At 63.4% G+C, this 54,768-nt stretch carries 59 protein-coding genes, 1 tRNA gene and 2 pseudogenes (2 of these 62 running past the window's edge); 9 read left to right on the top strand and 53 right to left on the bottom strand.

What is annotated here, in order from left to right; all coding sequences use genetic code 11:
- Window positions 1-620, top strand: partial view of a PHA/PHB synthase family protein gene (locus tag ACQY5B_RS25200; protein ID WP_420326855.1) — the 3' portion only. It extends 1,090 nt beyond the left edge of the window; the window shows 620 of its 1,710 coding nt (coding positions 1,091-1,710); its start codon lies off the left edge, out of view; its stop codon occupies window positions 618-620.
- Here the strand turns inward: ACQY5B_RS25200 and ACQY5B_RS25195 are convergent.
- Complete coding sequence (locus ACQY5B_RS25195; protein WP_420326856.1) at window positions 602-2,161, bottom strand: bifunctional aminoglycoside phosphotransferase/ATP-binding protein; 1,560 nt, start codon at window positions 2,159-2,161, stop codon at window positions 602-604. The genes ACQY5B_RS25200 and ACQY5B_RS25195 overlap by 19 nt on opposite strands.
- Window positions 2,162-2,404: 243 nt before the next feature.
- A tRNA-Lys gene (locus ACQY5B_RS25190) sits at window positions 2,405-2,480 on the bottom strand.
- Between the two features lie 128 nt (window positions 2,481-2,608).
- Here ACQY5B_RS25190 and dapF point away from each other — a divergent pair.
- Genes dapF through ACQY5B_RS25175 form a run of 3 tightly spaced genes read left to right on the top strand, consistent with a single transcriptional unit; the run spans window position 2,609 to window position 5,316 of the window.
- Window positions 2,609-3,439 (top strand): diaminopimelate epimerase, encoded by an 831-nt coding sequence (dapF, locus tag ACQY5B_RS25185; protein ID WP_420326857.1) that lies wholly within the window; start codon window positions 2,609-2,611, stop codon window positions 3,437-3,439.
- Window positions 3,436-4,689, top strand: coding sequence for a tRNA (N(6)-L-threonylcarbamoyladenosine(37)-C(2))-methylthiotransferase MtaB (mtaB, locus tag ACQY5B_RS25180; RefSeq protein WP_420326858.1), 1,254 nt, complete (start codon window positions 3,436-3,438; stop codon window positions 4,687-4,689). Before dapF ends, mtaB begins: the two co-directional genes overlap by 4 nt.
- A 3-nt stretch (window positions 4,690-4,692) precedes the next feature.
- A complete protein-coding gene (locus ACQY5B_RS25175; RefSeq protein ID WP_420326859.1) occupies window positions 4,693-5,316 on the top strand; it encodes an FMN-binding negative transcriptional regulator in 624 nt (207 codons plus the stop codon).
- 201 nt (window positions 5,317-5,517) lie between these two features.
- Here the strand turns inward: ACQY5B_RS25175 and rplQ are convergent, their stop codons facing one another.
- From rplQ to rplO, 8 genes are all read right to left on the bottom strand, one after another.
- Window positions 5,518-5,937: a 50S ribosomal protein L17 gene (gene rplQ, locus ACQY5B_RS25170; protein WP_069210859.1), complete on the bottom strand. Its 420-nt coding sequence runs from the start codon at window positions 5,935-5,937 to the stop codon at window positions 5,518-5,520.
- 126 nt (window positions 5,938-6,063) lie between these two features.
- The gene (locus ACQY5B_RS25165) at window positions 6,064-7,080 is read right to left on the bottom strand and encodes a DNA-directed RNA polymerase subunit alpha (protein ID WP_305967609.1); all 1,017 of its coding nucleotides are present in this window, start codon (window positions 7,078-7,080) and stop codon (window positions 6,064-6,066) included.
- Between the two features lie 118 nt (window positions 7,081-7,198).
- Window positions 7,199-7,594: a 30S ribosomal protein S11 gene (rpsK, locus tag ACQY5B_RS25160; RefSeq protein WP_043137338.1), complete on the bottom strand. Its 396-nt coding sequence runs from the start codon at window positions 7,592-7,594 to the stop codon at window positions 7,199-7,201.
- Between the two features lie 15 nt (window positions 7,595-7,609).
- Window positions 7,610-7,978, bottom strand: a complete 369-nt coding sequence (rpsM, locus tag ACQY5B_RS25155) for a 30S ribosomal protein S13 (protein WP_305967608.1) — start codon at window positions 7,976-7,978, stop codon at window positions 7,610-7,612.
- Window positions 7,979-8,175: 197 nt separating this feature from the next.
- Window positions 8,176-8,547, bottom strand: coding sequence for a hypothetical protein (locus tag ACQY5B_RS25150; protein WP_420326860.1), 372 nt, complete (start codon window positions 8,545-8,547; stop codon window positions 8,176-8,178).
- Window positions 8,544-9,188 (bottom strand): adenylate kinase, encoded by a 645-nt coding sequence (locus ACQY5B_RS25145; RefSeq protein ID WP_420326861.1) that lies wholly within the window; start codon window positions 9,186-9,188, stop codon window positions 8,544-8,546. Before ACQY5B_RS25145 ends, ACQY5B_RS25150 begins: the two co-directional genes overlap by 4 nt.
- On the bottom strand, window positions 9,185-10,552 hold the full coding sequence (gene secY / locus ACQY5B_RS25140) for a preprotein translocase subunit SecY (protein ID WP_088714214.1): 1,368 nt from the start codon (window positions 10,550-10,552) through the stop codon (window positions 9,185-9,187). Before secY ends, ACQY5B_RS25145 begins: the two co-directional genes overlap by 4 nt.
- Before the next feature lie 108 nt (window positions 10,553-10,660).
- Window positions 10,661-11,131, bottom strand: coding sequence for a 50S ribosomal protein L15 (gene rplO, locus ACQY5B_RS25135; RefSeq protein ID WP_043137351.1), 471 nt, complete (start codon window positions 11,129-11,131; stop codon window positions 10,661-10,663).
- A gap of 280 nt (window positions 11,132-11,411) precedes the next feature.
- On the opposite strand from rplO, the gene ACQY5B_RS25130 reads away from it, so the two are divergent.
- Together ACQY5B_RS25130 and ACQY5B_RS25125 are read left to right on the top strand one after the other, a co-directional pair.
- Entirely contained in the window at window positions 11,412-12,071 is a 660-nt protein-coding gene (locus tag ACQY5B_RS25130; RefSeq protein ID WP_420326862.1) for a hypothetical protein, read from the top strand.
- A gap of 261 nt (window positions 12,072-12,332) precedes the next feature.
- Entirely contained in the window at window positions 12,333-13,580 is a 1,248-nt protein-coding gene (locus ACQY5B_RS25125; protein ID WP_420326863.1) for a DEAD/DEAH box helicase, read from the top strand.
- A 14-nt stretch (window positions 13,581-13,594) separates the two neighbouring features.
- Here ACQY5B_RS25125 and ACQY5B_RS25120 read toward each other — a convergent pair whose 3' ends face one another.
- The 14 genes and pseudogenes from ACQY5B_RS25120 to rpmC form a co-directional block, all read right to left on the bottom strand.
- Window positions 13,595-14,755 (bottom strand): cytochrome P450, encoded by a 1,161-nt coding sequence (locus ACQY5B_RS25120; protein ID WP_420326864.1) that lies wholly within the window; start codon window positions 14,753-14,755, stop codon window positions 13,595-13,597.
- Complete coding sequence (locus ACQY5B_RS25115) at window positions 14,752-15,960, bottom strand: cytochrome P450 (protein WP_420326865.1); 1,209 nt, start codon at window positions 15,958-15,960, stop codon at window positions 14,752-14,754. Before ACQY5B_RS25115 ends, ACQY5B_RS25120 begins: the two co-directional genes overlap by 4 nt.
- A 57-nt stretch (window positions 15,961-16,017) precedes the next feature.
- Window positions 16,018-16,803 carry an MBL fold metallo-hydrolase gene (locus ACQY5B_RS25110; protein ID WP_420326866.1) on the bottom strand — a complete coding sequence of 262 codons (786 nt, stop codon included), beginning with the start codon at window positions 16,801-16,803 and terminating at the stop codon, window positions 16,018-16,020.
- A 146-nt stretch (window positions 16,804-16,949) separates the two neighbouring features.
- Window positions 16,950-17,138 carry a 50S ribosomal protein L30 gene (gene rpmD, locus ACQY5B_RS25105; RefSeq protein WP_043137362.1) on the bottom strand — a complete coding sequence of 63 codons (189 nt, stop codon included), beginning with the start codon at window positions 17,136-17,138 and terminating at the stop codon, window positions 16,950-16,952.
- A gap of 2 nt (window positions 17,139-17,140) precedes the next feature.
- Entirely contained in the window at window positions 17,141-17,722 is a 582-nt protein-coding gene (gene rpsE, locus ACQY5B_RS25100) for a 30S ribosomal protein S5 (protein ID WP_043137365.1), read from the bottom strand.
- Between the two features lie 157 nt (window positions 17,723-17,879).
- On the bottom strand, window positions 17,880-18,239 hold the full coding sequence (gene rplR, locus ACQY5B_RS25095) for a 50S ribosomal protein L18 (protein ID WP_305967600.1): 360 nt from the start codon (window positions 18,237-18,239) through the stop codon (window positions 17,880-17,882).
- A 12-nt stretch (window positions 18,240-18,251) separates the two neighbouring features.
- Window positions 18,252-18,785, bottom strand: a complete 534-nt coding sequence (gene rplF, locus ACQY5B_RS25090; RefSeq protein WP_420326867.1) for a 50S ribosomal protein L6 — start codon at window positions 18,783-18,785, stop codon at window positions 18,252-18,254.
- A gap of 14 nt (window positions 18,786-18,799) precedes the next feature.
- A complete protein-coding gene (gene rpsH, locus ACQY5B_RS25085) occupies window positions 18,800-19,192 on the bottom strand; it encodes a 30S ribosomal protein S8 (RefSeq protein ID WP_305967598.1) in 393 nt (130 codons plus the stop codon).
- A 12-nt stretch (window positions 19,193-19,204) separates the two neighbouring features.
- The gene (gene rpsN / locus ACQY5B_RS25080; protein WP_305967597.1) at window positions 19,205-19,510 is read right to left on the bottom strand and encodes a 30S ribosomal protein S14; all 306 of its coding nucleotides are present in this window, start codon (window positions 19,508-19,510) and stop codon (window positions 19,205-19,207) included.
- A gap of 13 nt (window positions 19,511-19,523) precedes the next feature.
- Window positions 19,524-20,105, bottom strand: coding sequence for a 50S ribosomal protein L5 (gene rplE, locus ACQY5B_RS25075; protein ID WP_305967596.1), 582 nt, complete (start codon window positions 20,103-20,105; stop codon window positions 19,524-19,526).
- Window positions 20,098-20,409: a 50S ribosomal protein L24 gene (gene rplX, locus ACQY5B_RS25070; RefSeq protein ID WP_305967595.1), complete on the bottom strand. Its 312-nt coding sequence runs from the start codon at window positions 20,407-20,409 to the stop codon at window positions 20,098-20,100. The genes rplE and rplX overlap by 8 nt, the downstream gene beginning before the upstream one ends.
- Before the next feature lies 1 nt (window position 20,410).
- Window positions 20,411-20,779, bottom strand: a complete 369-nt coding sequence (rplN, locus tag ACQY5B_RS25065) for a 50S ribosomal protein L14 (protein WP_023851005.1) — start codon at window positions 20,777-20,779, stop codon at window positions 20,411-20,413.
- 205 nt (window positions 20,780-20,984) lie between these two features.
- A pseudogene (rpsQ, locus tag ACQY5B_RS25060) lies at window positions 20,985-21,206 on the bottom strand (30S ribosomal protein S17); the annotation flags it as partial.
- A gap of 3 nt (window positions 21,207-21,209) precedes the next feature.
- Complete coding sequence (gene rpmC / locus ACQY5B_RS25055; protein ID WP_043137381.1) at window positions 21,210-21,422, bottom strand: 50S ribosomal protein L29; 213 nt, start codon at window positions 21,420-21,422, stop codon at window positions 21,210-21,212.
- Between the two features lie 588 nt (window positions 21,423-22,010).
- Between rpmC and ACQY5B_RS25050 the strand changes: the two genes are divergently transcribed.
- Window positions 22,011-23,603 carry a PAS domain-containing hybrid sensor histidine kinase/response regulator family protein gene (locus ACQY5B_RS25050; protein WP_420326868.1) on the top strand — a complete coding sequence of 531 codons (1,593 nt, stop codon included), beginning with the start codon at window positions 22,011-22,013 and terminating at the stop codon, window positions 23,601-23,603.
- Window positions 23,604-23,669: 66 nt separating this feature from the next.
- Here the strand turns inward: ACQY5B_RS25050 and ACQY5B_RS25045 are convergent, their stop codons facing one another.
- On the bottom strand, window positions 23,670-24,287 hold the full coding sequence (locus ACQY5B_RS25045) for a 2OG-Fe(II) oxygenase family protein (protein ID WP_420326869.1): 618 nt from the start codon (window positions 24,285-24,287) through the stop codon (window positions 23,670-23,672).
- A 118-nt stretch (window positions 24,288-24,405) separates the two neighbouring features.
- Between ACQY5B_RS25045 and ACQY5B_RS25040 the strand changes: the two genes are divergently transcribed.
- On the top strand, window positions 24,406-25,110 hold the full coding sequence (locus ACQY5B_RS25040) for a hypothetical protein (RefSeq protein WP_428400314.1): 705 nt from the start codon (window positions 24,406-24,408) through the stop codon (window positions 25,108-25,110).
- A 15-nt stretch (window positions 25,111-25,125) separates the two neighbouring features.
- On the opposite strand, the gene ACQY5B_RS25035 is transcribed toward ACQY5B_RS25040, so the two are convergent.
- From ACQY5B_RS25035 to rpsL, 15 genes are all read right to left on the bottom strand, one after another.
- Window positions 25,126-25,884, bottom strand: a complete 759-nt coding sequence (locus ACQY5B_RS25035) for a hypothetical protein (RefSeq protein ID WP_420326871.1) — start codon at window positions 25,882-25,884, stop codon at window positions 25,126-25,128.
- A 171-nt stretch (window positions 25,885-26,055) separates the two neighbouring features.
- The gene (rplP, locus tag ACQY5B_RS25030) at window positions 26,056-26,469 is read right to left on the bottom strand and encodes a 50S ribosomal protein L16 (protein WP_043137391.1); all 414 of its coding nucleotides are present in this window, start codon (window positions 26,467-26,469) and stop codon (window positions 26,056-26,058) included.
- 2 nt (window positions 26,470-26,471) lie between these two features.
- Window positions 26,472-27,206 carry a 30S ribosomal protein S3 gene (rpsC, locus tag ACQY5B_RS25025; protein ID WP_420326872.1) on the bottom strand — a complete coding sequence of 245 codons (735 nt, stop codon included), beginning with the start codon at window positions 27,204-27,206 and terminating at the stop codon, window positions 26,472-26,474.
- Window positions 27,206-27,586 carry a 50S ribosomal protein L22 gene (gene rplV, locus ACQY5B_RS25020; RefSeq protein ID WP_043137394.1) on the bottom strand — a complete coding sequence of 127 codons (381 nt, stop codon included), beginning with the start codon at window positions 27,584-27,586 and terminating at the stop codon, window positions 27,206-27,208. The genes rpsC and rplV overlap by 1 nt, the downstream gene beginning before the upstream one ends.
- Window positions 27,587-27,589: 3 nt before the next feature.
- Entirely contained in the window at window positions 27,590-27,868 is a 279-nt protein-coding gene (rpsS, locus tag ACQY5B_RS25015) for a 30S ribosomal protein S19 (protein ID WP_043137396.1), read from the bottom strand.
- 3 nt (window positions 27,869-27,871) lie between these two features.
- Window positions 27,872-28,714, bottom strand: a complete 843-nt coding sequence (gene rplB, locus ACQY5B_RS25010; RefSeq protein ID WP_305967589.1) for a 50S ribosomal protein L2 — start codon at window positions 28,712-28,714, stop codon at window positions 27,872-27,874.
- 264 nt (window positions 28,715-28,978) lie between these two features.
- Entirely contained in the window at window positions 28,979-30,007 is a 1,029-nt protein-coding gene (locus tag ACQY5B_RS25005) for a glycosyltransferase family 4 protein (protein WP_420326873.1), read from the bottom strand.
- 225 nt (window positions 30,008-30,232) lie between these two features.
- The gene (locus ACQY5B_RS25000; RefSeq protein WP_305967587.1) at window positions 30,233-30,529 is read right to left on the bottom strand and encodes a 50S ribosomal protein L23; all 297 of its coding nucleotides are present in this window, start codon (window positions 30,527-30,529) and stop codon (window positions 30,233-30,235) included.
- Window positions 30,526-31,143 carry a 50S ribosomal protein L4 gene (rplD, locus tag ACQY5B_RS24995; RefSeq protein WP_305967586.1) on the bottom strand — a complete coding sequence of 206 codons (618 nt, stop codon included), beginning with the start codon at window positions 31,141-31,143 and terminating at the stop codon, window positions 30,526-30,528. Before rplD ends, ACQY5B_RS25000 begins: the two co-directional genes overlap by 4 nt.
- Window positions 31,140-31,979 carry a 50S ribosomal protein L3 gene (gene rplC, locus ACQY5B_RS24990; protein WP_420328563.1) on the bottom strand — a complete coding sequence of 280 codons (840 nt, stop codon included), beginning with the start codon at window positions 31,977-31,979 and terminating at the stop codon, window positions 31,140-31,142. The genes rplD and rplC overlap by 4 nt, the downstream gene beginning before the upstream one ends.
- Before the next feature lie 15 nt (window positions 31,980-31,994).
- Window positions 31,995-32,300: a 30S ribosomal protein S10 gene (rpsJ, locus tag ACQY5B_RS24985; RefSeq protein ID WP_023849092.1), complete on the bottom strand. Its 306-nt coding sequence runs from the start codon at window positions 32,298-32,300 to the stop codon at window positions 31,995-31,997.
- Between the two features lie 136 nt (window positions 32,301-32,436).
- Entirely contained in the window at window positions 32,437-33,612 is a 1,176-nt protein-coding gene (gene tuf, locus ACQY5B_RS24980; RefSeq protein ID WP_420326874.1) for an elongation factor Tu, read from the bottom strand.
- Between the two features lie 90 nt (window positions 33,613-33,702).
- A complete protein-coding gene (gene fusA / locus ACQY5B_RS24975; RefSeq protein ID WP_305972258.1) occupies window positions 33,703-35,820 on the bottom strand; it encodes an elongation factor G in 2,118 nt (705 codons plus the stop codon).
- A gap of 24 nt (window positions 35,821-35,844) precedes the next feature.
- Complete coding sequence (rpsG, locus tag ACQY5B_RS24970; protein ID WP_043137418.1) at window positions 35,845-36,315, bottom strand: 30S ribosomal protein S7; 471 nt, start codon at window positions 36,313-36,315, stop codon at window positions 35,845-35,847.
- A gap of 12 nt (window positions 36,316-36,327) precedes the next feature.
- Window positions 36,328-36,699, bottom strand: a complete 372-nt coding sequence (gene rpsL, locus ACQY5B_RS24965; protein ID WP_005862801.1) for a 30S ribosomal protein S12 — start codon at window positions 36,697-36,699, stop codon at window positions 36,328-36,330.
- 371 nt (window positions 36,700-37,070) lie between these two features.
- Between rpsL and ACQY5B_RS24960 the strand changes: the two are divergent.
- A pseudogene (locus ACQY5B_RS24960) lies at window positions 37,071-37,352 on the top strand (glycosyltransferase); the annotation flags it as partial.
- A gap of 137 nt (window positions 37,353-37,489) precedes the next feature.
- On the opposite strand, the gene ACQY5B_RS24955 reads toward ACQY5B_RS24960, so the two are convergent.
- The 13 genes from ACQY5B_RS24955 to ACQY5B_RS24895 form a co-directional block, all read right to left on the bottom strand.
- Window positions 37,490-37,981, bottom strand: a complete 492-nt coding sequence (locus ACQY5B_RS24955; RefSeq protein ID WP_420326875.1) for a DUF2867 domain-containing protein — start codon at window positions 37,979-37,981, stop codon at window positions 37,490-37,492.
- Window positions 37,982-38,104: 123 nt separating this feature from the next.
- Window positions 38,105-42,355 carry a DNA-directed RNA polymerase subunit beta' gene (rpoC, locus tag ACQY5B_RS24950; protein WP_420326876.1) on the bottom strand — a complete coding sequence of 1,417 codons (4,251 nt, stop codon included), beginning with the start codon at window positions 42,353-42,355 and terminating at the stop codon, window positions 38,105-38,107.
- A gap of 77 nt (window positions 42,356-42,432) precedes the next feature.
- Window positions 42,433-46,575: a DNA-directed RNA polymerase subunit beta gene (gene rpoB / locus ACQY5B_RS24945; RefSeq protein ID WP_420328564.1), complete on the bottom strand. Its 4,143-nt coding sequence runs from the start codon at window positions 46,573-46,575 to the stop codon at window positions 42,433-42,435.
- 87 nt (window positions 46,576-46,662) lie between these two features.
- Window positions 46,663-46,797, bottom strand: coding sequence for a hypothetical protein (locus ACQY5B_RS24940; protein ID WP_305972261.1), 135 nt, complete (start codon window positions 46,795-46,797; stop codon window positions 46,663-46,665).
- 389 nt (window positions 46,798-47,186) lie between these two features.
- Window positions 47,187-47,567: a 50S ribosomal protein L7/L12 gene (rplL, locus tag ACQY5B_RS24935; protein ID WP_305972262.1), complete on the bottom strand. Its 381-nt coding sequence runs from the start codon at window positions 47,565-47,567 to the stop codon at window positions 47,187-47,189.
- A 74-nt stretch (window positions 47,568-47,641) separates the two neighbouring features.
- Window positions 47,642-48,160 (bottom strand): 50S ribosomal protein L10, encoded by a 519-nt coding sequence (gene rplJ / locus ACQY5B_RS24930; RefSeq protein ID WP_305972263.1) that lies wholly within the window; start codon window positions 48,158-48,160, stop codon window positions 47,642-47,644.
- Between the two features lie 292 nt (window positions 48,161-48,452).
- The gene (locus ACQY5B_RS24925; RefSeq protein WP_420326877.1) at window positions 48,453-49,292 is read right to left on the bottom strand and encodes a lipoprotein N-acyltransferase Lnb domain-containing protein; all 840 of its coding nucleotides are present in this window, start codon (window positions 49,290-49,292) and stop codon (window positions 48,453-48,455) included.
- Between the two features lie 29 nt (window positions 49,293-49,321).
- Entirely contained in the window at window positions 49,322-51,145 is a 1,824-nt protein-coding gene (locus tag ACQY5B_RS24920) for an ATP-binding protein (RefSeq protein ID WP_420326878.1), read from the bottom strand.
- A 9-nt stretch (window positions 51,146-51,154) separates the two neighbouring features.
- Window positions 51,155-51,649 (bottom strand): putative pterin-binding protein, encoded by a 495-nt coding sequence (locus ACQY5B_RS24915; protein WP_420326879.1) that lies wholly within the window; start codon window positions 51,647-51,649, stop codon window positions 51,155-51,157.
- 128 nt (window positions 51,650-51,777) lie between these two features.
- Entirely contained in the window at window positions 51,778-52,476 is a 699-nt protein-coding gene (gene rplA, locus ACQY5B_RS24910; protein ID WP_305972267.1) for a 50S ribosomal protein L1, read from the bottom strand.
- A gap of 5 nt (window positions 52,477-52,481) precedes the next feature.
- Complete coding sequence (rplK, locus tag ACQY5B_RS24905) at window positions 52,482-52,934, bottom strand: 50S ribosomal protein L11 (protein ID WP_043137451.1); 453 nt, start codon at window positions 52,932-52,934, stop codon at window positions 52,482-52,484.
- Window positions 52,935-53,135: 201 nt separating this feature from the next.
- A complete protein-coding gene (locus tag ACQY5B_RS24900; RefSeq protein WP_420326880.1) occupies window positions 53,136-54,221 on the bottom strand; it encodes a winged helix-turn-helix domain-containing protein in 1,086 nt (361 codons plus the stop codon).
- Between the two features lie 140 nt (window positions 54,222-54,361).
- Window positions 54,362-54,768 carry the 3' end of a LysR substrate-binding domain-containing protein gene (locus ACQY5B_RS24895; RefSeq protein ID WP_420326881.1) on the bottom strand. The gene runs 505 nt beyond the window's last position, so the window shows 407 of its 912 coding nt (coding positions 506-912); the start codon falls outside the window, past its right edge; the stop codon is at window positions 54,362-54,364.

Below are 54,768 nucleotides of genomic sequence, written 5' to 3'. Positions count from 1 at the left end.
CGCAGATGGCCGGCGCCTTCCAGATCCTGCGCGCCCGCGATCTGGTCTGGAGCCGCCTGTTGCGCCGCTACCTGCTGGGGGAAGAGGACGCCATGTTCGATCTGGCGGCCTGGAACATGGACGCCACGCGGATGCCCTACCGGATGCACTCGGAATACCTGCGCGGGCTGTTCCTGGAAAACCGCCTGACCGCCGGGCGCTTTTCGGTCGAGGGACGGGTGATCGCGCTCAAGGATGTTTCCGCCCCCTTCTTCGTGCTGGGCACGGAAAAGGACCACATCGCGCCCTGGCGTTCGGTCTACAAGACGGCGCTGTTCACCGATGGCGACCTGACCTTTGTCCTGACCTCGGGCGGGCACAACGGCGGTGTGCTCAGCGTGCCGGGGCAGCCCCATCGACATTTCCGTCGCGGCCACCGTCCGCCCGGTCGCAAGTACATGGACCCGGACACCTGGCTGACCCGCCATGACCCCGAGGACGGTTCGTGGTGGCCGGTCTGGTTCGACTGGCTGCGGGCAAAAAGCGGCGGCGACAGGGGCGCCCCGCCGCCGATGGGTCGGGCAGAGGCCGGGTTGCCGCCGCTGATGGCCGCGCCGGGCAGCTACGTGTTGCAGACATGAGCGCGCGTCTGCCCAGTCCCCCCAAGCGCGGCACGGCAGGCGGCAAGCACCTCGTCCGCCGCGCCGGAGGCATCGACACGGGCCCAGCCGATGGGTCCGGCATCGCGCGCCAATTGGGCCCGCACCACCTCTGCATCCGCGTCCGAGGCATCGCCCCGGCGATCTGACACGCGGGCGACCAGCGCCGCCCCCTCTGCCTCCAGCCACAGCCCGGCAAAGCCCGCGCCAAGGTCTTGGGCGACCTGCGCGATGGCGGCGCGTTCGTCCGGGTCAAGAAAGACGGCATCCGCGATCACCGTCTGCCCTGCCTGCAAGACCGCGCGCGCCTGCGCCCTTATCCGGTCATAGACCGCCGCACTGACCTCTGCCCCGTAGCCGTCCGCATCCAGCGGCGTCAGCGGATCCACCCCGCAAAGCGCCTTGCGAATCATGTCGCTGCGCAGGTGGACCGCACCCGGTGCCGCCCCCAGGTCCGGCGCCAGCCCGCGCGCCACCGTGGTCTTGCCCGTGCCGGACAGCCCACCCACGGCCACCAGCCTCGGCGCCACCGGCTCCAGCACGGCGATGGCATCGTCAAGGTAGCGCCGGGCCTCCTGCAGCAGGGGCGCACCGTCACCCCGGGCCCGCGCGGTCTGGACCGCCACCATCGCGCTGATGCCCGCGCGCACCGCCTGGAACAACGGCAGCGCGGCCAGCCCGCGATAGTGGTCATCGGTCCCCGCGGCGAAAAGATAGCAGTTCAGCACCGCGTTCGCGGCCCATGCAAGCCCCCGGTGGCGCAGGTCCATCAGCAGGAAGGCCAGATCGTAGAGCACGTCGCAGGTGCCCAGGTCCTCGCTGAATTCCAGCGCGTCGAAGGGCACTGGCCGGCCCTCGATCAGGACGATGTTGCGCAGGTGCAGGTCGCCGTGGCAGCGTCGGACGCGGCCCGCCTCGGCCCGGCTGTCCAACACCGCCCCCTGCCGCACCAGCGTCGCCCTTGCCCGGTCCAGAAAGCGCGCGGTCCGCTCGGCGGGCAACGCGTCAGCCATGCCCGCGAATTCGCGCCCCAGCTCATCCAGGATGTCCCCGATCCGTCGCGCACCATCCCGCGCGGCCCTTGCCGGGGCCTCTGCGTGATACTGCGCGATGCAGGCGCCCAGGGTCTCGGCCAGGGGCCGGTCCAGCGCACCGCGCCCTGCCACCTTGTCCAGCTGGTCCGCGTCCGGAAACCGCCACATCCGCAGCGCCCATTCCACCACCTCGCCCTCGCCATCCAGCGCCAGCGCACCGTCCGCCCCTCGCGTCACCGCCACCATGTCGCGATAGATCATCGGCGCCGCGGGCGCGTTCAGTTCCAACTCTCGCCGCAAAGCCGCCGCGCGCAGTTCCGGCGTCGAGTAATCGAGATAGTCGTAGCGCACCGCCCGCTTGATCTTGAGCGCCGTGTCGCCGCCGAGAAAGACATAGGCCCCATGCGTCCGGACCACGTCCACCTCCACGGCCCCCGCGTAAAGCGCGGGGCGCTGCAGAAAGGCCACGACCTCTTCCTGATCCGCCATTCCGTCCGACGCTCCTGTCCCAGGGCCTGATCCCTGCCCCGTCATCCCACGTCCGGCAATCTGGCCCATTGATCGGCATCAAGGACCGCGCGGCGCCTGCCCGATCGCATGGGAAAAGGACGCCCTCCGCCGCGGATATGTGCAACCCGGCAGAACCGGGCGATCAAGGTCGGGAAGAAGGCGGACAGCAGGCCGCCGAAACGAACAAGGGCTTGGCCATCTCTGGCCAAGCCCTTGATTCAGTGGTGAGCCGTGTAGGATTCGAACCTACGACCCACTGATTAAAAGTCAGTTGCTCTACCAACTGAGCTAACGGCCCACTGTGGCGGCCTAACTATGAATATGCCCGGTCGGGGTCAAGCCAAAAAATCAGGAATCTTGCAGGCTTTTTCTCATCGCTCGCCGCGACACTGGAAACCGCCCCGCGACAGGCGTATATCGCGCGCCATGACACAGGACGCGCGCGCACTGCCCTTCATGAAAATGCACGGGCTTGGCAATGACTTCGTGGTGATCGACTCGCGGCAGCGCGAGGCGGCGCTGACCGCTGCGCGAATCGCGGCCATCGCCGACCGCCACAGGGGCGTGGGATTCGACCAGCTGGCCGTCATCACGCAGAACGGCAACCAGCCGCACCTGACCTTCTACAACTCCGACGGCTCCACATCGGCGGCCTGCGGCAATGCCACCCGCTGCATCGCCCGTCACCTGATGGACCAGACCGGAGAGACCCGCCTGGACCTCACCACCGATCGCGGCACGCTCGAGGCCGTGGATGCAGGCAGCGGGCTGACCTCTGTCAACATGGGAGCGCCGCAGCTGGACTGGGCCGAGATCCCGCTGGCCGAGGAAATGGACACGCTGGAGCTTCCGATCGAGGGCGGACCGACCGCCACCGGCATGGGCAACCCGCATTGCACCTTCTTCGTCGAGGACGCCGAGGCCGTCGCGCTGGACACCTTCGGCCCACGCTACGAACACCACCCGCTGTACCCGCAGCGCACCAACGTGCAGGTGGCCAGCCTGCTGGGCGAAAACCACCTGCGGATGCGGGTCTGGGAACGCGGCGTTGGCGTGACCCTGGCCTCCGGTTCGTCCTCCTGCGCCACGGCCGTGGCCGCCGCGCGGCGCGGCCTGACCGGGCGCAGCGTGCGAATCGATCTCGACGGCGGCACGCTTCAGGTCGACTGGCGCGACGACGGCGTCTGGATGACCGGCGGCACCGCCCATGTCTTTGACGGGCAGTTCACCGCCCAATGGCTGGACGCGAACCCATGAGTGCCCCCAAGTTCACCACCCTCGGCTGCCGCCTGAACGCCTACGAGACCGAGGCGATGAAGGATCTTGCCGAGGCGGCCGGCGTCGATGACGCCGTGGTGGTCAACACCTGCGCCGTCACCCAGGAGGCCGTGCGCAAGGCCCGGCAGGAAATCCGGCGCCTGCGCCGCGAGAACCCGGACGCCCGCGTCATCGTCACCGGCTGCGCCGCCCAGATCGACCCCGACAGCTTTGCCGCCATGGAAGAGGTCGATGCCGTCATCGGCAACACCGAGAAGATGGCCCCCGATACATGGAAGGGCCTCGCCGGGGATTTCATCGGCGAGACGGAAAAGGTGCAGGTCAACGACATCATGTCGGTGACCGAAACCGCAGGCCACCTGATCGACGGTTTCGGCACGCGTAGCCGCGCCTATGTCCAGGTGCAGAACGGCTGCGATCACCGCTGTACCTTCTGCATCATCCCCTATGGTCGGGGGAACTCGCGCTCTGTCCCCGCCGGTGTCGTGGTGGACCAGATCAAGCGGCTGGTGGACCAGGGCTATAACGAGGTGGTGCTGACCGGCGTCGACCTGACCTCCTGGGGGGCCGACCTGCCCGGGGAACCGCGCCTGGGCGATCTTGTCATGCGCATCCTGCGGCTGACCGATGTGCCGCGCCTGCGCATCTCCTCGATCGATTCGATCGAGGCGGATGACAACCTGATGCTGGCCATCGCCACCGAGCCAAGGCTGATGCCGCACCTGCACCTGTCTCTGCAACACGGCGACGATCTGATCCTCAAGCGGATGAAACGCCGCCACCTGCGCGACGATGCCATCCGTTTCTGCGAAGAGGCGCGCCGCCTGCGCCCCGAGATGACCTTTGGCGCGGACATCATCGCCGGTTTCCCGACCGAGACCGAAGCGCATTTCGAGAACTCGCTCAGGCTGGTCTCCGACTGCGACCTGACCTGGCTGCACGTCTTCCCCTACTCGGCCCGCCCCGGCACCCCCGCCGCACGCATTCCGCAGCAGATCAACGGCAGCGTCATAAAAAAGCGCGCCGCACGGCTGCGCGCCGCCGGAGAGGCACAGGTGCAGACGCACCTCGCCGCCCAGACCGGGCGCGACCACGCGGTTCTGATGGAGGCGCCGGACATGGGCCGCACCGAACAGTTCACCGAGGTGCGCTTTGCCGCTCCGCAGCCTGTCGGCCAGATCGTTCAGGCGCGGATCACGGGCGTAGATGGCCAGCAACTGACGGCCTGACCCATGCACCCCAATCCGACCTTCCGGCAGACCGACCGCGCCACCGCGCTGGCGCTGGTGCGCGCCCGGTCCTTCGGGGTGCTCACACTCTCGACCGAGGCCGCGCCGCTGCTGTCGCATGTGCCCTTCCTGCTGTCTGAGAGCGGCACAGAGGCCGACCTGCACCTGGTGCGCTCCAACCCCATGGCGCGGGCCTGTGCAGCACCACGGCCCGTCACGCTGGCCGTGAGCGGCCCCGATGGATATGTCTCGCCCGACTGGTACGGGATCGAGGACCAGGTGCCGACCTGGAACTACACCGCCGTCCACCTGATCGGGACCCTGCATCCGCGCCCGGTCTCGGAACTGGAGCCGCTCTTGGCGGCACAGAGCGCCGCCTTCGAAGCGCGCATTGCCGACAAGCAACCCTGGACGATGGACAAGATGACCGCCGAAACAAAGGCACGTTTTCTGCGGATGATCCTTCCGTTCCGGCTGGAGATCACAGAGGTCCAGAGCACCTTCAAGCTGGGTCAGAACAAACCGGAAGAGGTCCGGCGTGCCGCCGCCGACAAGCTGACCGAGGGCTTCGGAAACGAGTTGCAGGCCTTGGCCCGTGACATGCGGACCCCGCCCGCGGCAAAGTGATCCCCCGGTCGCTCGGGCCTCATAAATTTGGGATATCGAAATCGGTTAACCCCGGTGAACCGGATCTTACCCGTTTGTACAAAATGCTGGAATCGACGTACGTTTCGTACGTTTTGTACAAAACTCCCGGGCGCCCTTCCGGCATGAAAAGGCCCCGCCGTCACCGACAGGGCCTTCGTTATTCTCGGGTCGAAGAGAGGATTACTCTTCGTCGGCCTCGGCCATTGCAACACGCGCCTTGTCGGCTGCGCCCTTGGCGTCCACGTCGCGGTCAACCAGCTCGATGATGGCCATCGGGGCCATGTCACCGTAACGGAAACCTGCTTTCAGAACACGGGTATAGCCGCCGTTGCGCTCGGCGTAGCGCGGGCCGAGAATTTCGAACAGCTTGGCGACGTCCTTGTCTTCCTTCAGCTGCGCGCGGGCCTGGCGACGGGCGTGCAGGTCACCACGCTTGCCCAGGGTGATCAGCTTGTCCATGACGCGCTTGAGTTCCTTGGCCTTGGGCAGGGTGGTCTTGATCTGCTCATGCTCGATGAGCGAGCCGGCCATGTTCGCCCACAGCGCCTTGCGGTGCTCGTGGGTGCGGTTCAGGCGGCGGTAACCTTTTGCGTGACGCATTGTTTTTACTCCGATTTTTGCCCTCTACGGGCGGTTTTACTTTGTCCGGCCGGCGATGCGTGTCACCGGCTCTCCTTGGGGCGGATGCCCGGCAGGATGGGTGCTACCACCCATCCTACGATTGGTTCAGAACGAGTCTTCGAGCTTCTTGGCCAGGTCCTCGATGTTGTCCGGCGGCCAGTCCTCGACGTCCATGCCCAGGTGCAGACCCATGCCCGACAGCACTTCCTTGATTTCGTTCAAGGACTTGCGGCCAAAGTTCGGGGTGCGCAGCATCTCGGCTTCGGTCTTCTGGATCAGGTCGCCGATGTAGACGATGTTGTCGTTCTTCAGGCAGTTCGCCGACCGCACCGACAGTTCCAGCTCGTCCACCTTCTTGAGAAGCAGCGGGTTGAATTCCAGCCCGTCGTCCTCGTCCTGGCGACCCGCCGACTCCGGCTCCTCGAAGTTGACGAAGATCGACAGCTGGTCCTGCAGGATGCGCGCCGCAAAGGCCACCGCGTCCTCGGGAGTGATCGAGCCGTCGGTTTCGATCTTCATGGTCAGCTTGTCATAGTCCAGCACCTGCCCCTCACGGGTCGGCTGCACGTCATAGGCGACCTTCTTGACCGGCGAATAGATCGCGTCGATCGGGATCAGGCCGATGGGTGCGTCCTCGGGCTTGTTCTTGTCCGCGCTGACGTAGCCCTTGCCGGTGTTCACGGTAAACTCCATGTACACTTCGGCGCCTTCGTCGACGTGGCAGATCACGTGCTCGCGATTCAGGATCTCGATGCCCGCGCTTTCGGCGATGTCACCGGCGGTCACGACGCCCGGGCCCTTGCCGGTCACGGACAGGCGCTTGGGGCCTTCGACTTCCATGCGCAGCGACACACCCTTGAGGTTCAGGATGATATCGGTGACGTCTTCACGCACACCGGCCACGCTGGAGAATTCGTGCAGCACGTTGTCGATCTGCACGCTGGTGATTGCGGCGCCCTGAAGCGACGACAGCAGCACACGGCGCAGGGCGTTGCCCAGCGTAAGACCAAATCCGCGCTCCAGCGGTTCGGCCACGACGGTGGCCATGCGCGACGGATCGGCGCCCGGCTTGATCTCAAGCTGCGTCGGCTTGATCAGTTCAGCCCAGTTCTTGTGGATCATGCAGTTCCCTCCATACCTGCCAGCGCCCCATGTCCGAAGGCACCGACGCCCGAGGTTTCAAAACGACGGCGCGAGGCCGGGCAAAAAGGCCCGGCCCCGCGAAAAACTGTCCGATGGATCAGACGCGGCGGCGCTTCGGCGGGCGGCAACCGTTGTGGGCGATCGGCGTCACGTCGCGGATCGACGTGATGTTGAAGCCGACGGCAGCCAGTGCGCGCAGCGCGGATTCGCGGCCCGAACCGGGACCCTGCACTTCGACTTCCAGCGTCTTGACGCCATGTTCCTGCGCCTTCTTGCCGGCGTCTTCAGCGGCAAGCTGAGCGGCGTAGGGGGTCGACTTGCGCGAACCCTTGAAGCCCATGGTGCCGGCCGACGACCAGGAGATCGCGTTGCCTTGCACGTCCGAGATCAGGATCTTGGTGTTGTTGAAGGACGAGTTCACATGCGCCACACCGGCTGCAATGTTCTTCGAGACCTTCTTCTTGCCGCCACCGCGGCGAGTATCGCGTGCCATGGTTCCGTTCTCCCCTTACTTCTTCTTGCCTGCGATGGGCTTTGCGGGGCCCTTGCGCGTGCGTGCGTTGGTGTGGGTCCGCTGACCGCGGACGGGGAGGTTGCGGCGATGGCGCAGGCCGCGGTAGCAGCCGAGATCCATCAGGCGCTTGACGTTCATCTGAACTTCTCGGCGCAGGTCGCCTTCGACGGTCAGGTTGGCGTCGATGAATTCACGGACGGCCAGGACTTCTGCGTCGCTCAGTTCATTGACGCGGCGGGCCGCATCGATGTTGGTGGCTGCGCAGATTTCCTTGGCGGTCGACGGACCGATACCGTGGATGTAGGTCAGCGCGATCGGGACGCGCTTGTGGGTCGGGATGTTGACGCCGGCAATACGTGCCAAGTCTTTGTTCCTTTCGTTGCGAGCCCGTAGCTCCAGGCCCTTTTTTCACAACGGAAGCCCGGGCCATGCGGCTGCCGGGCGTCTGTCATAACTCAGGTGATCGTCCCGAATCCTGGATCCACGATTCGGGCAATGGCTCCCTTGCGGGATGGGGCTAACTATTGGGCAGGGCCCAGAAGGTCAACCCCCTGTCAAGGCTATTTTCGCGACCATTGCGAACAGGGGAAATAGATCTCTGGCAGGGGGAAGATTCCGTCGGGCACGACCCGCACGAAACCGCCCTTTGTCTCACTGATCCAGAGGTGGGTCCGCCATTGGCTTGCGCCGTCGTCACAGGTCGCACTGACCGACAGGGACTCACCCGGAACGAAACGCGCGTCGGACCAAGAACAGCGCGCGCCGTGGCTTTCGATGCCGGTGGGCGTCAGCGTCACGATACCGGCCATTTCGCGATCCTCGTAGGGCAGATCACAATAGCCCGGGTTGTCGAGGATCTCTTCGGCAAAGGCCGGGGCGACGGCTGGCAGCCCGCTGATCAGCAGGGCCGCCGCCGTCCGTCCGATCCTCATGCGTCAAGCAATCCGGCAATCGCAGACTGGATATCGGCGATCTCGCCAAGCCCGTCGACGCTATTGTGTTTGCCCAGCGCGTAGTAATAGCCGATCAGCGGCGAGGTCTGCTTGTAATAGGCCATCAGGCGCGTACGCAGGCTGTCCTCGTTGTCGTCGGCGCGGCGCTTGAACTCTGTCCCGCCGCATTTCACGCATTTGCCATCCTCGGGGATCGGCTTGGTGAGATCGTTGTAGACCTCACCACAGCTGCCGCAGGTCGACCGCGCCGTGATGCGCTGCACCAGAACATCGTCGTCGACGCGCAGTTCGATCACCTTGTCCAGCGTCTGACCTTCATCGGCCAGCAGTTTGCCCAGTGCGTCCGCCTGCGCCAGCGTCCGCGGAAAGCCGTCGAAGATGAACCCGTTGGCCGAGACCGTTTCCAGCTTTTCGCGGATCAGGCCGATCACGATCTCGTCGGTGACAAGGTCACCGCGGGCCATCACGTCGGCGACGATCTTGCCCATCTCTGTGCCGCTGTCCTTGGCCTCGCGCAGCATGTCACCGGTCGAAAGCTGGACCATGCCACGGTTCTCTTCGAGAATGCGTGCTTGTGTGCCCTTGCCCGCCCCCGGCGGTCCCAAAAGAATGATGTTCATCGACGCGCTGGTGCCCCCCGTTTCTTGCGGCCCTTACCCTTGCCGCGCAGTTGCGACTTTTGAATAAGACCTTCGTACTGATGTGCCAAGAGATGGCTCTGGACCTGTTGAATGGTGTCCATGGTCACGCTGACCACGATCAGAACCGAAGTACCGCCAAAGTAGAACGGGATGGCGTATTGGGTGCGCAGGATCTCGGGCAGAAGGCAAACAGCCGTCAGGTAGATGGAGCCCAGGACCAGCACGCGGTTCACGACGTATTCCAGGTATTCCGCGGTTTTCTTTCCCGGGCGAATGCCCGGAACGAAACCGTTCTGGTTCTTGAGGTTGTCCGCAACGTCATCGGGTTTGAACGAAACGTTGAAGGTGTAGAAATAGGCGAAGAAGACGATCATGGCGCCGAAGAACAGCAGGTAGAGCGGCTGTCCGGGGCCAAAATACGCAAGGATCGTCGACATGATCGGCCCGGTGTCCGATCCGCCAGAGAAGGTCGAGATCGTCACCGGCAGCAACAGCAGCGAGCTGGCGAAGATCGCCGGGATGACGCCCGCCGGGTTCACCTTGACCGGCAGGTGCGACTGCTGCGCCTCGGTCATCTTCATGCCGACCTGGCGGCGCGGATACTGGATCGTGATCTTGCGCAGCGCGCGTTCCATGAAGACCACGAAGGTGATGACGCCCACCACCATCAGGATCACGCCCACGATCACCGCCGGGCTGATCGCGCCCGATTGCCCCTGGCTGAAAAACTGCGCCAGCGCGGCGGGAACCTCGGCGATGATGCCGACGAAGATGATCAGCGAGATACCGTTGCCGATGCCGCGCGCGGTGATCTGTTCACCCAGCCACATCAGGAACATGGTACCGCCAACCAGCGTGATCATGCAGGCAGCGCGGAAGAACCAGCCCGGATCGGTCACGAGATCCCCGGCCTCCAGGCTGACCGCAAGGCCATAAGACTGGATCACGGCCAGCGCCACGGTGCCGTAACGGGTGTACTGGTTGATCTTCTTACGGCCCTGCTCTCCCTCTTTCTTGAGCTGCTCCAGCGCCGGCACCATCGCCGTCAGAAGCTGCACCATGATCGAGGCCGAGATGTAGGGCATGATGCCCAGCGCAAAGATCCCCATGCGTCCCAGCGCACCGCCGGTGAACATCGACACCATGCCCGCAACGCCCTGCCCCGCCTGCTCGACAAACTCTTGCAGCGCGGCGCCGTCGATCCCCGGAACGGGAATGTAGGTGCCAAGGCGGTAGACGATCAGAAGGGCGAGGGTGAAGAAGATGCGATTGCGCAGGTCGGTTGCTTTGCCAAGCGCCGCCCAGCTGGTGTTGGCGGCCATTTGCTCTGCTGCGGATACCATGCGGATCTCTCTTTTCAGTCAAACGCCGCCACGACGGGTTTTCCGTCGGGCGGCGCGCAATGGAAAACTGTTGGACATGTAAGCGGCGGATGCGCCGCTCACAAGTCGTTATTCCGCCGCTGCCGCGGTGGTGACGGTCAGCGAACCGCCCTTGCCCTCGACCGCTGCAACCGCCGACTTCGACGCGCCGGTGACGTTGATAGTCAGGGCACCGGTCACTTCGCCCTTGGCGAGGACGCGGATGCCGTCCAGCGAACGGCGTACGAGCCCCGAGGAGACCAGCGTTTCTTCGGTGATGTTGCCGGCGTCCAGCTTGCCTGCGTCAACGAATTTCTGGATCAGGCCCAGGTTGACGACAGCATATGCCTTGCGGTTCGGCTTGTTGAAGCCACGCTTGGGCAGACGCTGGTACAGCGGCATCTGGCCGCCTTCGTAGCCGTTGATGGCCACACCCGAACGCGATTTCTGGCCCTTGATACCACGGCCACCCATTTTACCACGGCCCGAACCGGGACCACGGCCGATACGCTGCTTGCGCTTGGTTGCGCCGGGGTTGTCCCGGAGTTCATTGAGTTTCATGTCGCTTCTCCTTTGCCGGATGCTGCCCGCGAAGCGATGATGGACAGACCACGGCGTTTCTTGGTTGTGAATCGGGTCCGTTCGGACCACCGGGGGCGTATAGCGAAGCGCCCCGGCCAAGACAAGCCTTCCCTGCACGCCCCCTCCCTCAGCCCGCCGCTTGCAAAGGTCCGGTTTACCATACGGTAGGGAATCTCCGAATGGCATGGCCCGCCCGACCCGGGCAGACTGACCTCAGACGCGCAATTTTCCTGGCGCGATCAACCCCGGAGCCGCGATCATGACCCTTGCCGACAACTGGCTAATGACCTTCGGAATCGCCTCCATCGTCGTCAGCAACCTCGCCTGCCTGCCCTACATCCGCGACATGCTGTGCGGCAGCACCCGCCCAGTGCGATCGACATGGCTGATTTGGTCGGTGCTTTCGGGGATCTGCCTGGTGTCCAACGTCGACAAGGGTGCCGATGCCTCCTTGTTCTTTGTCGGCGTCGAAACGGCGGAAACGGTGCTGATCTTCGTTCTTTCAATCCGCTTCGGCATGGGCAGCATCCTCCAAGCGCGCGACCTGGCGATCTACACGGTATCTGGCGTCGGGCTGGCTCTGTGGTGGGTCACGGACGACGCGGTCTTTGCCCTGGCCATCGCCATCGCGATCAGCGCTCTCGGCGGCATACCGACCATCCTCAAGGCCTATGCCGAACCGCGCACCGAAACCGCAGCCTGCTGGGGACTCTCGGCGGTGGCCGCGCTGCTGGGCCTGCTGTCGGTCGGCGCCCTTTCACCGGTCCTCTTGGCCTACCCGGCCTACCTGCTGGTGCTTTACTGCGCGATCCTGGGGGCGATGAGCCTTGGCTACCGTCGTGAACGGCTGGAACGCGAGGCGATGGCCCTGCGCCTGGCACCGCTTCGCCCGCGGGCAATGCAAGGCATTCCGGCCTGAGCCCTTGACTTCTGCACCGCAGCACCGCATGTACACGCCAGTTGCCGCACCCGCCGCGTGAGCGGGGCTGACGGGCGATAGCGCCCTCTCGGCACATCTTCCCAACATGGTTCCCATTTCACGCGGGGGTCCAGAACCGCAACAGGCGCGACGGCAAGATGCCCCGCGCCCGGGTTTGCGGTCTCACCCGTGCGCGCCGCGATGCCTCGTGGCGGGATACGCATGATTTCGCGGGTATCGCCCGCACTAAAGGACGTACACTTGGATTTCGACATGCTGGGGCTGCCGCCCCGCCTTCTGGCCAACCTGGCCGAACAGAACATCACCGAACCCACCCCGATCCAGACGCAGGCAATCCCGCACGCCATGAACGGCCGCGACGTCATGGGCCTGGCGCAGACAGGCACCGGCAAGACCGCCGCCTTTGGCCTGCCGCTGATCTCGACCCTGATGCGCAAGCAGTCGCGCCCTGCCGCCAAGTGCGTGCACGGCCTGATCCTCGCGCCGACGCGCGAACTGGCCAAGCAGATCGTCGACAACCTGCGCATCTACGCCGCCGGAACCCCGGTCAAGATCGGTATCGTCACCGGCGGCACCTCGTTGAACGCCCAGGCCCAGCGGCTGGCCAAGGGCACCGACCTGCTGGTCGCCACCCCCGGTCGCCTGATCGACCTGATGGAACGCAAGTCCGTGCGGCTGGACGGGACCGAGTTCCTGGTGTTGGACGAAGCCGACCAGATGCTGGACCTCGGCTTTATCCACGCGCTGCGCCAGATCGCCAAGCACCTGCCCGCGGAACGCCAGACCATGCTGTTCTCGGCCACCATGCCCAAGCAGATGGCCGAAATCGCCGCCGCCTACCTGAGCGATCCGGTTCGGATCGAGGTCACGCCTCCGGGCAAGCCTGTGGACCGCATCGATCAAAGCGTGCACTTCGTCGAGCAGTCTCAGAAGGCATCCTTGCTGGTCAGCCACCTGGACGGGCACCGGACAGAGGCCGCGCTGGTCTTTTCGCGCACCAAGCACGGCGCCGAAAAACTGAAAAAGCATCTCGAGGCCAAGGGCTTTGCCGCCGGGTCGATCCACGGCAATAAAAGCCAGGGCCAGCGCGACCGCGCGCTCAAGGCGTTCCGTGATGGCGACCTGAAAGTGCTGGTGGCGACGGATGTGGCCGCGCGCGGGATCGACATTCCCGCCGTCCGCTATGTCTACAACTTCGATCTGCCGAACGTGGCCGACAACTATGTCCACCGCATCGGCCGAACGGCCCGCGCCGGGCGCGACGGCACCGCCATCGCCTATTGCGCGCCGACCGAGATGGTCGAGTTCCAGGCCATTGTGAAAGTCATGGGCCGCGAAATCGACGTGGCGGGTGGCGAGCCATGGGAGCCGGTCAAGAAACCCGGTCGTGGCGGCGGTGGCAATCGCCGCTCTGGCAACCGTCCCGGCAATGGCGCCAAGCCCGGACGCCCGCGCCGCAGCCGCAATCGCCGCGCCAAGGCGGCCTGACCTGTCCGGGGGCGCTACCCAGCGCCCCCGAGCCTCACCGGAACCGATTTCGGTCCCCGAAAGGCCCAGCCGGCGAATGCCACCGGCCCTGGCAGTTCCATCTCCGGGAACCTCTCGAACAGCATGGGCAGAGCAACCTCGGCGATCAGTGATCGCGAGGCCGCAGCGCCCGCGCAGAAATGCGGACCGGCGCCGAACGCGATGCTGAGCCGCGTATCGCGCATCACGTCAAAAACCTTTGGCCGGTCGAAGACCTCCGGATCCCGGTTGCCGATCCCGTACATCAGGAACACCCGGTCGCCGGGGTCAAGGCGCACGCCCTCTACGACATCCTCCCGCGCCACCTCACGCGGGCTCATGCCGATGGGGGCGATCCAGCGGGCAAATTCCGCGAAAGCGTTCTGCCAGCTTGCCGTCCCTGCACGCACCTTGGCCAACTGCCTTGGGTGGGACAAGAGCGCCCAGGCACATCCGGCAATCGCATCACGCGATTCGTTCTGGCCGCCGGATATCGCCAGCTTGATGTTGGCCCGCACGCTGTCCATGGGCAGCCCCGCGCGTAGCTGCACGTCCAACAGGGAATTCGCCGGCGGATCGTCCGTCTGCGCGTCGATCACCGCATCGATCCGCGCCGTCGCCGCGTGGCAGCGCGCCTCGATGTCCGGATCGCCGGTGTAATTGGCGATCCCGTCGATCATCCCCTGGCTGACGGCATCCATGTCTTGCCATGTCAGGCCATGCAGACCAGTGATCGCCCGCAGTGCCTCACCCGACAAGCGCATGGCATAATCGCGCAACAGATCACACTGCCCCTGCCGCCCCATATCCTCCAGCGCGGCGCGTGCCGCGGCGCGAAAGGCATTGGACCAGCGATCCCGCACAGTGCGCGGCGAATAGGCCGGAAAGCAGGCGCGCCGTTCCGCCTCATGCGCCTCGCCGTCCTTGCGCATCATGTTCTCGCCCATCAGACGGGTCATCAGCCCCTGCGGCTGGCGCGAAGAAAACACCTCGATCCGCTTTTCCTGTTCAAAGATCACGTTCCGCCGGGTGATCAGCGTCGCGCCCAGTTGCGGCACATAGGCGATGGGGGTTTCTGCCTGCAGGCGGGCCAGTGCCGGATAGGGGTCGGCGACCAATTCCGCAGGGTTCAGATCGACGACGGGCGCGTCGCTCATCGCACCCGAACCGGCAGAGTTGCATACCCCCGGAACCGGGCCAGCGGAACCCGCGTGCGCAGACCATTCGCCGCCAGCTTGGGAAAGCGCCGTACGAATTTCCCAAGGGCGATCTTGCCCTCGATCCGCGCCAAAGAGGCGCCAAGACAGACATGTATCCCCGTGATGAAGGCGATGTGCCGGTTCGGTCGCCGCGTGATATCGACCCGGTCCGGATCTTCAAAGACCGCCGGATCGCGGTTCGCCGCGGCGATGGAGGTATGGATATAGGTTCCCTTGGGCAACACGCCGGTCGACAACTCGATATCCTCGCCCGCCAGCCGGTTGCCTATTTGAAGCGGGCTTTCGACACGCAGGAACTCCTCGACCGCGGGGCCGATCAGGTCCGGGTCGTCCAACAGCATCCGGTGCTGGTCGGGATTGTCCATCAGCAGGCCGACAGAATTGCCGACGAAACTCGTCGTTGTCTCATGTCCCGCGTTCAGCAGGAAGATACAGTTCTGGATCAGCTCTTCCTGCGTCAGGCGGCGTCCCTCGTGTTCGCCAAAGATCAGGGCCTCCAGCACCTCGCCTTCATGCGCTCCCTCCCGGTTGCGGCGGCGATGGTCGATGAGGTCGCCAAGGATCTCGCCGAACTCCTCGACCGCGCGGTTGCCTTCGGCCAGCCGGTCCGGCGGCACCACCGGGTCCAGGGCACCGAGGATCGCCAGAGAATAGCCGCGCAGCCGCGTTCGATAGTCCTCGGGGATGCCGAGCATGAAACTGATAATCTCGGTCGGCAGGACCTTGGCGAAATCCTCGATCAGGTCCAGTTCTCCCAGGTCCTCGACCCGGTCCAGCAGGCTATCCACGATCCCGTCGATCAGCGGCTCGAACTCGGCCAGCTTGCGCGGCGTGAACGCGCCAGCGATCAGCTTGCGCACCACCGTGTGATAAGGCGGATCGTTGAAGATCAGGCTGGTCGTGTGGTGCTTTTGCAGCGGGCATTGGCCGAATTTCTCGCCAAAGGCCTCTGTCTTGTCAGACAGCATGTCGCGGCTTCGGTAGACGCTCATGCAATCGTCGAAACGGGTCAGGAAGACAGAGCCATCCGCGTTGCGGTGAACCGGGCTTTGCTGCCGAAGCCGATGCAGGACGGGGTGCGGATTTTCGATGAAGTCCGGACCGATCGCGTTGAGATCGAAAGTCGTAACATCCAATGCCATGAAAAAGCCTCCCGCAAGGATTTTGCGGGAGGCCATTCACTTCGGCAAGGGCCGCCGTCAGCCCAGTTCACCGGGGGCGTACCAGTCACCCATCTTCACCGTGGCCGCGTCGCCGACCATCTCGGCGAACATCGCCGGATCCTGCGTACCGCCGTCCCGGCCGCGATAGTGGTAAGGATAGACATAGGTCGGGGCAAACTCCCGCACTGCGTCCGCGGCTGCCTCTGCCGTCATGGTGAACGGCAGGTTCATGCAGACAAAAGCAAGATCGATGCCTTCCAGCGCCCGCATGTCCGGGATGTCCTCGGTGTCGCCCGAGACGTAAATGCGGAAATCGCCCATCGTCAGGACATAGCCATTGTCGCGACCCTTGGGGTGAAAATTCTCCCGGCCTTCGGTCATGTTGTAGGCCGGAATTGCGTCGACCTGCAGGCCGGTCAGGCTGGCGCTGGCGCCATTGGCAAGCGAGGTGGTGTTCACCTTCAACTCTTCCGAGAGCATGTCGAAAACCGCCGGATTGGTCAGCATCTGCGTGTTTTCGCCCTTTAGCGCGGCCAACACGTCGGCATTGTAGTGATCACCGTGCTGGTGCGTGATCAGGATCAGGTCAGGCTCGGGGAAGTTCTCGTACTCCGAGACTTCGCCAACCGGGTCGACATAGATCGTGCCCACCGGTGTCTCCAACACGATGGAGGCATGGTGCACGGGATGGACGACGACGGTCCCTTCGGATGTCTTGAACTCGTTGGGCAGGTGGCCGCCGGCACGACCTGCGAAGGGCAGAACCGTGATGCTGCCAGCTGCGGCAGCGGTATGAAGAAAATTTCGACGGGTGAGGGTCATGGATTGCGCTCCCTTTGGTCTGTTCCCGCGAAAGGGTAGCGCGCGCCCCGGCTGCGACCAATTGAACTTTGCGAGATGACCCCCACAAGACGAAAACGCCCCCCGGAAGGACCGGAGGGCGCTTCTGTTCACATCGGAAAAGAGGCTCAGTCGCGCTCTTCGACGATTTCCACCAGGTGCGGGATCTTGCGGATCATGCCGCGAACCGCAGGCGTGTCTTCCAGTTCGCGCACGCGGTGCATCTTGTTCAGGCCCAGGCCGACCAGGGTCTGACGCTGGATGGCGGGGCGGCGGATCGGCGAACCGACTTGTTTGACGACAATGGTCTTTGCCATGATCAGGCCTCCTCGGTCTCGGCTGCGGGGGCGTCATCACGCTTGGGCAGGATGTCGGCGACCTTCTTGCCACGACGCTGCGCGACGTTGCGCGGCGACTGCTGGTTGCGCAGGGCGTCCAGCGTGGCGTGGATCATCGCGTAGGGGTTCTGAGAGCCGGTCGACTTGGCGACGACGTCCTGAACGCCCAGCATTTCAAAGACTGCACGCATCGGACCACCGGCGATGATACCTGTACCCTGAGGGGCGGTCCGCATGGTGATCTTGCCGGCGCCGTGATGGCCCTTGGCGTCATGGTGCAGGGTGCGGCCCTCTTTGAGCGGCACGCGGATCATCTTACGCTTGGCTTGCTCGGTGGCCTTGCGGATGGCCTCGGGGACCTCCTTGGCCTTGCCCTTGCCAAAGCCGACGCGGCCTTTCTGGTCGCCCACAACGACGAGTGCGGCAAAGCCGAAGCGCTTACCACCCTTGACGGTCTTGGACACACGGTTGATCGCCACCAGGCGATCGGCGAATTCGGGCGCTTGCTCCTCGCGGTCACGACGACCGCGGCCGCCGCCACGCTTGTTCTCACGTTCTGCCATAAGGCATTCCTTTTCTCGTGGTGCCCAAGAGCACCGGTTTGTTCAATCGCAGTGGGCCGGATGGCCCCTCGATCATCGAGGCGTTTCCGCCTGCAAAAGAAGCTGCGCCCGGCGGGCGCAGCTTGCGAACGGTGCGCAAGGACTGCGCACCGAATCCTCAGATCTTCAGACCGCCTTCACGCGCGGCCTCGGCCAAGGCCTTCACCTTACCGTGGAAGAGAAAGCCACCACGGTCGAAGTATGCTTCTTCGACACCGGCCGCCTTGGCGCGCTCGGCAATTGCCGCGCCCACCTTGGCTGCTGCTTCGACGTTGTTCTTGCCGACAACACCCAGCGACGGCTCCAGCGAGGAAGCTGCTGCCAGGGTCTTGCCTGCCACATCGTCGATGAGCTGGACCGAGATGTTCTTGTTCGAACGGTGGACCGAAAGGCGAACGCGACCCGCGTTGACCTTCCGAAGCTTGTTCCGGACGCGCAAGCGGCGCTTCTGGAACAGTACACGTTTGCTGTTTGCCATTGCCTTGCGTCCTTACTTCTTCTTGCCTTCCTTCTGGAAGATGTACTCGCCCTTGTAGCGGATACCCTTCCCCTTGTACGGCTCCGGCCGGCGCCAGTCGCGGATATTGGCCGCAACCTGACCCACCTGCTGAATGTCATGCCCCTCGATAACGATCTCGGTGGGCTTGGGGCAGGTGATGGTGATGCCGTCGGGAACCTCGAAATCCACGTCGTGCGACAGGCCGAGGTTCAGCTTAAGGACCTTGCCTGCCAGCTGAGCGCGGTAGCCGACGCCCTGGATTTCCAGTTCCTTCTTGAAGGTGTTCTGGACGCCGTGGACGAGGTTCGCAACAACAGTGCGGGACATGCCCCACTGCTGGCGGGCGCGCTTGGACTTGCCGCGCGGTTCCACCGAGATTGCGTTTTCCTCGACCTTGAGGGTCACGTCATCCGTGGCCGTAAAGCTCTGGGTGCCTTTCGGGCCCTTCACTTCGATGGTCTGGCCGGAGACGCTGGCCGAGACGCCCGAGGGCAGTTCGACCGGCTTCTTACCAATACGAGACATGTGTTCAGGCCTCCTTAGAATACGGTGCAGAGCACTTCGCCGCCGACATTGGCCGCGCGTGCGTTTGCGTCCGACATCACACCCTTGGGGGTGGAGACAATCGACACACCCAGGCCCTGACGGACCTGCGGGATGTCCTTGACGCTCATGTAGACGCGACGGCCGGGTTTCGAGACCCGCTTGACCTCACGAATGACAGGAGTGCCATCGAAGTATTTCAGGCTGATTTCCAGCGTCGGGTGGCCGTTGACGTCGGTCCCGCTTTCGTAGCCGCGGATGTAGCCTTCGTCCGCCAGCACGTCCAGAACCCAGGCGCGCAGCTTGGAGGCCGGCGTGGACACGGTGGACTTGCCGCGCATTTGCGCGTTGCGGATACGGGTGAGCATATCGCCGATAGGATCGTTCATCTCATCCCCTCCTTACCAGCTCGACTTCACGACGCCGGGCAGCTTGCCGTTCGAACCGAGGTCGCGCAGGGCGATACGGCTGATCTTGAGCTTGCGGTAGTAGGCGTGCGGACGGCCCGTCAGCTGGCAGCGGTTGTGCAGCCGGGTGGGCGAGGAATTGCGCGGCAGCTTGGCCAGCTTGAGGCGGGCCTTGAAGCGCTCTTCCATCGGCTTCGATTCGTCGTTTGCGATTTCTTTCAGTTCAGCGCGCTTGGCGGCATACCGGGCCACCAGGCGCTCGCGCTTCTTCTCGCGCTCGATCATTGCTTTTTTAGCCATGATATCGCTCCTATTACGCCTTGGTGAACGGCATGTTGAAGTGGGTGAACAGCGCCTTGGCCTGTTCGTCGGCCGAATGCTCGCCGAAGTCCTTGGCATTGGTCGTCATGATGATGTCCATGCCCCAGACCTCGTCGACCTTGTCGAAGTTGATCTCGGGGAACACGATGTGTTCCTTCAGACCCATCGCAAAGTTGCCACGGCCGTCGAACGCTGCCTTCACGCCGCGGAAGTCGCGGATGCGCGGCATCGCAACGGTCACCAGCCGGTCGAGGAATTCGTACATGCGCACGTCACGCAGGGTGACCTTGGCGCCGACGATCATGCCCTCGCGCAGACGGAACGGCGCGTGCGATTTCTTGGCCTTCGTACCGACGGCCTGTTGACCGGCAATCAGCGACAGTTCCTCGATGGCCGACTTGGCCTTCTTGCTGTCACGCACGGCTTCTGCGCCGCAACCGATGTTCAGCACGATCTTCTGCAGGCTCGGGATCTGCATGTCGTTCTTGTAGCCGAACTGCTCTTTCATCGCGGCCTTGATGGTGTCGCGATACTGGGCCTTCAGGCGCGGGGTGTAGCTTTCCATATCAAGCATCGATCACGTCCCCCGTGGTCTTGGCGTAGCGGACCTTCTTGTCGCCTTCCATGCGGAAACCGACGCGGGTCGGTTTGCCGTTGGCGTCGACGTAGGCCAGGTTCGACAGGTCCATCGGCAGCGCCTTGGGCATGCGGCCGCCCTGGCTGGTCTGGGTCTGGCGAGTGTGGCGGATGGCGATGTTCAGCCCGTCGACGACGGCCTTGCCGGCCTTGGGGTCAACGCTGACGATCTCACCGGTCTTGCCCTTGTCCTTGCCGGTCAGGACGATGACGGTGTCACCTTTTTTCAGTTTCGCGGCCATCTTACAGCACCTCCGGGGCGAGCGAGATGATCTTCATGAAGTTCTTGGCGCGCAGTTCACGCACGACCGGTCCGAAGATACGCGTGCCGACCGGCTCACCTGCGTTGTTCAGGATCACGGCGGCGTTGCGGTCAAAGCGGATCGAGGTGCCGTCTTCGCGGCGAACTTCCTTGGCGGTGCGCACGACGACGGCCTTGCGGACGTCACCTTTTTTCACGCGACCACGCGGAATGGCCTCTTTCACCGACACCACGATGATGTCGCCGACCGAGGCATAGCGGCGGTGGGAACCGCCCAGAACCTTGATGCACTGAACTTTCCGGGCTCCGGAATTGTCAGCGACATCCAGATTGGTCTGCATCTGGATCATAAGTTTTCTCCCGACGTCCCGGGCCGCTCGTCAAGGAGACATTGACCCGGGGGTTTCGTATGCAACCGAGCCCCGCAAAGGGGGCTCGGCTCTGCCCTTACTGGGCGGTTTCTGCCTCTGCGGCTTTCTGGGCCTCGAAGCGGGCACGTTCGGCTGCGGCCGCTTCGGCGCGCGCCTTGTTGTGCTCTTCAAGCATGGCGTCGGTCATCACTTCCCAACGCTTGGTCTTGGACTTCGGCGCGCATTCGCGGATCGAGACCGCGTCGCCGACGTTGAAGGCACCTGCCTCGTCATGGGCGCGGTACTTCTTGGATTTCTTGATCGTCTTCTGCAGCACGGGGTGCTTGAAGCGACGGACGACCTGAACGGTCACGGTCTGGGCATTGGCGGTCGAGGTGACGGTGCCTTGCAGGATACGCTTGGGCATTCGTTACGCCTCCGCAGTCGAGGCCGCAGCAGCGGCTTTTTCGTTCAGGACGGTGTTGATGCGCGCGACGTCGCGGCGCACCTGGCGCATGCGCGCCGTGTTTTCCAGCTGGCTCGTGGCCGCCTGGAAGCGGAGGTTGAAAGCCTCCTTTTTCAGCTGGACAAGCTGGTCCCGGAGTTCGTCCGGGGACTTGTCACGGAGTTCCTGGGCGTTCATGCGCCTCTCCTTTGTTGCAACATCACCGGTAGGCCCCTGCCTGCGAGCATGCAGGGTCACCCTGATTCCGGTGGAGTCCGTGGATGAGCGGCCCCATTAGGCCAGAATCCCTGCCCATGCAAGGACAATCTGCGACAGCGGCCGCCTGCGCGCGCAACGTGCCCGGCAATCGCCAATGACATGGTCGAAGTTGTCGGCCTGGGCGGTTTCCGTACAGCACGCATTTAGCGCGATCCGCGAAAGGCCGTCAATTCGAGGACAAGGGTCTCAACGGTCATCCCGTGGTTGCGGTGATGGAGCTTTCCGATCCCCCGGTGCGGCTTGAATTCTCATGTGCAGCCCCTGAAGGCATTTCGGCCCCAGAGAGCAGGGACAGGTAAACGACCGATCTATCGACCGGCGCCAAATGTCGGGGGCAAGATACGGGGGCTTGTGGAAATTAACCTTTTCTCAACCCTCTCCTTGGAAATATGACGAAACCGAAGGGAAAGCGCACCTGCGGCCTCTTCCCGCGCCCCTTAATGCCCGCTTGCAGGGGTATTCTTGGCCTCGGTATACTTGCGCCGGACGAGCAAGGGGATACAGCGCATGTCAGGACGGTCGACCTCTGGCGACGATGCGCTCTACAGCCGGATCGGGATCGACGGACAGTCCCATGCCCTTATGCTGGAACAGGCCGCGCGCATCGCTCAGCTGGGCTATTTCGTCTTCAACGTGCGGCAATCGATCGTCGAGGTCTGCTCGGTCCGCCACGCAGCCATTTTCGGGCAGACCCCGCAAGAGTTCATCTCCTCTGTCAGCGGCCTGAAAGGCGAGATGAAGATGATCCACCCCGAGGATCGCAACCTGCTGCGCGAGGCGTACCAGCGTCTCCTGCAGGGTGAGACGATCGAGATGGAATATCGTTTCTTCCGTCCCGATCGCAGTCTGGGCTACATCCGGGAGATCGTCGCGCCCGAAGTCGGGGATAACGGCGAGATCGTGCGCGGGCTCGGCAGCAGCCTGGACGTCACCGATGCGCGTCTGGCCGAGGAACGCCGGGCGCAAGCCAACCGTCTGGCCGCTCTCGGCGAACTGACCGCCGGCGTGGCACATGACGTCAACAACATCCTGGCCGTGGTCATGGGCAACGCCGAATTGCTGCAGCACGAGGCCCGCGGCGAGCTGACAAACCAGTTGCTGACGGAAATCGTCGACGCTTCCAAGCGTGGGGGCACATTGACCCGCAGCCTGCTGAATTTTGCCCAGAAGGCGACGATCCGACCGGTCGCCCTGGATCTTGGCGAAGAGACCGCCCGCGCCGTCGGCATGTTCGAGAGGACATCTTTCAAGAAGCCCAGCATCGTCGTCGACCGCGCCAAGGGAACCATTCCCATCTTTGCGGACCGCGACAACCTGCAATCGGTGATCCTGAACATCCTCATCAATGCATTGGACGCCATCCACGAAGGCGGGGCGATCCGGGTCAGGACCGAAACCGCAGCGGCCACCCCGATGGTCCCGGCGGGCGAATATGCCTGCCTCTCGATCCGCGACAACGGCAAGGGCATCGCCGCCCAGCACCTGGCCCGCGTGACCGAACCCTTCTTCACGACCAAGCCGCGCTCCAAAGGGTCTGGCCTGGGCCTGTCGATGGCAGCCGGTTTCATGCGGCAACTGGGCGGCGAACTCGCCATCGAGTCAGAGCCGGATGTCGGGACCTGCGTCCGACTGTTCTTTCCCCTGCACAAGGGCAAATGCACGGCTGAAGTCCCGGCTCCTGCCAGCGACCAGGCACAATTCGACAAGCTGCACGTACTGTTGCTGGAGGATGAGACATCGATCCGCAAGGTTTTGCTGCGCAACCTGAAAAGCTGGGGCTTCTCGGTCACGGCCACTACCTCTGCCGAAGAGGCGCTGTCGGCCATTGAAGGCACTACATTCGACCTTGCCTTGCTGGACAACCACGTGCCCGGCGCCTGCACGGGTGCCGAGATCGCCGCACATATCAAGGAGCGGCACCCGGCAACACCGACGATCCTGCTGACGGGCCTCGCCAAGCCCGGAACAGGCGGCGAGGGATCGGGGATCGACCAAGTGCTGGCAAAGCCCGTGCCTGCCCCGGACCTGCGCGCGGCAATCACCACGTTGCTGGAGAAAGCCGAGCCGGTTTCCCCAAGACCCGTCAACCCAGAGGTTTGACCGCTTTCGCGCGTGCGGGACACCAGTCTTCCATCGCAGACCTTGCCGACCGTACCGAAGGGCGCCTCACTCCCACTTGTAGTTGAAGCTTACGGAGACGCGGTTTTCCTCGGCCATGTTGAGCGGCACCTCGTGGCGCAACCAGCTTTCCCACAGCAAGACATCGCCCACTTGGGGCGCGACATAGACAAAGGAACGCAATTCCTCGCGGCTGCCCTTCTTGCGCGTCGGGGCCGCCATCATCATCGCCAGCCGCGGGTCCTCCAGCTTCAGCGCCGAGGCACCTTCCGGCATGGCCACATAGGTCGTCCCCGAAATCACCGAATGCGGATGGATGTGGCTCGAATGGGTACCGCCCTCCGGCAGGATGTTGATCCAGATATCCTCGAGCACCAGGCTCTTGTCGCCCAGGTCGAATTCCAGGTCCTCTGCAAAGGCTGCTACGTGCTTGTCGAGCACCTTCACCAAATCGGAAAAGACCGGGAATCGCCAGGGCAGATCCGTCAGCGAGGCATAGGAGGTATAGCCGGGATACCCCTGCTCCTCGCACCAGTCCTGCCCTGCCTCGTCATCCTCGGCGATGGAATAGCACGAACCTTCCAGTTCATCGGTGTCGATGGCGCCATGCTCGGACAGCGGCGCCTGGTAGAGGCGGGTGGCGAAAAGAGAGCGGATCTGGGTCATGTCCGCGCTTTAGCCCAAGCCGGACATCGGGGGAAATGAAATCTCAACTTCTCGGCGGCATGGTCGCAGCCAATCGAGAGGTCCGAACAGAATGTTCCCAATCCGTTGCCTGATGCTGATGACGCTGCTCGCCTGTGGCGGCGGCGCGTCGGCGCAATCCGCCTCGCTCTTTCCCCGCGGCGACACTGGCGCAAGATCTCCGCTGATTGCCCTGCGCACGACGGCTCGACTCGGACCGACACAGCCCGCCAGCCTGTTCTCCGACGCGGGGCGACTTGGTTTCTTCGCGCCGATGCGAAAAGCGCGCCCTGCCCCGGACCCCTCAGCCGGACCTCTCTCCGGCCACTCCGCGGTAGCACGTTTGCGCAGCCTGATCGCCGAGGCCGAGGCAGGACCGGAGGGCTATGACGCAATCATTCACGGCGCCCGTGTCAAACCCCCGAAACGCCCGACAGAACTGACCATTGAGGAGATCCTGAACTGGATCGCCGCCACGCCCGGACAGCCCCATGCCATCGGGCGCTACCAGTTCATTCCAGACACGCTGCGCTTTTTGGTTGCCGATCTGAACATCGACACGCAAACGCGATTTACCCCCGAGTTGCAGGATCGTCTGGCCGATGAATTGCTGGCCGACGCCGGTTTCCTCGCCTTCCAACGCGGAGAAATCACGCGCCGCAGCTTCATGTACCGGCTGGCCAAGATCTGGGCCGGCCTGCCCCTCCCATCGGGTGAAAGCTATTACGAGGGCTATGCCGGCAACAAGGCGACCATGACCTGGGCGCGGTTCGACGGTGCAATGGCCAACATCTTTCCGGGCTGACCGCCCGCACGCTGATCAGGTCGGGGACGGCTGTCGGCGCAGGCGGGCAACGTGCCCGTTGCGCAGCGCGTCGATGTGGATCGCACCGATCTGGACCGGGATTTCCCGCAGTTCCAGCAGTCGAGCAATCGCGAACCTGTGCCCCCCGCCACCCGAGCGCAACAAGACACCATCGCGGGCAAGGTGAACAAGGATGCCACCGTGCTCCCGCCGGAAACAGGCAGGCAATTCCTCGCGCAAGAGCAAGCGGCCGCGGTCCCGCGTCTCCTCGTAGACACGGTCAAGCGCCGCGTAACGCGCCCGCAGATCATCCAGATCGGCGCAGCCGTCGGGCTGCCGCCCTCTCTCCAGTTCCCCTGCCATGCGGATCCAGCAGGGCGTCTCCTCCCAGTCTGCGCCTTGCTGGAATCGCATGCGGCAGCTGATGAGGCGGCTGTCTTCACCCAACTCTTTGCGCGCCAGATCCCAGTTGCCCGCGATGACCCGGGCGCTGTCGCGACGCCGCAACTCGAACCGGCCCCGAGGCTTGTCATAGATGTGCGCAACATCCGCCAGATCAACAAAGATCGCGGCATCGCTGGGCGGAACCACAGCGCCAAAGCGAACCCGGTTGATCCAGTCGCGGACGACCTTTTGCGGGACCTGGTTTTCGATCGACTTTCGCCAGCGTGCCGGATGCCAATAGAAAGACCGCGCCCTGTGATAGACAGCCTCGGGCGTGAACGCCCCCTGGAGGGACTTCGGACTGGACAGATCTACTACAGGCGAGCGCATCGGATAAAACTCCAGGAAATCTCCTTGCTTTTCGCCCGGATCCATTGGTCGGACAAAAAGGCCCCCACCGCTTTCGCGCCGGGGGCCTTCATTATCCACATTTTGCGGGCCTTGCCAATCCCGAGATCGGCGAGGCGGCACATTCGTCACCCTGCGACGCAGGGTGTTACGTTACCAGTCCTCGCGAACCACGACGCGGGTCTTGATCGGCAGCTTCATCGCTGCAAGACGCAGGGCCTCGCGGGCGATTTCCTCGTTCACGCCGTCGATCTCGAACATCACGCGGCCGGGCTTGACCTTGCAGGTCCAGCGGTCGACCGAGCCCTTACCCTTACCCATACGAACTTCGATGGGCTTTGCGGTCACGGGCGTGTCCGGGAAGATACGGATCCAGACGCGGCCCTGACGCTTCATGTGACGCGTCATGGCACGACGGGCTGCTTCGATCTGGCGTGCGGTGACGCGCTCGGGCTCAAGAGCCTTCAGACCGTAACCACCGAAGTTCAGATCGGAACCGCCCTTGGCCTGGCCCTTGATCCGGCCCTTCTGAACCTTGCGGAATTTAGTACGCTTTGGCTGAAGCATGGTTACCTCCGATCATCCCGGCGGCCGCCACCGGCACCACGGGGGGCCGGACCGTCCTGGAGTTCCTGGTTCTTGCGATCGCGGGCCTGCGGATCATGTTCCATGATCTCGCCCTTGAAGATCCAGACCTTGATGCCGATGATGCCGTAGGGGGTCGATGCTTCGACATTGGCATAATCGATGTCGGCACGCAGCGTGTGCAGCGGCACGCGGCCTTCGCGATACCATTCGGTACGCGCGATTTCCGCACCACCCAGACGCCCAGCGACGTTCACCCGGATACCCTGGGCGCCCATGCGCATGGCGTTCTGCACGGCCCGCTTCATCGCGCGGCGGAAGGAGACACGGCGCTCAAGCTGCTGGGCGATCGACTCGCCGACCAGCTGTGCGTCCAGCTCGGGTTTGCGGACCTCGACGATGTTGAGGTGCAGTTCCGAGTCGGTCATCGACGAGAGCTTCTTGCGCAGCACCTCGATGTCCGCGCCCTTCTTGCCGATGATGACGCCGGGGCGCGCGGTGTGCACCGTCACGCGGCACTTCTTGTGCGGGCGTTCGATGATCACGCGGCTGATGCCGGCCTGCTTCGGCGGGTTGCGATACTCATTGAAGATGAACTCGCGGATCTTGAGATCCTCGAGAAGCAGATCACCATAGTCCTTGGTGTCGGCGTACCAGCGGCTGTCCCAGGTGCGGTTCACCTGCAGGCGCATGCCGATCGGATTGGTCTTGTTACCCATTAGGCTTGCTCCTCAACCTGGCGCACCTTGATGGTGAGTTCCGAGAACGGCTTGTTGATCCGGCCAAAGCGACCACGGGCCCGGGGGCGTCCGCGCTTCATGACCAGGTTCTTGCCCACGTAGGCCTCGGCGACGACCAGTTCGTCGACGTCCAGACCATGGTTGTTCTCGGCGTTGGCGATGGCCGACTGCAGGCACTTCTTCACGTCAACCGCGATCCGCTTCTTCGAGAAGGTCAGGTCCGTGAGAGCCTTGTCCACCTTCTTGCCGCGGATCAGTTGTGCGACGAGGTTCAGTTTCTGCGGGCTGGTGCGCAGCATGCGCAGCTTTGCCATCGCTTCGTTGTCCGCCACGCGGCGGGGATTCTTATCCTTGCCCATGGCTTACTTCCTCTTCGCTTTCTTGTCGGCTGCGTGACCGTAGTAGGTACGGGTCGGTGCATATTCGCCGAACTTCTGGCCGATCATGTCCTCGGTCACGTTGACCGGGATATGCTTCTGGCCGTTGTAGACGCCAAACGTCAGGCCCACGAACTGGGGCAGGATCGTCGAGCGGCGCGACCAGATCTTGATGACTTCGTTCTTGCCCGACTCGCGCGACTTCTCGGCCTTCTTCAGGACGTAGGAATCGACGAACGGACCTTTCCAGACGGAACGCGACATGGATTACCGCCCCTTCTTCTTGGCGTGGCGCGAGCGGATGATCAGCTTCTGCGACGCCTTGTTGGTGTTGCGGGTGCGCTTGCCCTTGGTCGGCTTGCCCCAGGGCGTCACCGGGTGACGACCACCCGAGGTGCGGCCTTCACCACCGCCGTGCGGGTGGTCGATCGGGTTCATGACGACACCGCGGACGGAGGGGCGCTTGCCCATGTGGCGGACGCGGCCGGCCTTGCCGAGGTTCTGGTTCGAGTTGTCGGGGTTCGAGACCGCGCCAACCGTTGCCAGGCATTCCTGGCGGACCATGCGCAGCTCACCCGAGCTGAGACGGATCTGGGCATAGCCACCGTCACGGCCGACGAACTGGGCATAGGTGCCCGCGGCGCGTGCGATCTGGCCACCCTTGCCGGGCTTGAGCTCGATGTTGTGGACGATCGTGCCGATCGGCATGCCGCTGAAGGGCATGGTGTTGCCGGGCTTGATGTCCGCTTTCTGCGAGGAAACGACCTTGTCGCCCACACCCAGGCGCTGGGGGGCGAGGATATAGGCCTGTTCGCCGTCGTCATACTGGACGAGCGCGATAAAGGCGGTGCGGTTGGGGTCGTATTCGATGCGCACGACGATGCCGTTGACATCGAACTTGTTGCGCTTGAAATCGACGATCCGGTAGAGGCGTTTTGCGCCACCGCCGCGGCGGCGAGCGGTGATCCGTCCGGTGTTGTTCCGGCCGCCGTTCTTCGTCAGACCCTCGGTGAGGGCCTTGACGGGGCGTCCTTTGTACAGCTCCGAACGGTCGATCAGCACCAGCCCGCGCTGGCCCGGCGTCGTCGGCTTGTACGACTTGAGTGCCATGCTTTCTGTCTTCCGTTGCTTACGGCCGGGTCGGGACCCAGCCTATGTTATCAGCCCCCCGAAGGTGGCCAGTGGTATAGGCCCCCGAAGGTGCCCGATTCGCGTCTTCCGCAAAGAAAAGCAAAGCCCCGGACGAATCCGGGGCTCCCTGCGGATGCGGTCGTTTAGGCGAGGACGGGCGTCACGTCAAGTGGTCGCCGGACCATTCCGCCAACTCGGCACACCCGCTGTTGCGGCAGTTCGGCAGCGCCGGGACATACGCCGTCACGCAACCCCGAAGTCATCCAGCAACGTGCGGATATTGCGGGAAAACGCCTCTTCACTCAGGTCGCGTTTCCATTTGGCAAGGGCACTCTGTTTCATCCGATCCAGTTCCTCCCGGTTGGCGTCCAGCTTCAACAACCATTCAACCGCCTGCTCCATGTGGAGCGGATCGAAAACAACGCCGTCATCGCCATGCGTCAGATCACCCGCCGATCCGCATTGGTCCGAGATCATCGGAACCGCGCCGTAGGCCATTGCTTCCAGCGGAGAAGATCCGCGCAACTCAGCGAAGCTGGGCAAAATGCACACGTCATGTGAGGCGTAGAGCGTTCCCATCTCAAGGAATGGCACAGATCCTACCAGCTTGATCCACGGGCGACGCGACATGTCCTGGATTGTCGCGAAATGCGAATTGTCCGGCCTCGGCATTGTTCCGGCCAGGGTCAGACTGATCCGGTCCTGCGCGCCCATTTCCTCTATCTTCTGGATCAGCAGGTGCTGGTTCTTGCGTTCGGCTCCCAGCTTGCCGACCAAAAGGACCTTCAACCGGTCGTCCTCACGCGGCAAGACCTCATGTGGCAGCACGTCCACGGGCAGCGGCAGAAAGCGCGCGTAGGGATCCTTGGGCTTGCGGCGATCCAGCCCGCGCACCGGGGTGAAGCGTTCGATCGGCAACCCCTTGTAGCGCAGCAGCAACCGCCGCGCGAAGCCCGTCGGAACATCGTCCGGCACCTGGTTGTACAGGATGCGTGGGATTCCCTTTCGCCTCGCCGCCCGAGAGGCGCGACGGCTGATGGCCCAAGCATTGCGAATGATCACGAGGTCGGGCCGGAATGCCTGAACTTCCTTTTCAACCTCCTCGTAGGATGGCGTCTTTCCCATGACGACCGGGTCGAGCATCGAGTGATCCTCTCCGCCGGAGGCAACACAGACCAACAGGCGGACCTCGTGCCCATCTGCCAGTAGGCGTCGGACCGCAAACCACATGTTGGTGTGAAACCGCGGCAAAGTGAAAAGCAGTCGCGCCATGGCACCCCTGAACCTTCTGAAACGCATGTTCGGCGCTGATCCAAATACCAGACCGCCAACGGCGCGCAAATCCCCGGACCGATTGAACGGCAGGTCGTTCGGACGGATCAGAGCCAGCCGAACAGCCCCGGTGCCAGCGCCCCCGCCCATCAAGGGAAAAGGCCCCCGCATCGCTGCGAGGGCCTTGCCGATTTCGGTACCGCGGGGATTACCCCGCCGCCCAGATCACAACCCGGTCGACACGTCGATCGTGTTGCCCTCTTCGAGGGTGACATAGGCCTTCTTGACGTCCTTGCGGCGCCCCATGGTGCCGCGGAAACGCTTTTGCTTGCCTTTGGTGATGGTGGTGTTGACCGCCTTCACCTTGACACCGAACAACGCCTCAACCGCTTCCTTGATCTGCGGCTTGGCCGCGTCGATCGCCACTTCGAAGACCACGGCGCCATTCTCGGATGCCATCGTGGATTTCTCGGTGATGATCGGCTTGCGGATCACGTCGTAATGTTCTGCCTTCGCGCTCATTTCAGACGAGCCTCCAGTGCTTCGACACCCGCCTTGGTCAGAACCAGCGTGTCACGCTTGAGGATGTCATAGACGTTTGCGCCCTGGCTCGGCAGCACATCGAGACCCTCGATGTTGGCCGCTGCGCGGGCGAAGTTTTCGTTGACCTCGGCGCCGTCGATGATCAGCGCACGCTTCCAGCCCAGGTTCGCAACCTGCTTGGCAAGGGTCTTGCTCTTGCCATCGCAATCCGCGGCTTCGATCACCACCAGCGAGCCGTCCTTCACCTTGGACGAAAGCGCGTGCATCAGGCCCAGCTTGCGGACCTTCTTGGGCAGTTCGTGGCCATGCGAACGCGGGGTCGGGCCCTTGTAGATGCCACCCTTGCGGAAGATCGGCGCGTTCCGGGAGCCGTGGCGTGCGCCGCCGGTGCCCTTCTGGCGATAGATCTTCTTCTTGGAGTAAGACACTTCCGAGCGGGTCTTGACCTTGTGCGTACCGGCCTGCGCCTTGTTGCGCTGCCAGCGGACGACGCGGTGGAGAATGTCGGCGCGCGGCTCCAGCCCGAACAGGGCCTCGTCCAGCTCGACTTCGCCAGCGGAACCGCCGTCGAGGTTGATCACGTCGAGTTTCATTCGTCGCCTTCCTTCTTCTCGGCCTCGATTTCAGCCTCGGCGTCTTTCAAAGCGGCTTCCTGCTGGGCGGCCTCTTCCGCAAGGCGGGCCTCCTCGGCAGCTTTCGCTTCTTCCTCGGCCTGGCGGGCGGCTTCCTCGGCGGCTTTCATCGCTTCCCGCTTGGCGCTCATCAGCGCGGCCGGCAGGATGACGTTGTCCGGGGTCGGTTTCTTGACGGCGTCCTTGACGGTCACCCAGGATCCCTTGGGGCCGGGAACGGCGCCCTTGATCATGATGATGCCACGGTCGCTGTCAGTGCGGACGACCTGCAGGTTCTGCGTGGTCACGCGGACAGAGCCCATGTGGCCGGCCATCTTCTTGCCCTTGAACACCTTGCCGGGGTTCTGACACTGGCCGGTCGAACCGTGCGAACGGTGCGAGATCGACACGCCGTGCGTGGCACGCAGACCGCCGAAGTTGTGGCGCTTCATGCCGCCAGCAAAACCTTTACCGATGGTGATGCCGCTGACGTCCACGAACTGACCTTCGAAGTAGTGGTCGGCGATGATTTCCTCACCCACTTCGATCAGGTTCTCGGGGTCGACGCGGAATTCCACGACCTTCCGCTTGGGTTCGACCTTGGCAACGGCGAAATGCCCACGCATCGCCTGGCTGACGCGCTTCGCCTTTGCGGTGCCTGCGCCCAGCTGGACGGCGGTGTAGCCGTGCTGGTCATTGGTGCGCTGCGCGACAACCTGCAGGCTGTCGAGTTGCAGCACGGTGACGGGGATCTGCTTGCCGTCTTCCATGAAGAGACGGGTCATGCCGATCTTCTTTGCGATCACTCCAGAGCGCATGTTCATCGGCCTCCCTTAAACCTTGATCTCGACGTCCACGCCGGCGGCGAGGTCGAGTTTCATCAGGGCGTCCACGGTCTGCGGGGTCGGATCGACGATGTCCAGCAAGCGCTTGTGCGTGCGGATCTCGAACTGGTCGCGCGACTTCTTGTTGACGTGCGGACCGCGCAGAACGGTATATTTCTCGATCTTGTTCGGCAGCGGGATAGGACCGCGGACCGTTGCGCCGGTGCGCTTGGCGGTGTTGACGATTTCCTGGGTGCTGGCGTCCAGCACGCGGTAATCGAACGCCTTGAGCCGGATACGGATGTTCTGGTTCATTGAACAGCCTTGTTCACGATGTTGGGGTTGAGAGGAAGATCTGCGACCACCGCAAACCTTCGTCGAACCCGGAAGTGTCAGGGCGCCCCGTTCGGGGCGCCCTTCCTTGATTTTGAGCCGAGTGGCGGCGGGCGCCTTACTCGATGATCTTGGAGACGACGCCCGAACCCACGGTGCGGCCGCCTTCGCGGATGGCGAAGCGCAGGCCGTCTTCCATCGCGATCGGCGCGATCAGCTCGACGTTGAACTTCAGGTTGTCGCCCGGCATCACCATCTCGGTGCCCTCGGGCAGTTCAACCGTGCCGGTCACGTCGGTGGTGCGGAAGTAGAACTGCGGACGGTAGTTCTTGAAGAACGGCGTGTGACGGCCGCCTTCTTCCTTGGTCAGGATGTAGACCTCGCACTCGAACTTGGTGTGCGGCTTGACCGAGCCCGGCTTGCAGAGAACCTGGCCACGCTCGACGCCGTCACGGTCGACACCACGCAGCAGCGCGCCGATGTTGTCGCCGGCTTCGCCGCGGTCCAGCAGCTTGCGGAACATTTCAACGCCCGTGCAGGTCGTCTTCGAGGTGTCGCGGATGCCCACGATCTCGATTTCGTCACCGACGTTGATCACGCCACGCTCGACACGGCCGGTCACAACCGTACCGCGGCCCGAGATCGAGAACACGTCTTCGATCGGCATCAGGAAGGGCTGGTCGACGGCACGCTCCGGCTGCGGGATGTACTCGTCCACGGCGGCCATCAGTTCCTTGATCTTCTCTTCGCCGATTTCCGGGTCACGGCCTTCGAGAGCGGCCAGCGCCGAACCGGCGATGATCGGAACGTCGTCGCCCGGGAAGTCGTACTCGGACAGCAGTTCGCGGACTTCCATTTCCACGAGCTCCAGCAGCTCCTCGTCGTCGACCTGGTCGACCTTGTTCAGGAACACGACCATGGCGGGGATGCCGACCTGGCGGCCCAGCAGGATGTGCTCGCGCGTCTGCGGCATCGGGCCGTCAGCGGCGTTCACAACCAGGATCGCGCCGTCCATCTGGGCGGCACCGGTGATCATGTTCTTGACGTAGTCGGCGTGGCCGGGGCAGTCGACGTGCGCATAGTGGCGGTTGTCGGTCTCGTATTCCACGTGCGCGGTCGAGATGGTGATGCCGCGGGCCTTCTCTTCCGGCGCGCCGTCGATCTGGTCGTAGGCCTTGAAGTCACCAAAGTACTTGGTGATCGCCGCCGTCAGCGTCGTCTTGCCGTGGTCAACGTGACCAATGGTGCCGATGTTGCAGTGCGGCTTGCCGCGTTCAAACTTTTCCTTTGCCATTGTATTGGCTCCCTTTTTCTTGTCGTGCGGTGCGCAAATCTGCGCACCCTACGGGCGGGTGTAGGGTGCGCCTTTACGGCGCACCGCCGGTTACGCGTACTTGGCCTGGATCTCGTCCGAGATGTTCTGCGGGACGGGATCGTAGTGCGAGAACTGCATCGTGAACTGCGCGCGGCCCGAAGACATCGAACGCAGGGTGTTGATGTAGCCGAACATGTTGGCCAGCGGGACGTTGGCATTGATCGCCACCGCATTGCCGCGCGGCTCCTGGCCAGACACCTGGCCACGACGCGAGGTCAGGTCGCCGATGATACCGCCGGTGTATTCTTCCGGGGTGATCACTTCGACCTTCATCATCGGTTCCAGCAGCTTTGCGCCGGCCTTGCGGAGACCTTCACGCATGCACATCCGGCTTGCGATCTCGAAGGCCAGGACCGAGGAGTCGACGTCGTGGAACTTGCCGTCCAGCAGGGCCACCTTGAAGTCGATCACCGGGAAGCCGGCAAGCGGACCGGAGTCCATGACCGAGTTGATGCCCTTTTCGACACCGGGGATATATTCCTTCGGAACGGCACCGCCGACGATGCGCGATTCAAAGGTGTAGCCCTCGCCCGGCTCGGTCGGGGTGATCTCCAGCTTGACCTCGGCGAACTGACCCGAACCACCCGACTGTTTCTTGTGGGTGTAGGTGTGTTCGATCGGGTGCGAGATGGTCTCACGGTAGGCCACCTGCGGCGCACCGATGTTCGCCTCGACCTTGAACTCGCGCTTGAGACGGTCAACCAGGATGTCCAGGTGAAGTTCGCCCATGCCCTTCATGATGGTCTGACCCGATTCGAGGTCGGTTTCCACGCGGAAGGACGGGTCTTCGGCGGCCAGACGGGCCAGACCCTGGGACATTTTTTCCTGGTCGCCCTTGGTCTTGGGCTCGACCGCGATCTCGATCACCGGCTCCGGGAAGGTCATGGTTTCCAGAACCACCGGTGCCTTTGCGTCGCAAAGTGTGTCACCCGTGGTGGTGTCCTTCAGACCCGCCAGAGCGATGATGTCGCCTGCGAAGGCTTCTTCGATCTCTTCGCGGTTGTTCGAGTGCATCATCATCATACGACCGATGCGCTCTTTCTTGCCCTTGGTCGAGTTGAGGATGTTGTCACCCTTGTTCATCACGCCGGAGTAGATCCGGGTGAAGGTCAGCGAACCGACGAAGGGGTCGTTCATGATTTTGAACGCGAGGCCGGCGAAGGGCATCGTGTCATCCGCGCGACGCGGGATGTTCCGCGTTTCGGTCTCGTCGTCCGGTGCGAAGCCCATGTAGTCGACCACGTCCAGCGGGCTGGGCAGGTAGTCGATCACGGCGTTCAGCAGCGGCTGGACACCCTTGTTCTTGAAGGCGGATCCACCCAGGACCGGAACAAAGTTCAGGTTCAGCGTGCCCTTGCGCAGCAGTTTGCGCAGGGTCGGCACGTCGGGCTCTTCACCTTCCAGGTAGGCTTCCATCGCGTCGTCGTCTTCCTCGACGGCGGCCTCGATCATCTTGCCACGCCACTCTTCGGCCATGTCCTTGAGATCGGCACGGATCTCTTCCTGGAACCAGGTCGCGCCAAGGTCGTCACCACGCCAGACCCATTCCTTCATGGTGACGAGGTCGATCAGGCCTTCCAGCTCGGACTCTGCGCCGATCGGGATGCCGACGGGAACGGCGCGGGCGCCGGTGCGGTCCTCGATCATGCGGACACAGTTGAAGAAGTCAGCGCCGATCTTGTCCATCTTGTTGACGAAGACGATGCGCGGAACCTTGTAGCGGTCAGCCTGACGCCACACGGTTTCGGTCTGCGGCTCGACGCCGGCGTTGGCGTCCAGAACGCAGACGGCACCGTCGAGGACCGCCAGCGAACGCTCGACTTCGATGGTGAAGTCAACGTGGCCGGGGGTGTCGATGATGTTCAGGCGGTGCTTTTCGGAATCCGGCTCGGTGCCGTTCTCGGTGCGCTCCCAGAAGGTGGTGGTCGCAGCCGAGGTGATGGTGATCCCGCGTTCCTGCTCCTGCTCCATCCAGTCCATCGTCGCGGCGCCGTCATGCACCTCGCCGATGTTGTGCGACTTGCCGGTGTAGAACAGGATGCGTTCGGAACAGGTGGTCTTGCCGGCGTCGATATGCGCCATGATACCGAAGTTCCGGTAACGCTCGAGGGGATAATCGCGTGCCATAGGGCTTGTCCTCAGAAGAAATGTTTACCAGCGGTAATGGCTGAACGCCTTGTTGGCGTCGGCCATCTTGTGGGTGTCTTCGCGCTTCTTAACGGCGGCACCGCGTGACTGCACTGCGTCAATCAGCTCGCCGGCGAGGCGTTCTTCCATGGTGTTTTCATTGCGGGCGCGCGATGCGTTGATCAGCCAGCGGATGGCGAGGGCTTCGCGGCGCTCGGGGCGCACTTCGACCGGAACCTGGTAGGTTGCACCACCAACCCGGCGCGAGCGGACCTCGACCGACGGCTTGATGTTGTCCAGCGCCTCGTGGAAGATTTCCACGGGCGCGCGCTTGACCTTGGCTTCGACCCGGTCGAGCGCGTTGTAGACGATGCGTTCGGCGGCGGATTTCTTGCCGTCGTACATCAGGTTGTTCATGAACTTGGTCAGGACGCGATCGCCATACTTGGCGTCGGGCAGGACTTCGCGTTTTTCAGCGGCGTGACGACGAGACATCTGTGTATCCTCTTACTTGGGACGCTTCGCGCCGTACTTGGAGCGACGCTGCTTACGATCCTTGACGCCCTGGGTATCCAGAACACCGCGGAGGATGTGGTAACGCACACCGGGAAGGTCTTTGACACGGCCGCCACGGATCAGGACCACCGAGTGCTCCTGGAGGTTGTGGCTTTCACCGGGGATGTAGCTGATCACCTCGTAACCGTTGGTCAGACGCACCTTTGCCACCTTCCGCATAGCCGAGTTCGGCTTCTTCGGCGTGGTGGTGTAGACGCGGGTGCAGACACCGCGTTTCTGCGGGCACTGCTCAAGGTGCTGCGACTTCGAGCGCTTGACTTTGGGCTGCCGCGGCTTGCGGATCAGCTGTTGGATCGTGGGCATTCCGGTTATTTCCCCGTGCTTCTCACAAATGTGTTGCACGGGCCTTCCCGTGCGGAGTTTCAGGTTCTGGCATCGCGCGCGATCGCGCGGGCCGGTTCGTGTGCCGCTGCCAAGACGTATTGGCAAACGACGAAAAAACCGCATCCGTTTCCGTACCGAGGAAACGACGCGGTGGGTGTTCAGAGGATCGGGGCGATAGTGGCCCGGATCATGACCGCCTGGTTATGTAAGGACGCAATCAGCCCGAAGTCTGACGCGGATTAGCGGGGCGTATAGGGGGAGTCGCGGACCTTGTCAACAGCCCTGCAGGCTTGCCTTGACCAGGTGGCAATGCCATTCAAGGGCAACCGCATCGCACACGGGACAAAGGGATGCAAGTCATCGGATTCTGCCGGTTTTCCCGTCCTGCCGAAGGCGGCTTTCAGGTTGCGCATTCCAGTCTCGAGGAACGTATGGCCTACCTCTATGCACCGGCCAGCTTGGAAGAGCGGTTTCGGCATTTCGAATGCCTTTGCCTGCCGCGCCTCAAGGCGCAAACAGATCCGGATTTCCTGTTCGCGATCCTCGTCTGCGGTGCCATGCCGGCCCATTGGATCGAACGACTTGCTGCGCTGATCGCTGGTTTTCCGCAATCCGTGATCCTGTCGCGCCCGCCCGGGCCTCACCGCAAGGCCTGCCAGAATGATCACAACGACTCGCGGCAAGGGAAACACGTCCAACCCGTCCCCCTGCCCCGCCTCGATGCCGCGGGTAAGGCCGAGTTGAAGGCGCGCTTTGCGATCGACGCGGATCAGGTCCGTCGGGTATTTGCCCGAGCCCTCAAGTGGGCAAGTGATCGGCGGAGCATCACCCGATGTACGGGGCCGACCACGGCCATGTACAGGCGGCCAAAGGCATTATGGGTCACGACAGACGAGATGATGGACACGTCCCGGCCCGAACAGGCAATACAGGTCATCACGTCAAGATGGCTGTCGCGCGCTGTCAGCACCAACACCTCCGGGGTGGCTTGCTCGACCAGGAAGAAATCCAGCCTCTCACCTTCGGTCGCAGCCACCGGAGCACGTCCTGAGAATCCCCGGACAGGTCGCACGCCAAAGGGCGCGCTCAACGCATCCCGGACGCGAAAGACCCAGCCGTACCGTTGCGCCATCCAGTCGGACAGGTGCCCATAGGTCTGGATCGGGCTCAGAGGCTCCGCAAGGGTCACGGACTGGATATCCAGGAAATTCAACTGGCTACGCGGTGCGACGATCCGCAACTGAGAGGTCTCGATCTGCATGGCACTCTTGTGTCACGACCGGCCGCGATGCGCAAAGCCGCCATGCCGTGCCTGTGACCAAGAAAAAACGCCCCCGCGATTCGCGGGGGCGTTTTCGATGTCAGAACCCTTGGGCCGTGGCGATCACTCGCGGCTTTCCGGAGTGTCGACGATCAGTGTGTCGAACTCGTCGCCGCCGACCACGTCGTCGCTCATCGGCTCCGGGGCAGCCAGCGCGGCGGCTGCTTCGGCCTCCTCGCGGCGTGCCTCGATCACGACGTTGTCGCGGTCCTGGGCAATCTTGCGCACCTTCTGGGTCGCGCCGCCGGTGCCCGCCGGGATAAGGCGGCCAACGATGACGTTTTCCTTCAGGCCGACCAGCTTGTCCTTCTTGCCCTGAACCGAGGCCTCGGTCAGCACGCGGGTGGTCTCCTGGAAGGAGGCCGCCGAGATGAAGGAGCGGGTCTGCAACGAGGCCTTGGTGATGCCCAGCAGGATCGGTTCGCCCTGCGCCGGACGGCCACCCTTCTTCTCGGCCTTGGCGTTGGCCTCGTCGAATTCGACCTTGTCGACGTGTTCACCCTTGAGCAGCGTGGTATCGCCCGAGTCCAGGATCTCCCACTTCTGCAGCATCTGGCGAACGATGACCTCGACGTGCTTGTCGTTGATCTTCACGCCCTGCAGTCGATAGACGTCCTGCACCTCGTCGATCATGTAGTTGGCAAGAGCCTCGATCCCCATGATCGACAGGATGTCGTGCGGGGCCGGGTTGCCGTCCATGATGTAGTCGCCCTTCTGGACGTAGTCGCCCTCGCCCACCGGGATGTGCTTGCCCTTGGGGATCATGTATTCCTTGGGCTCGAGGTTCTCGTCCGCGGGTTCGATCGTGATGCGGCGCTTGTTCTTGTAGTCCTTGCCAAAGCGCACATAGCCGTCGATCTCGGCGATGATGGCGTGATCCTTGGGACGGCGTGCCTCGAAGAGTTCGGCCACACGCGGCAGACCACCGGTGATGTCCTTCGTCTTCGCACCTTCGCGCGGGATACGCGCCACAACGTCACCGGCCTTGACCTCCTGCCCGTCTTCACAGGACAGGATGGCATCCACCGACATCGGGTAGGTGATCGGGTTGCCCGCATCGTTGCGCACCGGCTCGCCGTCGGCATCCATCAGGATGATCTCGGGCTTGAGCTCGTTACCCTTGGGCGCGGCCCGCCAGTCGATCACGATCTTCTGGGTCATGCCGGTGGCATCGTCGGTCTCGTCGCGCACGGCGATCCCGGTCACCAGGTCGACGTGCTTGGCGACACCGTCCTTCTCGGCGATGATCGGCAGGGTGTAGGGGTCCCACTCGAACAGCTTGTCGCCGCGCTTGACGTCCTGACCTTCTTCCACGAACAGCTTGGAACCGTAGCCCATCTTGTGGGATGCGATTTCCTCGCCCTGGTCGTTCATGATCAGAACCTGCATGTTCCGGTTCATGACGATCTGCTCTCCCGCGGCATTGGTGATGATGCCGGGGTTCGCAAAGGCGATCTTGCCGTTCTGGCTGGCTTCCAGGAAGGACCGCGACGAGCCCTGCGCAACACCGCCCATGTGGAAGGTCCGCATGGTCAGCTGCGTGCCGGGTTCACCGATCGACTGCGCCGCGATGATGCCCACGGCTTCGCCGGTGTTCACCATCGTGCCGCGCGCCAGGTCACGACCATAGCAGGTCGCACAGACGCCTTCCTCGGCCTCGCAGGTCAGGGGCGAACGGATGCGCGCGGTCTGCAGGCCGGATTCCTCGACGGAGTCGGCCATGCGTTCGTCGATCAGCTCGCCTTCGCGCACCATCAGGTCGCCGGTCTCGGGGTGCAGCAGGTCCTCGGCCGCAACACGGCCCAGGACGCGTTCGCCCAGCGTCGCCACGACTTCGCCGTCGTTCACTGCCGCTTCGGCGGTGATCGCACGGTCGGTGCCGCAGTCAGTCATGCGGATGATGCAGTCCTGCGCGACGTCCACCAGACGACGGGTCAGGTAACCCGAGTTCGCCGTCTTCAGAGCGGTGTCTGACAGGCCCTTACGGGCACCGTGGGTGGAGTTGAAGTACTCCAGAACGGTCAGGCCTTCCTTGAAGTTCGAGATGATCGGCGTTTCGATGATGTCGCCGTTCGGCTTCGCCATCAGGCCGCGCATCGCGCCCAGCTGTTTCATCTGCGTGACCGAGCCACGGGCCTTGGAGTGGGCCATCATGTAAACCGAGTTCGGTTCCATCTCGGCCCCATCCTGGTCCTCGCGCCGGGCGGAGATGGTGTTCATCATCGCCTCGGTGACCTTGTCGTTACACTTCGACCAGGCATCCACGACCTTGTTGTACTTTTCGCCCTGGGTGATCAGGCCGTCCATGTACTGCTGTTCAAAGTCCTTCACCTGGTCGCGTGTCTCGTCGACCAGTTCCCACTTGTTGTCGGGGATGACCATGTCGTCCTTGCCGAACGAAATGCCCGCCTTGAAGGCCTCGACAAAGCCCAGGCGCATGATCTGGTCACAGAAGATCACCGACTCTTTCTGACCACAGTAACGGTAGACGGTGTCGATGACGGTCTGCACGTCGCCCTTGCGGAGCAGACGGTTGACCAGCTCGAAGGGCGCCTTGGCGTTGAGCGGCAGCAGGCCACCCAGGCGCACACGGCCCGGGGTGGTCTCGAAGCGCTGCCAGACCTCGTTGCCTTCCTCGTCGATCTGGTTGACCCGGCAGGTGATCTTGGCGTGCAGATGCACCTCGCCCGAGTCCAGCGCGTGCTGAACCTCTTCCGGCGAGGAGAAGACCATGCCTTCGCCCTTCATGCCATCACGGGCGATAGTGACGTAGTAGAGGCCAAGGATCATGTCCTGCGACGGAACGATGATCGGTGCGCCGTTGGCGGGCGACAGGACGTTGTTCGTCGACATCATCAGGACGCGCGCTTCCAGCTGGGCCTCGAGGCTCAGCGGAACGTGCACGGCCATCTGGTCACCGTCGAAGTCGGCGTTGAAGGCCGAGCAGACCAGCGGGTGCAGCTGGATCGCCTTGCCCTCGATCAACGTGGGTTCGAACGCCTGGATGCCCAGACGGTGCAGCGTGGGCGCGCGGTTCAGCAGAACCGGGTGCTCACGGATGACCTCGTCGAGGATGTCCCAGACCTCGGGGCGCTCTTTCTCGACCAGCTTCTTTGCCTGCTTCACGGTGCTGGACAGGCCCTTGGCCTCCAGCCGCGAGTAAATGAAGGGCTTGAACAGTTCCAGCGCCATCTTCTTGGGCAAGCCGCACTGGTGCAGTTTCAGTTCCGGCCCCGTCACGATGACAGACCGGCCCGAAAAGTCGACGCGTTTCCCCAGAAGGTTCTGGCGGAAGCGGCCCTGCTTGCCTTTCAGCATGTCGCTGAGCGATTTCAGCGGGCGCTTGTTGGCACCGGTAATGACGCGGCCACGGCGGCCGTTGTCGAACAATGCGTCCACGGATTCCTGAAGCATCCGCTTTTCGTTGCGGACGATGATGTCAGGCGCGCGCAGTTCGATCAGCCGCTTGAGGCGGTTGTTCCGGTTGATGACGCGGCGGTACAGATCGTTCAGGTCGGAGGTCGCAAAGCGGCCACCGTCCAGCGGCACCAGCGGGCGCAGTTCCGGCGGGATGACCGGCACGACGGTCAGGATCATCCATTCGGGGCGGTTGCCCGACTCGAGGAAGCTCTCAACCACCTTCAGGCGCTTGATGATCTTCTTGGGCTTCAGCTCGCCCGTCGCTTCCTTGAGGTCCGCGCGCAGGTTCTCTGCCTCGGCCTCCAGGTCGATCGCGGCCAGCATTTCGCGGATCGCCTCGGCGCCGATATTGGCGGTGAAAGCGTCCATGCCGTATTGGTCCTGGGCATCCAGGAACTCTTCCTCGGTCATCATCTGACCATAGGTGAGGTCCGTCAGGCCCGGTTCGATCACGACGTAGTTTTCGAAGTACAGCACGCGCTCGAGATCACGCAGCGTCATGTCCAGCATCAGGCCGATGCGCGAGGGCAGCGACTTGAGGAACCAGATATGGGCGCAGGGCGCGGCCAGTTCGATGTGGCCCATGCGTTCGCGACGCACCTTTTGCAGCGTGACTTCGACCCCGCATTTCTCGCAGACGACGCCGCGATACTTCATGCGCTTGTACTTGCCGCAGAGGCATTCGTAATCCTTGATCGGGCCAAAGATACGCGCGCAGAACAGGCCGTCACGCTCGGGTTTGAACGTACGGTAGTTGATGGTTTCCGGCTTCTTGATCTCGCCGAAGGACCACGAAAGGATCCGTTCCGGCGACGCCAGCGACACCTTGATCTCGTCAAAGACCTTGGTCGGGGTCAGCGGGTTGAACGGGTTGTTGGTCAGTTCCTGGTTCATGTGTTCCTCACAAATTCAGAGGGAAGCGGTGGGGAGGGGGCGCCGCAGCGCCCCGCCGAGATGGGCCCAAGCAGGCATCATTCGGCGTCTTCCTCCTCCGCATCCAGGAGTTCCATGTTGAGGCCCAGACCCCGGACCTCCTTGACGAGAACGTTGAACGATTCTGGCACGCCGGCCTCGAAGTTGTCCTCGCCCTTGACGATCGACTCGTAGACCTTGGTCCGGCCTGCCACGTCGTCCGATTTCACCGTCAGCATCTCCTGCAGGGTGTAGGCTGCGCCGTAGGCTTCCAGGGCCCAGACCTCCATCTCACCGAAGCGCTGACCGCCGAACTGCGCCTTACCACCCAGCGGCTGCTGCGTGACGAGCGAGTACGGCCCCGTCGACCGGGCGTGGATCTTGTCGTCGACCAGGTGGTGCAGTTTCAGCAGGTACTTCACACCCACCGTCACCTTCCGGCTGAACTTTTCGCCCGTGCGGCCGTCGAACAAGTCGGACTGGCCGCTCTGGTCGAAACCGGCCCGCTTGAGCGCGTCGTTCACGTCGGCTTCCTTGGCACCGTCGAAAACCGGGGTCGCGATCGGCACGCCACGGGTGACGTTGCCAGCCGCTTCCAGCAGGCTTTCCTCGTCGAGCGGCTCCAGCCCTTCCTGGTAGACCTCGTCGCCATAGGCGATCCGCAGCGCCTCGCGCACCGGGGTCAGGTCGCCCGACCGGCGGTACTCCTGCAGCGCCTCGTCCACCTCGATGCCGAGGCCGCGCGCGGCCCAGCCCATGTGGGTTTCAAGGATCTGACCGACGTTCATCCGCGACGGCACGCCCAGCGGGTTGAGGCAGAAGTCGACCGGTGTCCCGTCCGCGAGGAAGGGCATGTCTTCCTGCGGCACCACGCGCGACACGACACCCTTGTTGCCGTGACGGCCGGCCATCTTGTCGCCCGGCTGCAGCTTGCGCTTCACCGCGATGAAGACCTTGACCATCTTCATCACGCCCGGGGGCAGGTCGTCGCCGCGGCGGACCTTCTCGACCTTGTCCTCGAAACGGGCGTCCAAGGCGCGCTTCTGCACCTCGTACTGCTCGTGCAGGGCTTCGACGTGCTTGGCGTCCTCTTCCTCGCCCAGGGCCAGCTGCCACCACTGACCGCGGGTCAGGGTTTCCAACAGGTCCTCGGTGATTTCCGAGTTCGGCTTGACGCCGCGCGGGCCTTTCACGGCAGTCTTGCCCAGGATCATGTCCTTGAGACGGGCGTAGATGTTGCGGTCGAGGATCGCCAGCTCGTCGTCCCGGTCACGGGCCAGCTGTTCGATCTCTTCACGCTCGATCTGCAGCGCACGTTCGTCCTTTTCGACGCCGTGGCGGTTGAACACCCGGACCTCGACGACCGTACCGTAATCGCCCGGCTTGACCCGCAGCGAGGTGTCGCGCACGTCCGACGCCTTTTCACCGAAGATGGCGCGGAGGAGTTTCTCTTCCGGCGTCATCGGGCTCTCACCCTTGGGGGTGATCTTGCCCACCAGGATATCGCCCGGCTCAACGTCGGCCCCGATGTAGACGATGCCCGCCTCGTCGAGGTTGCGCAGGGCTTCCTCGCCGACGTTGGGAATGTCGCGGGTGATCTCTTCCGGGCCAAGCTTGGTGTCGCGCGCCGCCACTTCGAATTCCTCGATGTGGACAGAGGTGAACACGTCATCCTTGGCGATCCGCTCGGAGATCAGGATCGAGTCCTCGTAGTTGTAGCCATTCCAGGGCATGAAGGCGACGATGACGTTCTTGCCAAGCGCCAGTTCCCCCATGTCGGTGGACGGACCATCCGCGATGACCTCGTTCTTGCCGACCTTCTGCCCCACCTTCACCAGCGGTTTCTGGTTGATGCAGGTGTTCTGGTTCGAACGCTGGAACTTGCGCATCCGGTAGATGTCGACGCCCGGGTCGCCCGGTTCGAGATCCTCGGTGGCGCGCACGACGATCCGCATCGCGTCGACCTGGTCGATGATCCCGGCCCGCTTGGCCAGAACCGCCGCGCCGGAGTCGCGTGCCACGACTTCCTCGATGCCGGTACCGACCAGAGGCGCCTCGGCCCGCAGGGTCGGAACCGCCTGACGCTGCATGTTCGAGCCCATCAGGGCGCGGTTGGCGTCGTCGTTTTCCAGGAAGGGGATCAGCGAGGCCGCAACCGAGACCAGCTGTTTCGGCGAGACGTCGATCAGGTCGACGTTTTCCGAGGGCGACAGCGTGTAGTCACCGGATTTCCGGGTCGACACTAGGTCGTTCTTGAACCGGCCACCATCGTCCAGCTGCGCGTTGGCCTGCGCAACGGTGTGACGCATTTCCTCGGTCGCGGACATGTAGTGCACCTCGTCGGTGACGACACGGTCCTTGACCACGCGATAGGGGGTCTCGATGAAACCGTACTTGTTCACGCGGGCAAAGGTTGCCAGCGAGTTGATCAGACCGATGTTCGGGCCTTCCGGCGTCTCGATCGGGCACATCCGGCCATAGTGCGTCGGGTGCACGTCGCGCACCTCGAAACCGGCGCGCTCGCGGGTCAGGCCGCCCGGTCCAAGCGCCGAAAGACGGCGTTTGTGGGTGACTTCCGACAGCGGGTTGGTCTGGTCCATGAACTGCGACAGCTGCGAGGATCCGAAGAACTCGCGCACGGCGGCCGCCGCCGGCTTGGCGTTGATCAGGTCCTGCGGCATGACCGTGTCGATCTCGACCGAGGACATGCGCTCCTTGATGGCGCGCTCCATGCGCAGCAGGCCGACGCGGTATTGGTTTTCCATCAGTTCGCCGACAGAGCGGACGCGACGGTTGCCCAGGTGGTCGATATCGTCGATGTCGCCCTTGCCGTCACGCAGGTCCACCAGCGCCTTGATGCAGGCGACGATGTCTTCGCGATCCAGCGTGCGCTGGGTGTCCGGCTTATCAAGCGCCAGGCGCATGTTCATCTTGACCCGGCCCACGGCGGACAGGTCATAACGCTCGGAGTCGAAGAACAGCGTGTCGAACAGCGCCGAAGCGGCTTCGACGGTGGGCGGCTCGCCCGGACGCATCACGCGATAGATGTCCATCAGCGCGGTGTTGCGGTCCATGTTCTTGTCCTGCGCCATCGTGTTGCGCATGTACGGACCAACATTGACGTTATCGATGTCCAGGACAGGGATGTCGGTGATGCCGGCGTCCAGCAGCTCTTTCAGCGTGCCGCCAGTCACTTCGCCGTCCTTGTCGACAGTCCAGGTCAGCTCGTCCCCGGCCTCGACGTAGATGGCGCCGTTTTCCTCGTTGATGATGTCCTTGGCGACGAACTTGCCGACGATGTGCTCGAACGGCACCAGCAGGTTCTGGACCTTGCCTTCGTCGATCAGCTTTTTCACCGCGCGCGGCGTGACCTTCTTGCCGGCTTCGGCGATCACTTCACCGCTGTCGGCATCGACCAGGTCAAAGGTCGGACGGGTGCCGCGAACGCGCTCGGGGAAGAAGCGGGTCGCCCAGCCTTCGCCACGGCGATACTCGAAGTTCACCGTCTCGTAGTAGGCGTCCATGATCGCTTCCTGGTCGAGACCCAGGGCGTACAGGAGCGTCGTCACCGGCAGCTTGCGGCGACGGTCGATGCGGGCGAACACGATGTCCTTGGCGTCGAATTCGAAGTCGAGCCAGGAGCCGCGGTAGGGAATGATCCGGCAGGCGAACAGAAGCTTGCCCGAGGAGTGCGTCTTGCCCTTGTCGTGGTCAAAGAACACACCTGGCGAACGGTGCATCTGGGAAACGATGACCCGCTCGGTGCCGTTGACGATGAAGGTGCCGTTGGGCGTCATCAGGGGCATGTCGCCCATGAAGACATCCTGTTCCTTGATGTCCTTGACCGACTTGGCGCCGGTGTCCTCATCCACGTCGAAAACGATCAGACGCAGGGTGACCTTCAGCGGGGCGCTGTAGGTCATGTCGCGCTGCATGCATTCTTCGACGTCGTATTTCGGCTTTTCCAGCTCGTAGTTGACGAATTCCAGGACGGCGGTCTCGTTGAAGTCCTTGATCGGGAAGACCGATTGGAAAACGCCCTTGATGCCCTCGCCATCCATCGGCTGCGGCTGGTCGCCGCTTTCGAGGAACAGCTTGTAGCTGGATTTCTGAACCTCGATGAGGTTCGGCATTTCAAGGACTTCACGAATTTTGCCGTAGTAGCGACGAAGGCGTTTCTGACCGAGGAAACTTTGCGCCATGAGTGGAGCCACCCTTTCCGTGTTCTCTGCCCGCGCGGACCGGCTGTCGGGGGCCACAGCCGCCGGCGCGTCAGTGATGACAGTCATTCAGATCCATTCTCGGCGCGCGTCCCACCGCGTGCCACTCGATCCGTAGTGTCCTGCCTTGGGAAGCCCCTCGGACAGAGGGGCTTGCCAAGACGGGCGTTCATGTTCGGAGATCAGCGCAAAATCGAGGGTCATGGCGTTGCCAGGCGTCGATCCAGCTGCATTTTCGGGATTGACGGGACGACTTGGGACCATGCGCTGACATTTAAATGGGGAGTTGCCGACACCTCGCAATCCAAAAAGCCGATAGCGGGCTCGAATCGCTCGACCCCGCAGGAGACTTTCGAATATTCGGTTAAGCACAAGAACGCAAGCCCACAGAAGGAGCGTTGCGATTTCCACACCCAGATAGAATGGCAAAAGTTCGCCAGATCGTCAAGCTGGGATGCGATTTGCGGCACCCTTCGCCGCCTTCCGACCAGCTCTGAATGCGGCCACCGGCCTTGGCCTCACCAAAGAAAAACGCCTCCGGCAGGACCGGAGGCGTTCCGAAATGGACGGGGAAGCGGCTGCTTCCCGCCAGATCACTTGAGCTCGATTTCCGCGCCTGCGTCTTCGAGCTTTTTCTTGATTTCCTCGGCTTCGTCCTTGGAAACGCCTTCCTTGACAGCCTTGCCGCCGGCTTCGACCAGCTCTTTGGCTTCTTTCAGGCCCAGGCCGGTGATGCCGCGGACTTCCTTGATCACGTTGATCTTCTTGTCGCCGGCCGACTTCAGGATGACGTCGAACTCGGTCTGCTCCTCAGCGGCTTCGCCACCGGCGTCGCCGGCCGGACCGGCCATCATGACGGCGCCACCGGCTGCCGGCTCGATGCCGTATTCGTCCTTGAGGATGGTTTTCAGTTCTTGTGCCTCGAGCAGGGTCAGGCCCACGATTTGCTCGGCGAGTGCTTTAAGATCAGCCATTTTGAGACTCTTTCCGTTTAGATGTGTTTTCCAACGTCAGGGAGAATTCCCCACGAGGGTCATTGCGGTTTGCCTTACGCCGCTTCCTGCTTTTCCTCGATGGTCGACAGGATGGAGGCGATGTTCGAAGCAGGTGCGCCAATGGCACCGGCGATGTTCGAAGCGGGTGCGCCGATGCAGCCGACGATCGACGCGATGAGTTCGTCGCGCGACGGCATTTTCGACACGGCTTCGACACCGGCCCGGTCCAGGGTCGTTCCACCCATCGACCCGCCAAGGATCTCGAATTTCTTGTTGTCCTTGGCAAAGTCCTCGACGACCTTGGCCGCAGCCACGGGGTCCTCGGAGTAGGTGAGAACAGTCATGCCGCCCAGGAGCGGTGCGATACCTTCGCACTGCGTTCCGTCGACGGCGATCCTGGCGAGCCTGTTCTTGGCGACACGGACCACGGCGTCCCCGTTACGGGCACGACCGCGCAGGTCCGTCATTTCGGCAACCGTGAGACCTTCGTAGCGGGCAACCACCACGACGCCAGAGCTTTCGAAGACCTGGCCGAGTTCTTCGACCACCTTTTCTTTCTGGGCTCTATCCACAGTTTCACTCCAGTTGTTGGAGGGCGGACCCTCCGGCTCTTTCCGGCAAGGTTTCCCCTGCCATTGAAGTCCGAATGAGGGTCGACGCATCCTGTGGGGCGCGCGCACGGGTCGCGGCCTGAAAAGATGTCTCTTCCCGTCTCGGGCAGGATTTAGCGGCCTCGGCCAACCCACCGTCTCGGACGAAATGCAAACGGCTCACGACGAATCGAGCCCCGCTGTGCAGGGCCGTTCTTTAACATTATCGCGCGCATTGCCAAGGGGGCATCTGCGGGTGCGGCCAGATTTCTGCCTAGCCCCCTGCCCGGCGCTCCCGGAAGGCACGGGAAAAGGCGACCGGATCAGAGATGTCATACAACTCGCGGATCAGCGGAGAGATCAGCGCCGCATCCCGGACTGCCTCGAAACTCTCGCCCGGCGCGATGAACCCCTCGGCGTAGAGGAATTCATCCGCGTAGCCGGTCAGGAACCAGGCCTTGTCAAAGGGCACCGCGTCCGGTGCGATCTTGTTGACCGTCCGCGCAAGGACGTTGGTGCAATTGGAGAACAGCGTGTTATACCAGCGCGGTTCCCGCTGGATCTCGGCGGTTTCGGCGATGACCGCGCGCAGCACCGCCTGCTGCTGCGCCAGCGGAATGTCGAGGGGGTAGAGGAACAACTCATCCCCCGCCATGAATTCGCTGTTGCCATACATGTCGCGTTCGGTCGTCCAGACAAAGATGTATTCGAAGATCGGCAAGACCGCCGCCTTCGGGGCGCTGTAGGCCTCACCCACTTCGCGACGGGCCTCGATCGACGCGACATAGGCCGATCCGTCCTCGAAGGCGAAAACCAGCATGGTATGGGCGATGGCGTCGATGCTGCCGAAAGGTTCGACAAGGAAATAGGCCTGGCTCAAGCCATCCGGGTCGATCTCGCGCGTGATCCACTCCTGCCGCGTCACCGACCCGTCCTCGGCATAGTCCCAATCGCGAATGTTCTCGATCCGGAAGGTGTCGCCGGACCGCGCAACGCCGGGCAAGCGGCTGTAGTCCGCGCGCCAGTCCCGGTCATGCGAAGGCGGCGTCAGCTGCCAGTTCAACACCAGCCCGCCAATTGCGATCAGAGGCAGCAAGAGCAGAAATCGCTTCATGCCCCTTCCTCTAGCCGATCGCGCAAAGTTCAGGAAGACGAGGCGCGCAAATAGCGATCCCGCGTCCCGGCCCCGACGGGCGGCGGCGAAACCGCCATGTGGTCCGCGAGCACCACCATCAGATCACGCTTGGACACCGGCTTGCACAGCACGTCGTCCATGCCGGCATCACGATAGCTCTGGACCTGGTGGCTCAGCACGTTGGCGGTGACGGCGATGATGCCTGTGCGGTGGGCGCCACCGCCCCCCTCGATGCGGCGGATCTCGCGCGTGGCGACGACACCGTCCATGACGGGCATCTGCACATCCATCAGGACCATGTCGATCGCTCCCGAGCGCACCAGATCGACCGCCTCTTCCCCGTTTTCGGCGAACCGGACCTCGGCCCCGGTGTTACGCAGAAAGCGGTCGAGAATCAGCCGATTGGTCGCATTGTCGTCTGCGACCAGGATGCAGCGCCCCGCCAGGTTCGGCGGACGGGCCGTCTCGACCCGGACCTGCCGCGCCTCCTCGGCGTTGGCCGCGCGCAGCGGGAGGTCACAAAAGAAGGTGGCCCCGTGGCCCGGCCGGCTGACGACCATGAGATCGCCGCCCATCGCCTGGCACAGCTGGCGCGAGATCGTCAGCCCCAGCCCGCTGCCGCCGTGACGGCGGGTGACGCTGGCATCCGCCTGCAGGAAGGGTTCGAATATCCGGGACTGTGCCTCACGCTCGATGCCCGGCCCGCTGTCCTGGACAGCGATGACAAGGCGGCTGCCGTCCAGGTCGGGCCGCACGCGCACCATGACACCCCCTTCCGAGGTGAATTTCACCGCGTTTGCGATCAGGTTGTGCAGCACCTGCCGGATGCGGAACTCGTCGCCCATCAGGATCGGCGGCAGGTTCTCCTGTATGTCCAGCGTCAGGTACAGGTCCTTTTCCCGCGCCCGCGCCCCGTATAGCGCGCAAGCCGCCTCGACCAGGCCGCGCAGGGCAAACGGGCGGGCTTCCACGCTCAACTGTCCGGCCTCGATCCGGGACAGGTCCAGGACGTCGTTGATCGTGCCCAAAAGGACCGTGCCCGATTGTTCGATGATCCGCAGGCATTGCGCCTGATCCTCGGTCAATTGCGATTCGGACAGCTCCGAGGCCATGCCCAGGATGCCGTTCAGCGGTGTCCGGATCTCGTGGCTGACATTGGCCAGAAAGCGCGTCTTGGCCGCGTTGGCCTCGGCGGCCTCGTGGCGCAGTTCGGCCTCCTTGCGCTGTCCGCGCCCGGCAAGGAAAAGCTCGGCCAAGACATACATCATCAACAGCGTCAGGAGAGTGAGCGCCCCGAAGTTGGTCAGCCGGGTCGCGCTGCGATCCTCGAATTCGTCCAGCACGATCCTTGCCGGGTTCTGGGTGCCGAAATTGCCTGACCAGAGTTGCCGGCTGCGGATCGTCAGGGCTTTCAACCGCGCCATGATCCAATCCAGCTGAATGTCGGTCGGCGGCAACTCCGCGAACAGGATGGCGTCGCCAGCGTCGAGAAACTTGTCAAAATCGGCGACCAGTTCGGGAAAGCCCGTCGAGTCCCCGAACCGGCTGACCCGCACCACGTCAACCCGGCTCCACAACACGTCGAACCGCAGCTGCGCGTCTTCGAGATCGGCCTGCCCCAGCTGGTAATTCTTCAGAACGGTTACGAGGCGCTGACTTTCGAAATTCAGCTCGCTGATTCCCCACAACATGCTGTTGAGATTGCGCACCGTCAGTTCGCGCGACTCGCCATGCGCACGGTTGTAATCGAGCAAGAGCGCCGCAAGCCCCATTGCGATGATGGTCGCGATCAGGGCGCGTAGCGTGCGGGCATAGGTGCGGATCTGCTTCATGTCGGCGGATCACGGTCCAACCGTGAGGCGCGTCAGCTGCCAGATCATGCGCGAGGTATGAAACTGTCCCGCCTCCTCTGGTGTCGGGGCCGGGTACACCAGCCAGATCGGCCCCCTGTTGCGGACGCCGAACGGCTTGCCCTCTCGCTCTATCGCAAGCACGATGCCGAAATCCGCCGCGTCTGAGACGGGGAATTCGAGAACGTAATCGTCAAGCGCGACAGCCCGGAGTGTTCCGCTTTCCACCCCGAGAACCGCCAGCAGCGACGCCAGGCTTGGCCCGGCCAGCCGGTGCACACCCTCCGTGAATTCGGTATAGGTCTCGATCTCCTGCCAATCCAGCGCCTGCAGCATGGCGCGGTCGAACCGGGCCAGCGCCCCGTCGTTGGTCGCGGCGATCATGCCGCCGACAATCAAAAGGGGTCGCCCCTGCGGAGCATCCAGCGCCCGGACGGGACCGGCGATCAGGAAGAATAGCAGGCAGCAAAGGCAGTGCCGGAGCATCGAGATCTCCATCCGAATGACGAATGTTGTCCCGTCCGATCTACGCCAAGCCCATTAACGCGACGTTTGCGGCCAAGAAAAAAGGCGGGCCACTGGCCCGCCTTTTGCATTCCGATCCGCGGTTCGGCTCAGTTGCCGGTCGCGTTCACGATGTCGACCGTGACGCCCGGGCCCATGGTCGAGCTCAGCGCGATCTTTTTCATGTAGGTGCCTTTTGCACCGGCCGGCTTGGCCGCCGAGACCGCACCGACAAAGGCGCGGATGTTCTCGACCAGCTTGGCCTCGTCGAAGGAGACCTTGCCGACACCAGCGTGCACGACACCGGCCTTCTCGGCCTTGAACTGGACCTGGCCACCCTTGGCGTCCTTGACCGCCTGGGCCACGTCCATCGTCACCGTGCCGACCTTGGGGTTCGGCATCAGGTTGCGCGGGCCCAGGATCTTGCCGAGACGACCGACGATCGGCATCATGTCCGGTGTCGCGATGCAACGGTCGAACTCGATGGTGCCGCCCTGGATGGTTTCCATCAGGTCCTCGGCGCCGACGATGTCCGCACCTGCAGCCTGGGCTTCTTCAGCCTTGGGGCCACGGGCGAAAACCGCCACGCGGGTGGTCTTGCCGGTGCCGTTCGGCAGGCCGACGACACCACGGACCATCTGGTCGGCGTGACGCGGGTCAACACCCAGGTTCATGGCAATTTCCACGGTCTCGTCGAACTTGGTGTTCGAAGCCGACTTGATCAGGGCCACGGCTTCTTCGACAGAGATGTTCTCTTTGCCGGCGAAGGCCTCACGGGCCGCCTTTGCGCGTTTTCCGAGCTTTGCCATGATGATTACCCCTTCACCTCGATACCCATCGAGCTCGCGGAGCCGAGGATGATCTTCATTGCCGCTTCGACGTCATTGGCCGAGAGGTCTTTCATCTTGGCTTCGGCGATCTCGCGGACCTGCGCCACGGTCACGGAGGCGATGGTCTCGCGGCCCGGGTTCTCGGCGCCGCGCGGACGGTTCCGCTTGCCGACGGGCTTCAGGCCGGCGGCCTTTTTCAGGTAGTAAGACGCGGGCGGCGTCTTGATGTTCATGGTGAAGGATTTGTCCTGGTAGTAGACAATCTCCGTCGGGCAGGGCGCGCCCGGCTCCATGTCCTGCGTCTTGGCGTTGAACGCCTTGCAGAATTCCATGATGTTGATGCCGCGCTGACCCAGGGCGGGACCCACGGGCGGCGAGGGGTTGGCTTTGCCTGCAGGGATCTGCAGCTTCATCTTGCCGGCGAGCTTCTTGGCCACGGGCGTTCTCCTGTTCCATCTCCCCCGGACGCGTCTGGGGGCAGTGTGTGGCGTGGTCTGGTCCGGACATCGCGATGCCCTCGCCTCCCACGATAGGTATACCGCCCGAGTCGCCCCGGGTCGGCATGAACGCGCCGTCTAACCCGGGGCACCCCATTTGGCAAGCATGGAATCGGGCCCGCCAGCGCTGCCATGCGGGCACTAGAGCCAGACGACCTCATCGACACCAGCCAGGCGGGCAAGCCGGGCAAGCTCGGCCTCGACCCGCGCCATGCGGCCGGCCCCTGCGCGCACGTCCCTTTCCCACCAGAGGTTCATCACGCACATTCGACCGTTGGCGCGTTCCGCCTTGACCTCGATCCGGCCGACCAATCGATCGCCCTCCAGCATGGGATAGACGTAATAGCCCCACTGGCGTTGTTCGGCGGGCACGAACATCTCGACCGTATAGTCGAAACCGAACAGCCGCCTGACCCGGGCCCGATCCCGGATCGCCGGGTCGAAGGGGTTGAGGATACGCAGGCGCGAGGTGGGGGCAGGCGCCGAGGCAAGCCGGTCTTCGATGTCCGGCACGGCCACACCCCTGGTCCAGCGCCCGTCCACACCCTCGATCTGCACAGGCACATGAGCGCCCGCATCCCGTTCGGCCCAGGCGGATACCTCGTCCACCTCTGCCGCATCCCAGAATTTGCGCACCTCTCCCAGCGTGCCAAAGCCCAACCGAGCCAACGCCGCGCGGCACAACCCGTCGACCTGCGCCTCGTCCGTCAGCACATCGTTCCGCAGGTCCTCGGGAAAGACGCGTTCGGCAAGGTCGTAGTACTTGATGACCCCCTCTCGGTGGCAGGTCGCCAGTTCGCCCGCGTACCACAGGTAATCCAGCGCCTTCTTGTGCGGTGGGCGTTTCCACATCGCGCGCTCACCCTCGATCCGGGTGTCGAAGTCGCGCGTGCACAGCGCCCCCTCCTCGCGGATGCGCCCCCGAATCTCGTCCATCAGGGCATCGTCGCCCCGACCGACATACCAGGACCAGCTTTCCGCCTTGCGCCGCATCCTCTCGAACTGCCGCCGCCACAAGGGCAGCATCTCCATCGGCAGGACAGAGGCGTCATGGGTGAAATGCTCGAACACATGCCGCTTGCGCAACAACCGGTCCAGTTCCGGTTCCCGATAGCTCTGGTTTCGGCTCCAAAGGATGTGGTGATGCGCCCGGCTGACCACCTGGATCGTGTCAAGCTGGACAAATCCCAGGTCACGGATGACATCCAGCGTCGGAGGCCCGCCCACGGGCGCCTCTGCCAATCCGTGAGAAGCCAGCCAAAGCCTGCGGGCGTCTGCGTTGTGAATGCGAAGCGGCGTCAATTCGACCTCGGGCGGACCTGTGCGCCCCTTGAATGCGTCACCCCGGGCCGAAGCGCAATCCCGCGCTACTCGGCCGCCGCCACCCGCCTTGGCCTTGGCATGTCTTCTGCCGCCTCGGCAAAGATCCAGTCCCGGAATTCCCGGATCATGGGATCCCCGGCTTTCGACTCGGGGTAGGCCACGGAATAGATGACGACAGGCATCGTCACGGTATCGAACAACCGCACCAACCGCCCGGAATCCAGCGTTCCGCGAACCATGGCATCATAGGCCAGGGACACGCCCTGCCCCTGTTCGGCGGCGGTGGTCGCGAATTCGCAATTCGGGAACACGGGCCCCCGAGGCATCTGCGGCGGGGTCAGACCCGCTGTCTCGAACCATTCGGCCCATGCGTCCAGCACTTCGTCATGCATCAGGGTCAGGTTCAGCAGATCCTCTGGCGAACGGACCCGCGTCCGGGCCAGCAGGTCCG

Origin of the sequence: Antarctobacter sp. (assembly GCF_965277915.1) — a bacterium.
Classification (GTDB): Bacteria; Pseudomonadota; Alphaproteobacteria; order Rhodobacterales; family Rhodobacteraceae; genus Antarctobacter.
The sequence above is the reverse complement of the archived record's forward strand: the minus strand, read 5'-3'. Positions and strand labels throughout refer to the sequence as shown.

What these genes read in the sequence shown, in the direction of transcription:
- ACQY5B_RS25195 (WP_420326856.1), bottom strand. Translation starts at nt 2,161, where the DNA reads ATGGCGGATCAGGAAGAGGTCGTGGCCTTTCTGCAGCGCCCCGCGCTT.
- dapF (WP_420326857.1), top strand. Translation starts at nt 2,609, where the DNA reads ATGACACAGGACGCGCGCGCACTGCCCTTCATGAAAATGCACGGGCTT.
- mtaB (WP_420326858.1), top strand. Translation starts at nt 3,436, where the DNA reads ATGAGTGCCCCCAAGTTCACCACCCTCGGCTGCCGCCTGAACGCCTAC.
- ACQY5B_RS25175 (WP_420326859.1), top strand. Translation starts at nt 4,693, where the DNA reads ATGCACCCCAATCCGACCTTCCGGCAGACCGACCGCGCCACCGCGCTG.
- rplQ (WP_069210859.1), bottom strand. Translation starts at nt 5,937, where the DNA reads ATGCGTCACGCAAAAGGTTACCGCCGCCTGAACCGCACCCACGAGCAC.
- ACQY5B_RS25165 (WP_305967609.1), bottom strand. Translation starts at nt 7,080, where the DNA reads ATGATCCACAAGAACTGGGCTGAACTGATCAAGCCGACGCAGCTTGAG.
- rpsK (WP_043137338.1), bottom strand. Translation starts at nt 7,594, where the DNA reads ATGGCACGCGATACTCGCCGCGGTGGCGGCAAGAAGAAGGTCTCGAAG.
- ACQY5B_RS25150 (WP_420326860.1), bottom strand. Translation starts at nt 8,547, where the DNA reads ATGAGGATCGGACGGACGGCGGCGGCCCTGCTGATCAGCGGGCTGCCA.
- ACQY5B_RS25145 (WP_420326861.1), bottom strand. Translation starts at nt 9,188, where the DNA reads ATGAACATCATTCTTTTGGGACCGCCGGGGGCGGGCAAGGGCACACAA.
- secY (WP_088714214.1), bottom strand. Translation starts at nt 10,552, where the DNA reads ATGGTATCCGCAGCAGAGCAAATGGCCGCCAACACCAGCTGGGCGGCG.
- rplO (WP_043137351.1), bottom strand. Translation starts at nt 11,131, where the DNA reads ATGAAACTCAATGAACTCCGGGACAACCCCGGCGCAACCAAGCGCAAG.
- ACQY5B_RS25130 (WP_420326862.1), top strand. Translation starts at nt 11,412, where the DNA reads ATGACCCTTGCCGACAACTGGCTAATGACCTTCGGAATCGCCTCCATC.
- ACQY5B_RS25120 (WP_420326864.1), bottom strand. Translation starts at nt 14,755, where the DNA reads ATGAGCGACGCGCCCGTCGTCGATCTGAACCCTGCGGAATTGGTCGCC.
- ACQY5B_RS25115 (WP_420326865.1), bottom strand. Translation starts at nt 15,960, where the DNA reads ATGGCATTGGATGTTACGACTTTCGATCTCAACGCGATCGGTCCGGAC.
- ACQY5B_RS25110 (WP_420326866.1), bottom strand. Translation starts at nt 16,803, where the DNA reads ATGACCCTCACCCGTCGAAATTTTCTTCATACCGCTGCCGCAGCTGGC.
- rpmD (WP_043137362.1), bottom strand. Translation starts at nt 17,138, where the DNA reads ATGGCAAAGACCATTGTCGTCAAACAAGTCGGTTCGCCGATCCGCCGC.
- rpsE (WP_043137365.1), bottom strand. Translation starts at nt 17,722, where the DNA reads ATGGCAGAACGTGAGAACAAGCGTGGCGGCGGCCGCGGTCGTCGTGAC.
- rplR (WP_305967600.1), bottom strand. Translation starts at nt 18,239, where the DNA reads ATGGCAAACAGCAAACGTGTACTGTTCCAGAAGCGCCGCTTGCGCGTC.
- rplF (WP_420326867.1), bottom strand. Translation starts at nt 18,785, where the DNA reads ATGTCTCGTATTGGTAAGAAGCCGGTCGAACTGCCCTCGGGCGTCTCG.
- rpsH (WP_305967598.1), bottom strand. Translation starts at nt 19,192, where the DNA reads ATGAACGATCCTATCGGCGATATGCTCACCCGTATCCGCAACGCGCAA.
- rpsN (WP_305967597.1), bottom strand. Translation starts at nt 19,510, where the DNA reads ATGGCTAAAAAAGCAATGATCGAGCGCGAGAAGAAGCGCGAGCGCCTG.
- rplE (WP_305967596.1), bottom strand. Translation starts at nt 20,105, where the DNA reads ATGCTTGATATGGAAAGCTACACCCCGCGCCTGAAGGCCCAGTATCGC.
- rplX (WP_305967595.1), bottom strand. Translation starts at nt 20,409, where the DNA reads ATGGCCGCGAAACTGAAAAAAGGTGACACCGTCATCGTCCTGACCGGC.
- rplN (WP_023851005.1), bottom strand. Translation starts at nt 20,779, where the DNA reads ATGATCCAGATGCAGACCAATCTGGATGTCGCTGACAATTCCGGAGCC.
- rpmC (WP_043137381.1), bottom strand. Translation starts at nt 21,422, where the DNA reads ATGAACGCCCAGGAACTCCGTGACAAGTCCCCGGACGAACTCCGGGAC.
- ACQY5B_RS25050 (WP_420326868.1), top strand. Translation starts at nt 22,011, where the DNA reads ATGTCAGGACGGTCGACCTCTGGCGACGATGCGCTCTACAGCCGGATC.
- ACQY5B_RS25045 (WP_420326869.1), bottom strand. Translation starts at nt 24,287, where the DNA reads ATGACCCAGATCCGCTCTCTTTTCGCCACCCGCCTCTACCAGGCGCCG.
- ACQY5B_RS25040 (WP_428400314.1), top strand. Translation starts at nt 24,406, where the DNA reads ATGACGCTGCTCGCCTGTGGCGGCGGCGCGTCGGCGCAATCCGCCTCG.
- ACQY5B_RS25035 (WP_420326871.1), bottom strand. Translation starts at nt 25,884, where the DNA reads ATGCGCTCGCCTGTAGTAGATCTGTCCAGTCCGAAGTCCCTCCAGGGG.
- rplP (WP_043137391.1), bottom strand. Translation starts at nt 26,469, where the DNA reads ATGCTTCAGCCAAAGCGTACTAAATTCCGCAAGGTTCAGAAGGGCCGG.
- rpsC (WP_420326872.1), bottom strand. Translation starts at nt 27,206, where the DNA reads ATGGGTAACAAGACCAATCCGATCGGCATGCGCCTGCAGGTGAACCGC.
- rplV (WP_043137394.1), bottom strand. Translation starts at nt 27,586, where the DNA reads ATGGGCAAGGATAAGAATCCCCGCCGCGTGGCGGACAACGAAGCGATG.
- rpsS (WP_043137396.1), bottom strand. Translation starts at nt 27,868, where the DNA reads ATGTCGCGTTCCGTCTGGAAAGGTCCGTTCGTCGATTCCTACGTCCTG.
- rplB (WP_305967589.1), bottom strand. Translation starts at nt 28,714, where the DNA reads ATGGCACTCAAGTCGTACAAGCCGACGACGCCGGGCCAGCGCGGGCTG.
- ACQY5B_RS25005 (WP_420326873.1), bottom strand. Translation starts at nt 30,007, where the DNA reads ATGGCGCGACTGCTTTTCACTTTGCCGCGGTTTCACACCAACATGTGG.
- ACQY5B_RS25000 (WP_305967587.1), bottom strand. Translation starts at nt 30,529, where the DNA reads ATGAGCGCGAAGGCAGAACATTACGACGTGATCCGCAAGCCGATCATC.
- rplD (WP_305967586.1), bottom strand. Translation starts at nt 31,143, where the DNA reads ATGAAACTCGACGTGATCAACCTCGACGGCGGTTCCGCTGGCGAAGTC.
- rplC (WP_420328563.1), bottom strand. Translation starts at nt 31,979, where the DNA reads ATGCGCTCTGGAGTGATCGCAAAGAAGATCGGCATGACCCGTCTCTTC.
- rpsJ (WP_023849092.1), bottom strand. Translation starts at nt 32,300, where the DNA reads ATGAACCAGAACATCCGTATCCGGCTCAAGGCGTTCGATTACCGCGTG.
- tuf (WP_420326874.1), bottom strand. Translation starts at nt 33,612, where the DNA reads ATGGCAAAGGAAAAGTTTGAACGCGGCAAGCCGCACTGCAACATCGGC.
- fusA (WP_305972258.1), bottom strand. Translation starts at nt 35,820, where the DNA reads ATGGCACGCGATTATCCCCTCGAGCGTTACCGGAACTTCGGTATCATG.
- rpsG (WP_043137418.1), bottom strand. Translation starts at nt 36,315, where the DNA reads ATGTCTCGTCGTCACGCCGCTGAAAAACGCGAAGTCCTGCCCGACGCC.
- rpsL (WP_005862801.1), bottom strand. Translation starts at nt 36,699, where the DNA reads ATGCCCACGATCCAACAGCTGATCCGCAAGCCGCGGCAGCCCAAAGTC.
- ACQY5B_RS24955 (WP_420326875.1), bottom strand. Translation starts at nt 37,981, where the DNA reads ATGCAGATCGAGACCTCTCAGTTGCGGATCGTCGCACCGCGTAGCCAG.
- rpoC (WP_420326876.1), bottom strand. Translation starts at nt 42,355, where the DNA reads ATGAACCAGGAACTGACCAACAACCCGTTCAACCCGCTGACCCCGACC.
- rpoB (WP_420328564.1), bottom strand. Translation starts at nt 46,575, where the DNA reads ATGGCGCAAAGTTTCCTCGGTCAGAAACGCCTTCGTCGCTACTACGGC.
- ACQY5B_RS24940 (WP_305972261.1), bottom strand. Translation starts at nt 46,797, where the DNA reads ATGACCCTCGATTTTGCGCTGATCTCCGAACATGAACGCCCGTCTTGG.
- rplL (WP_305972262.1), bottom strand. Translation starts at nt 47,567, where the DNA reads ATGGCTGATCTTAAAGCACTCGCCGAGCAAATCGTGGGCCTGACCCTG.
- ACQY5B_RS24925 (WP_420326877.1), bottom strand. Translation starts at nt 49,292, where the DNA reads ATGAAGCGATTTCTGCTCTTGCTGCCTCTGATCGCAATTGGCGGGCTG.
- ACQY5B_RS24920 (WP_420326878.1), bottom strand. Translation starts at nt 51,145, where the DNA reads ATGAAGCAGATCCGCACCTATGCCCGCACGCTACGCGCCCTGATCGCG.
- ACQY5B_RS24915 (WP_420326879.1), bottom strand. Translation starts at nt 51,649, where the DNA reads ATGCTCCGGCACTGCCTTTGCTGCCTGCTATTCTTCCTGATCGCCGGT.
- rplA (WP_305972267.1), bottom strand. Translation starts at nt 52,476, where the DNA reads ATGGCAAAGCTCGGAAAACGCGCAAAGGCGGCCCGTGAGGCCTTCGCC.